General features: G+C 70.8%; 51 protein-coding genes and 3 pseudogenes (2 of these 54 only partly in view). 24 read left to right on the top strand and 30 right to left on the bottom strand.

Going from position 1 to position 56,812, the window contains the following annotated elements; genetic code table 11:
• Together RLT59_RS27295 and RLT59_RS27300 are read right to left on the bottom strand one after the other, a co-directional pair.
• Positions 1-265 carry the start of a carboxyl transferase domain-containing protein gene (locus RLT59_RS27295; RefSeq protein WP_311305826.1) on the bottom strand. It extends 1,130 nt beyond the left edge of the window, so 265 of the gene's 1,395 nt are visible here — the first part of the coding sequence; the start codon lies at positions 263-265; its stop codon lies beyond the left edge, outside the window.
• Positions 258-1,718 (bottom strand): acyl-CoA synthetase, encoded by a 1,461-nt coding sequence (locus RLT59_RS27300; RefSeq protein ID WP_311305827.1) that lies wholly within the window; start codon positions 1,716-1,718, stop codon positions 258-260. Before RLT59_RS27300 ends, RLT59_RS27295 begins: the two co-directional genes overlap by 8 nt.
• Positions 1,719-2,003: 285 nt before the next feature.
• Here RLT59_RS27300 and RLT59_RS27305 point away from each other — a divergent pair, with 285 nt between their 5' ends.
• Both RLT59_RS27305 and RLT59_RS27310 read left to right on the top strand, forming a co-directional pair.
• Positions 2,004-4,466, top strand: a complete 2,463-nt coding sequence (locus RLT59_RS27305) for a PQQ-dependent sugar dehydrogenase (RefSeq protein ID WP_311305828.1) — start codon at positions 2,004-2,006, stop codon at positions 4,464-4,466.
• Between the two features lie 6 nt (positions 4,467-4,472).
• Positions 4,473-6,656 carry a glycoside hydrolase family 99 protein gene (locus RLT59_RS27310; protein ID WP_311305829.1) on the top strand — a complete coding sequence of 728 codons (2,184 nt, stop codon included), beginning with the start codon at positions 4,473-4,475 and terminating at the stop codon, positions 6,654-6,656.
• Positions 6,657-6,737: 81 nt separating this feature from the next.
• Here the strand turns inward: RLT59_RS27310 and RLT59_RS27315 are convergent.
• Positions 6,738-7,756, bottom strand: a pseudogene (locus RLT59_RS27315) (MFS transporter).
• Positions 7,757-7,865: 109 nt separating this feature from the next.
• On the opposite strand from RLT59_RS27315, the gene RLT59_RS27320 reads away from it, so the two are divergent.
• Positions 7,866-8,297, top strand: coding sequence for an Lrp/AsnC family transcriptional regulator (locus tag RLT59_RS27320; RefSeq protein ID WP_311305830.1), 432 nt, complete (start codon positions 7,866-7,868; stop codon positions 8,295-8,297).
• Here the strand turns inward: RLT59_RS27320 and RLT59_RS27325 are convergent.
• The 4 genes from RLT59_RS27325 to RLT59_RS27340 form a co-directional block, all read right to left on the bottom strand.
• Positions 8,275-9,858, bottom strand: coding sequence for a sensor histidine kinase (locus RLT59_RS27325; RefSeq protein WP_311305831.1), 1,584 nt, complete (start codon positions 9,856-9,858; stop codon positions 8,275-8,277). The two genes, RLT59_RS27320 and RLT59_RS27325, sit on opposite strands and share 23 nt — an antisense overlap.
• A gap of 21 nt (positions 9,859-9,879) precedes the next feature.
• Positions 9,880-10,917 (bottom strand): rod shape-determining protein, encoded by a 1,038-nt coding sequence (locus RLT59_RS27330; RefSeq protein ID WP_311305832.1) that lies wholly within the window; start codon positions 10,915-10,917, stop codon positions 9,880-9,882.
• 147 nt (positions 10,918-11,064) lie between these two features.
• Positions 11,065-11,667, bottom strand: a complete 603-nt coding sequence (locus tag RLT59_RS27335) for a hypothetical protein (RefSeq protein ID WP_311305833.1) — start codon at positions 11,665-11,667, stop codon at positions 11,065-11,067.
• Positions 11,668-11,704: 37 nt separating this feature from the next.
• Positions 11,705-12,139, bottom strand: a complete 435-nt coding sequence (locus RLT59_RS27340; RefSeq protein WP_311305834.1) for a MarR family winged helix-turn-helix transcriptional regulator — start codon at positions 12,137-12,139, stop codon at positions 11,705-11,707.
• A 106-nt stretch (positions 12,140-12,245) separates the two neighbouring features.
• Between RLT59_RS27340 and RLT59_RS27345 the strand changes: the two genes are divergently transcribed.
• From RLT59_RS27345 to RLT59_RS27355, 3 genes are all read left to right on the top strand, one after another.
• Positions 12,246-13,265: an NADP-dependent oxidoreductase gene (locus RLT59_RS27345; RefSeq protein WP_311305835.1), complete on the top strand. Its 1,020-nt coding sequence runs from the start codon at positions 12,246-12,248 to the stop codon at positions 13,263-13,265.
• 86 nt (positions 13,266-13,351) lie between these two features.
• Entirely contained in the window at positions 13,352-13,780 is a 429-nt protein-coding gene (locus tag RLT59_RS27350) for an organic hydroperoxide resistance protein (protein ID WP_311305836.1), read from the top strand.
• A gap of 94 nt (positions 13,781-13,874) precedes the next feature.
• Positions 13,875-14,714 (top strand): EI24 domain-containing protein, encoded by an 840-nt coding sequence (locus tag RLT59_RS27355; protein ID WP_311305837.1) that lies wholly within the window; start codon positions 13,875-13,877, stop codon positions 14,712-14,714.
• A gap of 8 nt (positions 14,715-14,722) precedes the next feature.
• Here RLT59_RS27355 and RLT59_RS27360 read toward each other — a convergent pair whose 3' ends face one another.
• Positions 14,723-15,721 (bottom strand): aldose epimerase family protein, encoded by a 999-nt coding sequence (locus RLT59_RS27360; protein WP_311305838.1) that lies wholly within the window; start codon positions 15,719-15,721, stop codon positions 14,723-14,725.
• 27 nt (positions 15,722-15,748) lie between these two features.
• Positions 15,749-16,660, bottom strand: a complete 912-nt coding sequence (locus RLT59_RS27365) for an SGNH/GDSL hydrolase family protein (protein ID WP_311305839.1) — start codon at positions 16,658-16,660, stop codon at positions 15,749-15,751.
• Positions 16,661-17,012: 352 nt separating this feature from the next.
• Here RLT59_RS27365 and RLT59_RS27370 point away from each other — a divergent pair, with 352 nt between their 5' ends.
• Positions 17,013-17,507, top strand: coding sequence for a DUF3145 domain-containing protein (locus tag RLT59_RS27370; RefSeq protein ID WP_311305840.1), 495 nt, complete (start codon positions 17,013-17,015; stop codon positions 17,505-17,507).
• A 138-nt stretch (positions 17,508-17,645) separates the two neighbouring features.
• On the opposite strand, the gene fabF is transcribed toward RLT59_RS27370, so the two are convergent.
• From fabF to RLT59_RS27395, 5 genes are all read right to left on the bottom strand, one after another.
• Positions 17,646-18,908 (bottom strand): beta-ketoacyl-ACP synthase II, encoded by a 1,263-nt coding sequence (gene fabF / locus RLT59_RS27375; protein ID WP_311305841.1) that lies wholly within the window; start codon positions 18,906-18,908, stop codon positions 17,646-17,648.
• A 77-nt stretch (positions 18,909-18,985) separates the two neighbouring features.
• A complete protein-coding gene (locus tag RLT59_RS27380; RefSeq protein WP_311305842.1) occupies positions 18,986-19,234 on the bottom strand; it encodes an acyl carrier protein in 249 nt (82 codons plus the stop codon).
• A 63-nt stretch (positions 19,235-19,297) separates the two neighbouring features.
• On the bottom strand, positions 19,298-20,299 hold the full coding sequence (locus RLT59_RS27385; RefSeq protein ID WP_311305843.1) for a ketoacyl-ACP synthase III: 1,002 nt from the start codon (positions 20,297-20,299) through the stop codon (positions 19,298-19,300).
• A gap of 13 nt (positions 20,300-20,312) precedes the next feature.
• Positions 20,313-21,227 carry an ACP S-malonyltransferase gene (locus RLT59_RS27390; protein ID WP_311305844.1) on the bottom strand — a complete coding sequence of 305 codons (915 nt, stop codon included), beginning with the start codon at positions 21,225-21,227 and terminating at the stop codon, positions 20,313-20,315.
• A gap of 89 nt (positions 21,228-21,316) precedes the next feature.
• Entirely contained in the window at positions 21,317-22,516 is a 1,200-nt protein-coding gene (locus RLT59_RS27395; RefSeq protein WP_311305845.1) for a PucR family transcriptional regulator, read from the bottom strand.
• Positions 22,517-22,638: 122 nt separating this feature from the next.
• Between RLT59_RS27395 and RLT59_RS27400 the strand changes: the two genes are divergently transcribed.
• Positions 22,639-23,295 carry a pirin family protein gene (locus tag RLT59_RS27400; protein WP_311305846.1) on the top strand — a complete coding sequence of 219 codons (657 nt, stop codon included), beginning with the start codon at positions 22,639-22,641 and terminating at the stop codon, positions 23,293-23,295.
• 26 nt (positions 23,296-23,321) lie between these two features.
• Here RLT59_RS27400 and RLT59_RS27405 read toward each other — a convergent pair whose 3' ends face one another.
• On the bottom strand, positions 23,322-23,945 hold the full coding sequence (locus tag RLT59_RS27405) for a GNAT family N-acetyltransferase (protein WP_311305847.1): 624 nt from the start codon (positions 23,943-23,945) through the stop codon (positions 23,322-23,324).
• Between the two features lie 233 nt (positions 23,946-24,178).
• Between RLT59_RS27405 and RLT59_RS27410 the strand changes: the two genes are divergently transcribed.
• Entirely contained in the window at positions 24,179-26,215 is a 2,037-nt protein-coding gene (locus RLT59_RS27410) for an alkaline phosphatase family protein (protein ID WP_311305848.1), read from the top strand.
• Between the two features lie 52 nt (positions 26,216-26,267).
• Here the strand turns inward: RLT59_RS27410 and RLT59_RS27415 are convergent, their stop codons facing one another.
• Together RLT59_RS27415 and RLT59_RS27420 are read right to left on the bottom strand one after the other, a co-directional pair.
• Positions 26,268-26,531, bottom strand: a complete 264-nt coding sequence (locus tag RLT59_RS27415) for a DUF397 domain-containing protein (RefSeq protein WP_311305849.1) — start codon at positions 26,529-26,531, stop codon at positions 26,268-26,270.
• Positions 26,515-27,339: a helix-turn-helix domain-containing protein gene (locus RLT59_RS27420; protein WP_311305850.1), complete on the bottom strand. Its 825-nt coding sequence runs from the start codon at positions 27,337-27,339 to the stop codon at positions 26,515-26,517. The genes RLT59_RS27415 and RLT59_RS27420 overlap by 17 nt, the downstream gene beginning before the upstream one ends.
• Before the next feature lie 98 nt (positions 27,340-27,437).
• Here RLT59_RS27420 and RLT59_RS27425 point away from each other — a divergent pair, with 98 nt between their 5' ends.
• Positions 27,438-27,911 carry an ATP-binding protein gene (locus RLT59_RS27425; protein WP_311305851.1) on the top strand — a complete coding sequence of 158 codons (474 nt, stop codon included), beginning with the start codon at positions 27,438-27,440 and terminating at the stop codon, positions 27,909-27,911.
• On the opposite strand, the gene RLT59_RS27430 is transcribed toward RLT59_RS27425, so the two are convergent.
• Positions 27,877-28,692, bottom strand: coding sequence for a serine hydrolase domain-containing protein (locus RLT59_RS27430; protein WP_311305852.1), 816 nt, complete (start codon positions 28,690-28,692; stop codon positions 27,877-27,879). The two genes, RLT59_RS27425 and RLT59_RS27430, sit on opposite strands and share 35 nt — an antisense overlap.
• 86 nt (positions 28,693-28,778) lie before the next feature.
• Here RLT59_RS27430 and RLT59_RS27435 point away from each other — a divergent pair, with 86 nt between their 5' ends.
• The gene (locus RLT59_RS27435; RefSeq protein ID WP_311305853.1) at positions 28,779-29,246 is read left to right on the top strand and encodes a MerR family transcriptional regulator; all 468 of its coding nucleotides are present in this window, start codon (positions 28,779-28,781) and stop codon (positions 29,244-29,246) included.
• Positions 29,246-30,262 carry an aldo/keto reductase gene (locus RLT59_RS27440; protein WP_311305854.1) on the top strand — a complete coding sequence of 339 codons (1,017 nt, stop codon included), beginning with the start codon at positions 29,246-29,248 and terminating at the stop codon, positions 30,260-30,262. Before RLT59_RS27435 ends, RLT59_RS27440 begins: the two co-directional genes overlap by 1 nt.
• A gap of 43 nt (positions 30,263-30,305) precedes the next feature.
• On the opposite strand, the gene RLT59_RS27445 is transcribed toward RLT59_RS27440, so the two are convergent.
• From RLT59_RS27445 to RLT59_RS27475, 7 genes and pseudogenes are all read right to left on the bottom strand, one after another.
• Positions 30,306-30,863, bottom strand: coding sequence for an RDD family protein (locus RLT59_RS27445; RefSeq protein WP_311305855.1), 558 nt, complete (start codon positions 30,861-30,863; stop codon positions 30,306-30,308).
• Positions 30,864-30,966: 103 nt separating this feature from the next.
• A complete protein-coding gene (locus tag RLT59_RS27450; protein WP_311305856.1) occupies positions 30,967-32,046 on the bottom strand; it encodes an alpha/beta hydrolase in 1,080 nt (359 codons plus the stop codon).
• 208 nt (positions 32,047-32,254) lie between these two features.
• Positions 32,255-32,941 carry a response regulator gene (locus RLT59_RS27455; protein ID WP_311305857.1) on the bottom strand — a complete coding sequence of 229 codons (687 nt, stop codon included), beginning with the start codon at positions 32,939-32,941 and terminating at the stop codon, positions 32,255-32,257.
• A 56-nt stretch (positions 32,942-32,997) separates the two neighbouring features.
• Positions 32,998-34,332 carry a sensor histidine kinase gene (locus RLT59_RS27460; RefSeq protein ID WP_311305858.1) on the bottom strand — a complete coding sequence of 445 codons (1,335 nt, stop codon included), beginning with the start codon at positions 34,330-34,332 and terminating at the stop codon, positions 32,998-33,000.
• 120 nt (positions 34,333-34,452) lie between these two features.
• A complete protein-coding gene (locus RLT59_RS27465; RefSeq protein WP_311305859.1) occupies positions 34,453-35,415 on the bottom strand; it encodes a DUF4429 domain-containing protein in 963 nt (320 codons plus the stop codon).
• Positions 35,416-35,499: 84 nt separating this feature from the next.
• Positions 35,500-36,711, bottom strand: a complete 1,212-nt coding sequence (locus tag RLT59_RS27470; protein ID WP_311305860.1) for an alpha/beta hydrolase — start codon at positions 36,709-36,711, stop codon at positions 35,500-35,502.
• A 222-nt stretch (positions 36,712-36,933) separates the two neighbouring features.
• Positions 36,934-37,587, bottom strand: a pseudogene (locus tag RLT59_RS27475) (TetR/AcrR family transcriptional regulator); the annotation flags it as partial.
• Positions 37,588-37,826: 239 nt separating this feature from the next.
• Between RLT59_RS27475 and RLT59_RS27480 the strand changes: the two are divergent.
• Positions 37,827-39,314 carry an MFS transporter gene (locus RLT59_RS27480; RefSeq protein WP_399126988.1) on the top strand — a complete coding sequence of 496 codons (1,488 nt, stop codon included), beginning with the start codon at positions 37,827-37,829 and terminating at the stop codon, positions 39,312-39,314.
• Positions 39,315-39,518: 204 nt separating this feature from the next.
• Entirely contained in the window at positions 39,519-39,902 is a 384-nt protein-coding gene (locus RLT59_RS27485; protein WP_311305863.1) for a peptidase inhibitor family I36 protein, read from the top strand.
• A gap of 73 nt (positions 39,903-39,975) precedes the next feature.
• On the opposite strand, the gene aceE is transcribed toward RLT59_RS27485, so the two are convergent.
• Positions 39,976-42,717, bottom strand: a complete 2,742-nt coding sequence (gene aceE, locus RLT59_RS27490; RefSeq protein ID WP_311305864.1) for a pyruvate dehydrogenase (acetyl-transferring), homodimeric type — start codon at positions 42,715-42,717, stop codon at positions 39,976-39,978.
• Between the two features lie 539 nt (positions 42,718-43,256).
• On the opposite strand from aceE, the gene RLT59_RS27495 reads away from it, so the two are divergent.
• The 6 genes from RLT59_RS27495 to RLT59_RS27520 all read left to right on the top strand — a co-directional run bounded on the left by RLT59_RS27495 (position 43,257) and on the right by RLT59_RS27520 (position 47,955).
• Entirely contained in the window at positions 43,257-43,697 is a 441-nt protein-coding gene (locus RLT59_RS27495) for a DUF3052 domain-containing protein (RefSeq protein WP_073735865.1), read from the top strand.
• Positions 43,698-43,941: 244 nt separating this feature from the next.
• Positions 43,942-44,400: a peroxiredoxin gene (locus RLT59_RS27500; RefSeq protein WP_073735864.1), complete on the top strand. Its 459-nt coding sequence runs from the start codon at positions 43,942-43,944 to the stop codon at positions 44,398-44,400.
• A 150-nt stretch (positions 44,401-44,550) separates the two neighbouring features.
• Positions 44,551-45,126, top strand: a complete 576-nt coding sequence (locus tag RLT59_RS27505; RefSeq protein WP_024491201.1) for a TerD family protein — start codon at positions 44,551-44,553, stop codon at positions 45,124-45,126.
• 117 nt (positions 45,127-45,243) lie between these two features.
• Positions 45,244-45,819, top strand: a complete 576-nt coding sequence (locus RLT59_RS27510) for a TerD family protein (RefSeq protein WP_311305865.1) — start codon at positions 45,244-45,246, stop codon at positions 45,817-45,819.
• Positions 45,820-45,889: 70 nt separating this feature from the next.
• On the top strand, positions 45,890-47,047 hold the full coding sequence (locus tag RLT59_RS27515; RefSeq protein WP_311305866.1) for a DUF475 domain-containing protein: 1,158 nt from the start codon (positions 45,890-45,892) through the stop codon (positions 47,045-47,047).
• Positions 47,048-47,220: 173 nt separating this feature from the next.
• Entirely contained in the window at positions 47,221-47,955 is a 735-nt protein-coding gene (locus RLT59_RS27520; RefSeq protein WP_073735861.1) for a TerD family protein, read from the top strand.
• A gap of 18 nt (positions 47,956-47,973) precedes the next feature.
• On the opposite strand, the gene RLT59_RS27525 is transcribed toward RLT59_RS27520, so the two are convergent.
• Positions 47,974-48,873, bottom strand: coding sequence for a TerD family protein (locus RLT59_RS27525; protein WP_311305867.1), 900 nt, complete (start codon positions 48,871-48,873; stop codon positions 47,974-47,976).
• Positions 48,874-49,094: 221 nt separating this feature from the next.
• On the opposite strand from RLT59_RS27525, the gene RLT59_RS27530 reads away from it, so the two are divergent.
• The 4 genes and pseudogenes from RLT59_RS27530 to RLT59_RS27545 all read left to right on the top strand — a co-directional run bounded on the left by RLT59_RS27530 (position 49,095) and on the right by RLT59_RS27545 (position 54,727).
• Positions 49,095-50,258 carry an HpcH/HpaI aldolase/citrate lyase family protein gene (locus RLT59_RS27530; protein ID WP_311305868.1) on the top strand — a complete coding sequence of 388 codons (1,164 nt, stop codon included), beginning with the start codon at positions 49,095-49,097 and terminating at the stop codon, positions 50,256-50,258.
• 120 nt (positions 50,259-50,378) lie between these two features.
• Positions 50,379-53,048, top strand: coding sequence for a phosphoribosyltransferase (locus tag RLT59_RS27535; RefSeq protein WP_311305869.1), 2,670 nt, complete (start codon positions 50,379-50,381; stop codon positions 53,046-53,048).
• Positions 53,045-53,887 carry an HAD family hydrolase gene (locus RLT59_RS27540; protein WP_311305870.1) on the top strand — a complete coding sequence of 281 codons (843 nt, stop codon included), beginning with the start codon at positions 53,045-53,047 and terminating at the stop codon, positions 53,885-53,887. The genes RLT59_RS27535 and RLT59_RS27540 overlap by 4 nt, the downstream gene beginning before the upstream one ends.
• Before the next feature lie 180 nt (positions 53,888-54,067).
• Positions 54,068-54,727: pseudogene (locus tag RLT59_RS27545) on the top strand (O-methyltransferase).
• Between the two features lie 57 nt (positions 54,728-54,784).
• Here RLT59_RS27545 and RLT59_RS27550 read toward each other — a convergent pair.
• The 3 genes from RLT59_RS27550 to RLT59_RS27560 form a co-directional block, all read right to left on the bottom strand.
• The gene (locus tag RLT59_RS27550; RefSeq protein WP_311305871.1) at positions 54,785-55,015 is read right to left on the bottom strand and encodes an FmdB family zinc ribbon protein; all 231 of its coding nucleotides are present in this window, start codon (positions 55,013-55,015) and stop codon (positions 54,785-54,787) included.
• Between the two features lie 107 nt (positions 55,016-55,122).
• Positions 55,123-55,734 (bottom strand): DUF4383 domain-containing protein, encoded by a 612-nt coding sequence (locus RLT59_RS27555; RefSeq protein ID WP_311305872.1) that lies wholly within the window; start codon positions 55,732-55,734, stop codon positions 55,123-55,125.
• Between the two features lie 142 nt (positions 55,735-55,876).
• A protein-coding gene (locus RLT59_RS27560; RefSeq protein WP_311305873.1) for a hypothetical protein crosses the window boundary here: on the bottom strand, positions 55,877-56,812 show its 3' portion. The gene runs 459 nt beyond the window's last position; the window shows 936 of its 1,395 coding nt (coding positions 460-1,395); the start codon falls outside the window, past its right edge; its stop codon occupies positions 55,877-55,879.

The following is a 56,812-nucleotide window of genomic DNA, read 5'->3' on the forward strand; positions in this document are numbered from 1 at the left end:
GGTCCCCGGTGCGCTGCCCGAGCGAGCCGCCGAGGAAGCCGAACTCGAACGAGACCAGCACGCAGCGGTGGCCCCCGACGGTGGCGAGGCCGTGCACGACGGACTCCCGCTCGCCGGTACGGGCGGTGGCCCGTGCCCGGGAGTCCGCGTATCCCGTCCAGCCGAGGGGGCCGTCGGCCGAGGTGTCCTCGCGCGGTGCGGTGGACTCGGTGAAGTCGGCGGTGACGGCGGCGATCGCCGCGCGGGCGGAGAGCCGGTCAGCCATGGAGCGACCGCTTCATGATCTTTCCCAGGTCGTTGCGTGGCAACGCGTCCAGGTAGCGGACGGTGCGCGGCCGCTTGTGCGGGGAGAGCTGGGCCGCGACATGGCTCGCGAGTTCGTCCGCCGGGGGCGGGGAGGCGGGGTCCGTCGGCACCACCCAGGCGACGATCCGCTCGCCCAGGTCGGGGTCGGGTTCGCCGGTGACGGCGGCCTCGCGGACGCCCGGGTGGTCCAGCAGGGCGTTCTCGATCTCGCCCGCGCCGATCTTGTAGCCGCCGCTCTTGATCAGGTCGGTGGCCTTGCGGCCGACGATCCGTACGTAACCGTCGGGGTCGAGGGTGGCCATGTCCCCGGTGCGGAACCAGCCGTCGGTGGTGAGCGCGGCGGCCGTCGCTTCGGGGCGGTTGAGGTAGCCGGTGAACAGGTTCGGGCCGCGCACCTGGATCTCACCGATGGCCGCGGGGTCCGCGAGTGCGCTGCCGTCCTCCTCGACCAGGCGGAGTTCGACGCCGCGCAGCGGGGCGCCGACGGTGCCGGGGCGGGCCTCGCCGTCGGCCCGTACGCCCGTGTTCATGAGCGTCTCCGTCATGCCGTACCGCTCGATGACCCGGCGGCCGGTCGCCGCCGCGATCCGCTCGTGGTCGTGGACCGGCAGGGCCGCGGAGCCGGAGACCAGCAGCCGGGCGCCCGCGAGGGCCTTCGCGAGCCCGGCGGACGCGGCCGGCCCGTCAAGCGCTTCCGCGATGCGGTGGTACATCGTCGGCACACCGAACAGCATGGTGCCGCCCGACTCCAGCTCCCGGGCCACACCCTCGGTGGAGAACCGGCCGAGATGGCGCACCGAGCCGCCCCGCCGCAACGGGCCCAGGACGCCGAGGATCAGGCCGTGCACGTGGAACAGCGGAAGCGCGTGGACGAGGACGTCGTCGCCGGTCCACTGCCAGGCGTCCTCCAGCGCGTCCAGGGTGGCGGCGACGGCCCGGCGCGGCAGGACCGCGCCCTTGGGCGGGCCTGTGGTGCCCGAGGTGTACACGATCAGCGCGGGGGACTCGGGGGAGGGTTCGGGGAAGCCGGTGGAGCGTGTCCTCGGTGCGGCGTTCGTGTCCACGTCCACCCGGACCAGCGCGGCCAGTGCGGGAGGCAGCACGTCACCGGCCGCCGCCAGCACCGTGGAGGGCGCGCTGTCGGAGACGATGTGGGCCAGCTCCCGTTCGCCCGTCTTCGGGTTGAGCGGCACGGCGGGCACGCCGGCCCGCAGCGCGGCGACCACCGCGACCACGGTCTCCGGGGTCGCGTTGGCCCAGACGGCTACCCGCCCGGCCTCCGCGATCCGGGAGGCGAGTGCGTCCGCCGCGGCGGCCAACCGCTCGTAACTGAGGGACTGTTCACCGAACCGGACGGCTTCGGCTGCGGCCGGCGCACCGGCGGGGTCCTGGAGTGCAGGCAAGAGTGGCATCACTCTGCGAACCCTAGATAGGTGAAGCGCTTCCGTCCTCGGAATGTGGCCCGGAACCCGCGCCGGATCGCTGTACGGGGCATCCGGCGGGGATTTGGATACGACCTTGACAAATTAATTTTGCGTTGCCAGCATGCAAAAAGTTAACTCCGGCAGGGCACCTCGGCGCGACAGGCAGCAAGAAAGCAGGCCGCATCGCCGCCCCTCCGGCAGCACACGCACGTCGCAAAGCGCGACACAGCGCCTTGCCTGACAACCCCACGCACCGTCAGGAAGGAAGCGTTCATGCCTCTGTCCCCACCCCTGTGGTCCAGGGTTCTCACGGCCCTCACCCTGGTGGCCGGCGGCGGTCTCGCCGCCGGCACCGCGGCGGCCGCGCCCGTGGCCCCCACCGCGCACCACGTACAGGCCGACATACCGGCCGCCGACTACCAGCAGGTCCAACTGGCCCTGGGACCCGACGAGCTGGGCGAGGCCATGTCCCTCGCCGTGCTCCCGGACAAGTCCGTCGTCCACACCGCCCGCGACGGCACGGTCCGGCTGACCGACGCGGCCGGGACGACGAAGACGGCCGCCAAGCTGAATGTCTACACGCATGACGAGGAGGGGCTGCAGGGCGTCGCGGCCGACCCGGACTTCGCCACCAACCGCTACCTCTACCTCTATTACTCACCCGTACTGGACACCCCGGCCGGCGACGCCCCGGTCACCGGCACCGCCGCCGACTTCGAGGCCTGGAAGGGCCACCTCAACCTCTCCCGGTTCACGATGAAGGCCGACGGCACCCTCGACACCGCGAGCGAGAAGGTCGTCCTCGAAGTCCCCAACGACCGGGGCCAGTGCTGCCACGTCGGCGGTGACATCGACTTCGACGCCGCCGGGAACCTCTACCTGACCACCGGCGACGACACCAACCCCTTCGAGTCGGCCGGTTACGCGCCGATCGACGAACGCACCGAGCGCAACCCGCAGTTCGACGCCCAGCGCTCCTCCGGGAACACCAACGACCTGCGCGGCAAGCTGCTCCGGATCAAGCCGACGGCCGACGGCGGCTACACCGTCCCGGCCGGCAACCTCTTCGCCCCCGGTACGGAGAAGACCCGGCCGGAGATCTACGCGATGGGCTTCCGCAACCCGTTCCGGATGTCCGTCGACAAGGAGAGTGGAACGGTATACATCGGGGACTACGGGCCCGACGCCGGAACCACCGACGCCAACCGCGGGCCCAGCGGCCAGGTCGAGTTCGACCGGGTCACCGCCCCCGGCAACTTCGGCTGGCCCTACTGCACCGGCACCGACACCGCCTCCGAGACGTACAACGAGTACACCTTCCCGGACGGCCCCTCCGGCGCGAAGTACGACTGCGCGGGCGGCCCGGCCAACAACTCCTTCCGCAACACCGGCCGGTCGACGCTGCCCGCCGTGCAGCCCGCCTGGATCAAGTACGGCGGCGACGCGGGCTCCCCGCCCGAGTTCGGGGGCGGTTCCGAATCGCCGATGGGCGGCCCCGTCTACCACTACGATGCGGATCTCGACTCGGCCGTGAAGTTCCCCGAATCGCTCGACGGCCGCTTCTTCGCAGCCGAGTACGGCCGCAAGTGGATCAAGCCGATCGAGGTGAAGGCCGACGGATCACCCGGGACCATCGACTCCTTCCCGTGGACCGGGACCCAGGTGATGGACTCCGCGTTCGGCCCGGACGGCGCGCTGTACGTCCTGGACTACGGCACCGGCTCCGGCAACCAGGCGCTGTACCGCGTCGAGTACCTGGCCGGCAGCAACCGCTCCCCGGTCGCCAGGGCCGCCGCGGACCGCACCTCCGGACCCACCCCGCTCGACGTCTCCTTCTCGGCGGACGGCAGCGCCGACCCCGAGGGCGGGGCGATCAGCTACGCCTGGGACTTCGGTGACGGCGCCACCTCCACAGAGGCGAATCCGCAGCACACCTACACCACCGCCGGGACCTTCAACCCGACCCTCACGGTCACCGACCCCGAGGGACTCACCGGCACCGCCAGCCTCGTGGTGACGGCGGGCAACACCGCCCCCACGGTCACCCTGACCACACCGGCCAACGGCGGACTCTTCTCCTTCGGTGACTCCGTGCCCTTCACCGTCACGGTCACCGACCCGGAGGACGGCACCGTCGACTGCTCGAAGGTCAAGGTGACCTACCTGCTGGGCCACGACAGCCACCGCCACCAGATCACCTCGAAGGGCGGCTGCACCGGCACCATCGACGTCCCGGTCGACGGCGAGCACGACAGCGCCGCCAACATCTACGGGGTCTTCGACGCCGAGTACACCGACGCGGGCGGGCTCACCGGCCACGGTGTCAACATCCTCCAGCCCCGGCACCGGCAGGCCGAGCACTTCGCCGCCCAGTCCGGCATCGAGGCGGCCCAGCACGGATCGGCGGAGGGCGGCGCCACCGTCGGCTTCACCGACAACGGCGACTGGATCTCCTTCGAGCCGTACTCCCTGGCCAACGCCACCGGAGTCTCGGCCCGGGTCTCCTCCGCCGGTCCCGGCGGCACGCTGGAGGTCCGCGCGGGTTCCCCCACCGGCACCCTGCTCTCCACGCTGACCGTAGCGCCCACCGGAGACTGGGAGACCTTCACCGACGTCTCGGCGGACGTGAGCGACGCGCCCGCGGGCACCACCGAACTCTTCCTCGTCTTCAAGGGGCCCACGGGCCAGGGGAACCTGTTCGACCTGGACGCCTTCACCTTCGAGACGGGGGAGTGACGGCACATGAGACGCCAACTGGCCCGGCGCGCACGCCATATCGCGTGCGCCGCCGCCCTGGCCCTCGGCGCCGCCTTCCTGGCGCCCGCCCCGGCGGGAGCCGCCGCGGCGGCTGACCCGTACGAGGTGCTGGTCTTCTCCAAGACCGCCGGATTCCGGCACGACTCCATCCCGGCCGGCATCACCGCGATCCAGGAACTGGGCGCGGCGGACGGCTTCGACGTCACGGCCACCGAGGACGCCGCCGCCTTCACCCCCGCGAACCTCGCGGGGTACGAGGCGGTGGTCTTCCTCAGCACCACCGGTGACGTCCTGAACGACGCGCAGCAGGACGCCCTGTCCGCGTACGTGGACGGCGGCGGCGGATTCGTCGGCGTCCACGCGGCCGCCGACACCGAGTACGACTGGCCGTCCTACGAGCACCTCGTCGGCGCCTGGTTCAAGAGCCACCCGGCGATCCAGGAGGCCAAGGTCGTCACGGAGGACCACGCCCACCCGGCGACCTCGCACCTCGACGACGAGTGGGTCCGGACCGACGAGCTGTACAACTACCGCACCAACCCGCGCCCCGACGTCCACGTCCTCCAGACCCTGGACGAAAGCAGCTACACCGGCGGCGAGATGGGCGACGACCACCCGATCACCTGGTGCCACCCGCAGCAGGAGGGGCGGTCGTTCTACACCGGACTCGGCCACACCATCGAGTCGTACAGCGATCCGGACTTCCGCCAACTGCTGCTCGGCGGCATCCAGTACGCGGCCGGCACGGTCTCCGCCGACTGCGGCTCCGGAACCACAGAGCCCGGTGACGAGTCCGTGGAGGCGGAGTCGTACACCTCCTCCTCCGGGGTGCAGAGCGCCGCGCACACCGGGGCGGGCGGCGGGGCCACGCTCGGCTACATCGACAACGGCGACTGGACGGGGTACGCCTCCGTCGACACCGCCGGGGCCACCTCCTTCACCGCGAAGGTCTCCTCCGCCGGGGCCGGCGGCACCATCGAGGTGCACTCCGGCTCGGCCACCGGTCCGCTGCTCGGCTCCGTGGACGTCGCCCCGACCGGCGGCTGGGAGACCTTCACGGAGGTGACCGGCACCCTGACCGGCGCCGGTTCCGGCCCGCTGTTCCTCCGGTTCACCGGGGGAGCGGGCTCCCTCTTCGACATCGACAGCTTCACCCTGGCCAGGGAGCAGGACACCAAGGCCGCCGGCTCCTCCGACGTGCACCTCTTCTACTACCCCTGGTACGGCACCCCGGAGACCAACGGCAGCTGGCGCCACTGGGAGCAGGGCGGCCACACCCCGCCCGACGACATCGGCGCCGACCTCTACCCGAAGCTCGGCCCGTACGACTCCGGTGACGCCGCCGGGGCCGTCGAGCAGCACATGAAGTGGATCGAGCAGTCGGGCGCCGGAGTCATCGTCTACAGCTGGTGGGGACAGGGCGGCTACGAGGACAAGCTCGCCCCGGCCGTCCTAAACGCCGCCGCCCGGCACGGCATCAAGGTCGCCTGGCACATCGAACCGTACGGCGACCGGACGGCGGCCTCCGTGGTCGACGACATCGCCTATCTGAACGACACGTACGGCGACAGCCCCGCCTACTACCGGGACGCCGAGCACGGCAACCGCCCGGCGTTCTACATCTTCGAGAGCCTGAAGATCCAGGACTGGTCGGCCCTGGACGCGGTGAGCGACAGCGCCATCGTCCTCGCCCAGACCACCGACACCACCAAGGTCGCGCACTTCGGCGGGATCTACACCTACGACGGCATCGCCGGTGCCACCGCCCCCGGCTGGAAGCAGGCGGGGGAGTACGCGAAGGCCAACAACCTGGTCTGGGCGCCCTCGGTGGCCCCCGGCTACATCGACGACCGGGCCGTGCCCGGCAACACCACCCCCACCCTGGGACGCGAGGACGGCGCCTCCTACGACCTGGAGTGGAGCAACGCCCTCGACCCGGCCATCGGCGGATCACCCTCCTGGGTCTCCGTCACCTCCTTCAACGAATGGCACGAGGGCAGCCCGATCGAACCCGCGTCGGGCAACCCGCCCGCCGGACACGGCTACCAGAGTTACGAAGGGGCGTACGGGAAGACCGGGGCCGCCGCGGAGACGGCCTACCTGGACCGGACGGCGTACTGGGCCGACCGGTTCGAGCAGCAGCGTGAAGAGGCCCGGTCCGCGGACTGAGCCGCCCCACGACGAACGGCAGCGTCCCGGCGGGGACACTGCCGTTCTTTTGACGCTGCCGTTCTCTTTCTGTGCGGGCCTTCAGGCTTCGTCCCGCTGGATAATCCGCATCCGCCCGTACGCGTACACACAGCCGGCCAGCGCCAGATCGGACAGCAGCATGAAGCCGATCGAGTAGGAGCCCTTCAAGCTGTAGATCGCGCCCATCACCAGCGGCGGTACGAAGCAGCCGAGCCCGCCCATAGCGCCGACGATCCCGGTCACGCTGCCCACCTTCGTCTGCGGGGTCACCTGCGAGACCAGGGCGAAGACGCTGCCGCTCGCGGTACCGAGACCGGCCGCCATGATCAGCAGCGCGATCGTGCCGCCGGGCATCAGCTTCGGGTCGAAGGCCTGGACGATGGCCATCAGGGCGGCCGTGCCGAGCGCGGCGGAGGAGACCAGCGCCGGGTGCATCCGGTCCGAGAGCCAGCCGCCGATCGGCCGGAAGACCACCGCGACCAGGGCGAACCCGGCCGCCTTCGTGCCTGCGTCGGTCGGCGAGAGGTCGTACCAGGTCTTCAGGTACGTCGGCAGGTAGATGCCGAACGCCACGATGCCGCCGAAGCCGATCGCGTGAAGTACCCGGCCAGCGCCACACCGCCCATGCCCATGCCGAACACACCGAGGGCCAGGCCCCGTTCGGCAGGCGGGAACCACGAGTTGACCAGCGGGATGCCGATCGCGAACGTCGTACCGCCCAGCCCCAGCAGGAAGCCCACGGCCGGCATCGCGCCGTAGGAGTCCTTCGCCGGGATCAGCAGCAGCACCGGCACGATGGTGAGCGCGGAGACCATCGGGAACATCAGCCGCGCACCGAACTTGTCGGTGAGCGCGCCCACCGGAATCCGCCCCAGTGAGCCGACCAGCACCGGCACGGCGACCAGCAGCGACTGCTGGAACGAACTCAGACCGAGCCGCTCCTTGTACGCGTCGGACATGGGCGCGATCAGATTCCAGGCCCAGAAGGTGAGCGCGAAGCCGATCGTCGCCATCACGAGGTTGCGGTAGGCGGCGCCGGAGGCGGCCGGAGCGGGTGACTGCTTGACGGCTGTTTCCACACAGTCAGTCAAGGTCGGGGAGAGCCCCGGGCCCGTAGGCGTGCTCCATCCGGGGCCGGAAAAGGACCGCCCGAAGTCGCAAATGTCCGAAAGCTGGGACAATCGCGGTATGGACCGTCTGGACAGGGAAATCCTCGGCGTACTCCAGGAGGACGCGCGGATCTCGTACCGCGATCTCGGGGAACGGGCCGGGCTCAGCGCCGACGCGGTGGCCGACCGGGTGCGCCGGCTGCGCCGGGACGGGGTCATCCGCGGCTTCACCGTGATCATCGACCCCGCCGCCGACACCCGGACCGGCCTCGTCGTCTTCATCGACGTGACCCTGCGGGTGGACACCACCAACGAGGTCTTCGAGCGGGCCGTGCTGACCCTGCCCGGCATCACCGAGGTGGTGCACGTGACGGGCGGCCACGACTACCTGGTACGCGCCATCGCCGCCGACACCGCGGCGCTCGACGCACTGCTGCGCAGGCTGAGGCGGGAGGCGGGCGTCGCCCACTCCAACACCAGGGTCGCGCTCAGAGGGGCGCCTGCCAGCTGACGGCCGGAGGGCGCGTGCCGTCCTCCTCCCGCCCGTCGTCCCGGACCGTCAGCCGGACGGCGGCCCGACCGTCCGGCAGTACCGCCGTCGCGTCGACCACCACCTCGATCTCCGAGACCCCGGCCCGCCGGTGCGCGGCCGCCAGCGCCCCGCGCAGCGCGGCCAGCAGCTGCCCGGCCGCCGGGTCCCGCACCAGGGCGTCCACCGCCCCGGTGAAGTGCACCGACGGCGGGAAACCGAGCACGGCGGCCGCGCCCCGGGTCTCCCGCAGCACCTGGCCTCGGAAGGTGGTGGGGGCCTGTGCGGGCGGCTGCTGGAGGGCGAAGATGGTCGTCCGGACCTCCTGGATCGTGGAGTCCAGCTCGTCGACGGCCCTGCCGAGCAGCTCGGCGGTCTGCCCGGTGGCGGCCCGGCGGCGGGTCGACTCCAGCATCATCTCGGTGGCGAACAGCCGCTGGACGACGAGGTCGTGCAGATCGCGGGCGATCCGGTCCCGGTCCTCGTACACCGCCAGCTGCTCCCGGTCGTGCTGGGCGTCCGCCAGGACCAGCGCGAGGGCGGCCTGCGAGGCGAACTGCGAGGCCAGCAGCCGGTCCACGGCCGTGTACGGGCGGCCGCCGCGCCGCCGGGGCAGGGCGAGGGTGCCGATGAGCCGGCCGCCGCTCTGCAGCGGCAGCATCATGCTGGGTCCGAACCGGGACCGTACGTGGGTGGTCATCCGGGGATCGGTCGCGGAGTCCTCCAGGAAGACCGGCTCACCGCCCAGCAGCTGCGTCAGGACGGGGGAGCCGGGCTCGATGGCGGTGCCCACCAGTCCGGCCGGGTCGTCGAGCGTGGACGCGACGACAATCTCCATCCCGCCCTCCTCGGTCGGCTGGAGGATCACCCCGGCCGCCGCGTCGCTGAGGATCCTGGCCCGTTCCGCCACGGTCATCAGGGCGTCGGCCGCGTTCTCCCCGGTCAGCAGGGTGGTGGTGACCGCGGCCGCGCCCTCGATCCAGCGTTCGCGCTGGCGGACCGTCTCGTAGAGCCGGGCGTTCCCGATCGCGATCCCGGCCTGCGAGGCGAGGACCCGCAGCAGCGCCGCGTCGGTGTCCGTGAAGTGCGCGGTGCTGTTCTCGGTGAGGTAGATGTTCCCGAAGACCTCGTTGTGGACCAGGATCGGGGCGCCGAGGAACGAGTGCATCGGGGGGTGGCCGGGGGGCATGCCGGTGGAGCGCGGGTCGGCGGTGAGGTCGTCGGAGCGCAGCGGCCGCGACTCCTCGATGAGCGCCCCGAGCATCCCGGTGTGGCCGTCGGGAAGGTCCCCGATGGCCTCCCGTTCCGCGTCGGTCAGTCCGTGGACGAACAGTTCGTGGATGGTGCCGCGCTCGGGGTCCAGCACGCCCAGCGCGCCGTATCGGGCCCCGGTGAGGGCGGTGGCGGTGTCGATGATCTGCTGGAGGGTGGCCCGCAGCCCGAGATCGGTTCCGACGCTCAGCACCGCCTCCAGGAGCATCGGCAGCCGGGGCGCCTGCGGGACTTCACCGCGGGGTGCCCCGTCGCGTGGTTCGTCGGTCATCCGCCGTACGACCCGGGGTGCTCAGCAGGAGAGCGGGTCGAGGACCATCGGGCGGATCTTGCCGTCCAGCATGGCGCCGAGCCCCAGGACCGAGCAGACGTCGGGCCGCTCGGCGATCCGCACCGGCATGCCGGTCGCGTCGCGGAGCATCTGGTCGAGGCCGGGGAGCAGCGCGCTGCCGCCGACCATCATGATCCCTCGGTCCGCGAGGTCGGCCACCAGGTCGGGCGGGCAGTCCCGCAGCACCTTGCCCAGTCCGTCCAGGACCGAGGTCAGCGGGCGGTGGATCGCCTGCCGCACGGCGGCGGTGTCGACCTGGACGGAGCGGGCCAGGCCGGTGGCCACGTCCCGGCCGTGGATCTCGGTCACGGCGGGCCCGTGCGGGGTCAGGCCGTTGCCGCTGAGCGCCAGTTGCAGGGGGCGCACGGACTGGCTCGGCAGCATCAGCTCGTGGTACTGGCGCAGGTGCTGGATGACCGCGTGGTCGATCGCGTCGCCGCCGATCGGGATGCGTACGGCGGTCACGATCGAGCCGAGCGAGAGCACCGCGATCTGGGTGGTCGCGGCCCCGCACACCATGATCATGGTGGCGGTCGGCTGTTCGACCGGCAGCCCGCAGCCCACGGCCGCCGCGATCAGCGTGTCGACCAGCTCCACGCGGCGGGCGCCGAGCCCGACCAGGGTCTCCACGGCGGCCCGCTGGGCGAGCGGATCGCTGTCGTGCGGGGTGCAGGCGGCGGCGCGCAGCCGGGGCTTGCGGCGCAGCTGACGGCGGAGCTTGTCGCCCAGCAGCTGGCGCAGCATGCGCTGGGCCATCTCGATGTCCACGACGGTTCCGCCGGAGACCGGACGGACCACCCGGATGTACTCGGGGGTGCGTCCCGTCATCTGCTCGGCGAGCGCGCCGACGGCGATGAGCGACCCGGTACGGGTGTTCACGGCGGCGGCGCTCGGCTCGTCGACGACGAGACCGAGCCCCTTGACGTACACCCGGGTCCGGGCGGCCCCGAGGTCGACGGCGACATGGCAACGGCGCAACTGATCGAGGCTGACGGTCACGGCGGGTCTCCCGAGAGCGCTGATGGGGGTACCGACGGGCAGTCGGCTGTCCTCGTATCGTGCGCCGCCGGGAGGTGTTGTGCGCGCTGGGATGCGCCGTAGGGGGTACGGAGCTGACGGCTCGTCGGCCGGGGCCCGCCCGTTCCGTCAGCGCGGCAGCAGCCGCTGGAACAGCCCCCAGGTGAACTCCGCGACATACGGTGCGCCGGCGGCCTGAGCGGTCGCCTGACCGGAGTCCTGAGCCGTGGCCGGAGCGGTGATCGCGAGCGCCCAGCGGGTCGGCGCGCTGCCCTCCATCGGGCGGGCCGGTGCGAAGGCCCGCGCCACCTCGTCCACGGTGCACGACCAGGGGCGCACATCCCCGACGGTGCGCAGGGCGGGGGCGGCCGCGCCGGGGGCCCGCACCAGCCACTCGTTCCACACGGTCCCGCCGGGCCCCGCCATCACCTCGAACCGCAGCTCGGGCCAGAGCGGCACCGGCCACAGCAGCGCGTCGCACTCCAGGTCACCGACCGTCCGGCGCAGCGAGGTCTCCGGCTCACCGAGCACGGAACGGTAGCGCCGCAGCGACCCGCGCCCCCGTGGCGCCCGCACCATGGCCTGCCAGCGGCGGTTGGCCTCGCGCATCTCCGCGAGCGTGGCGCTCAGCTCGTGCCGGGCGTCCTCGACCAGGTCCGGCTGGTGGTCGGCCATCCGGCGCAACAGGACGAGCTGGAATTCTCGGGGGCCGAAGGGCGTGGCAGCGGTCATGGGGGCAACGCTTCCACACGGGGTCCCCGGGCAGGGCTCAGGCCGGTGGTTCCATGCCCAGCATCCGGCGCAGCAGGTCCCGCAGCACCGCGCGGTCCGTGTCGGAGAGGCCGGCCAGCGGCTCGCGGGCGAAGTCGAGCGATTCGCGCAGCTGCCGCGCCGTCCGGGTGCCCTTCTCGGTGGGCGCGGCCAGCTTCACCCGCCGGTCGGCCGGATCGGGGCGGCGCTCCACCAGGCCGCGCGCCTCCAGCCGGTCCACAATGCCGGTGACGTTGGACGGCTCGCACTTCAGCTTCTGCGCGATCCTGCGCATCGGCATCGGCTCCAGGGAGAGCAGTCCGAGGACCCGGGCCTGCGCACCGGTGAGGCTGTGTGCGGCCGCGGCCTGCTCGTACTCCTCGTAGTAGCGCGCCACGACGGTGCCGATGAGCTCGACGACTTCGAGGGTCAGTGGGTCTGTACGAGTGGCCATGAGGCTCAGGATAGCCGGTTACTTGACAACATGAAATATCTAGGAGCATGGTGTTTCACATAGTGAAGCTTTCTGACCCCCGAGAAACTGAGGAGACACCGAGCCCATGTCTGCAGCTCTTCCCACGTCCAGCCGTGAGTGGCACCTCGTAGCCCGTCCGCACGGCTGGCCGAAGGCCGAGGATTTCGCGCTGCGTGAGGCACCGGTCACCGCTCCCGCCGAGGGTCGGATCCTCGTACGCAACCTGCACTTCTCGGTCGACCCGTACATGCGCGGCCGGATGAACGACGTGAAGTCCTACACCCCGCCGTTCAAGCTGGACCACCCCATGGACGGCGGCGCGGTCGGCGAGGTCGTCGCGTCCGACGCCGACGGGTTCGCGGTCGGCGACCACGTCCTGCACGGCCTCGGCTGGCGCGAGTACGCCGACGTCCCGGCCAAGCAAGCCGTGAAGGTCGACGCCTCCCTCGCCCCGCTCTCCGCCTACCTCGGCGTGCTCGGCATGACCGGGCTCACCGCCTACGCGGGCCTCTTCGAGGTCGCCTCCTTCAAGGAGGGCGACGCGGTCTTCGTCTCCGGCGCGGCCGGTGCGGTCGGCAGCCAGGTCGGCCAGCTGGCGAAGCTCAAGGGCGCCTCGCGGGTCATCGGCTCCGCCGGCTCCGACGAGAAGGTCAAGCTGCTGGTCGAGGAGTACGGCTTCGACGCCGCGTTCAACTACAAGGACGGGTCCGTCGCGGAGCAGCTGCGCAAGGCCGCCCCCGACGGCATCGACGTCTACTTCGACAACGTCGGCGGCGAGCACCTCGAAGCCGCGATCTCCTCGCTCAACGTGCACGGCCGCGCGACCATCTGCGGCATGATCGCGCAGTACAATGCTACCGAGCCCACCCCGGCCCCGCGCAACCTCGCGCTCGTCATCGGCAAGCGGCTGCGCCTCCAGGGCATGCTCGTCGGCGATCACGCCGGCCTCCAGGGACAGTTCGTCCAGGAGGTGGCCGGCTGGCTGGCCGCGGGCGAGCTGAAGTACCGCGAGACCGTCGTCGAGGGCATCGAGAACGGCTTCGAGGCCTTCCTCGGTCTGCTCCGCGGCGAGAACACCGGAAAGATGATCGTTTCCCTCGGCTGACACCGCCGCAGGGGCACCCGTTAGGCTCATCCCAGGCCGTCGCGATCGTGGGCGCGAGTCGCGGCGCATCAGCAGGAGGATTCACTATGACCATTCAGGACATCGCCGTCGCGTACACCGCCGTCGCCACCGCGGAGAACGGCCGTGACGGCCGGGTCTCCTCGGACGACGGCAAGCTCGACGTGGTCGTCAACCCGCCGAAGCAGATGGGCGGAAGCGGCGCGGGCACCAACCCGGAGCAGCTCTTCGCGGCCGGCTACAGCGCCTGCTTCCAGAGCGCGCTGGGCGTCGTGGCCCGCCAGGAGAAGGCCGACATCTCCGGCTCCACGGTGACCGCCGCGGTCTCCATCGGCAAGACCGAGGCCGGTGGCTTCGGCCTGGAGGTCGCGATCTCCGCGACCATCCCGAACGTCGACACCGCGACCGCGCAGGCGCTCATCGAGAAGGCCCACCAGGTGTGCCCGTACTCGAACGCGACGCGCGGCAACATCAAGGTCGAGCTGGCGGTCGCCTGACCCGGCGGCACCCCCGTACGAGGCCGAGGGCCGCACCCCACCAGGGGCGCGGCCCTCGGCCGTTCGCGCTACGGCTCCCCGCTACGCTGACGCCATGCGTGATCTCGGGGCGGGTTTCGGTTATTTGATCAACGGTCAACGCTGGGTCGTCCGGCACGGCAGGTGGCTCGGCATCGGACTGATCCCCGGTCTCATCACCCTGGTGGTGTACGCGGGCGCGCTCATCGGCCTCGGCTACGGGGCCGACGACCTGGCGGCCTGGGCCACCCCCTTCGCCGACGACTGGTCCGCACCCTGGCTGGGGCTGCTCCGCACCACCCTGACCGTGCTCGTCTTCGCGTTCGGCCTGTTCCTGGCGGTGATCACCTTCACCGCCGTGACGCTGCTGGTCGGGCAGCCCTTCTACGAGGCGCTGTCCGAGGAGGTCGACCGGGCCGAGGGCGGCGAGGCGCCCGAGTCGGGGCTGCCGCTGTGGCGGGAACTGTGGATCTCCGCCCGCGACAGCGTGCGCATCCTGGTGCGGGTCGCGCTGTACGGGGTGCTGCTCTTCGCTTTCGGATTCGTCCCGGTCGCCGGACAGACCGTCGTTCCGCTGATCGGCTTCTGCGTCACCGGCTACTTCCTGGCCGAGGAACTCACCGCCGTCGCGCTCCAGCGGCGCGGCATGGTGCTGAAGGACCGGCTGATCCTGCTGCGCGGCCGCAAGCTGCTGATCCTCGGCTTCGGCGTACCACTGGGCCTCGCCTTCCTGGTCCCGTTCGTCGCCGTCTTCCTGATGCCGGGGGCGGTCGCGGGCGCGACCCTGCTGGCGCGCGAACTGGTCGGGGACAACGCCGGACCGGACGGAGATCCGGGCGACGGAGCGGACGACGGGGCGAGCGCGGGCGGCGGTACACCGGCAGCACTCTCCCCGCCGCGCACCCTCGGGGACTGAGCGTCGGCTCAGCGCACCGAGAAGCCGTACACCGTCCTCGACACGTACTCCTCGCCCGGCCGCAGCACCGTGCTCGGGAACTCCGGCCGGTTCGGGGAGTCGGGGAAGTGCTGGGTCTCCAGCGCGATGCCGGCGCACGGCCCGAACGGCTCCCCGTCGAAATGGTCCGCCGTGTAGAGCTGGAGACCGGGCTCCGTGGTCGCGACGGTCAGCACACGCCCGGACACCTCGTCGTACAGCTCGGCCGCCGGACCCGCCACGCCCTCGTCCAGCACGTAGTTGTGGTCGTACCCCCCGCCCACCGGACGGGGCTCCCGGAAGTCGAACCGGGTCCCCTCCACCGGCCGGAACTCGCCCGTCGGCAGCGACTCCGCGTCCGCCGGAGTGATCCGCCCGGCCGCGATCCGCAGCCGCTGGCCGAGCGCGCTGCCGCTGCCGTCGCCCGCCAGGTTCCAGTACGTGTGATTGGTCAGGTTCAGCACGGTCGGCGCGTCCGTCGTCGCCCGGTACGCGATCCGCAGCGCACCGCCCGCGTCCAGCGTGTACGCCACCGAGAGCTCCAGCCGCCCCGGGAAGCCCTCCTCGCCGTCCGCGGAGACGAGGGACAGCTCCACCCCGTCCGCGGTCTCCCGGGCGTCCCACACGCGCTTGTCGAAGCCGAGGGCCCCGCCGTGCACATGGTTGCGCCCCTCGTTGCGCGTGAGGTGCCGGGTCCGCCCGTCCAGCTCGAAGGCCGCGCCGCCGATCCGGTTCGCGTACCGCCCGACCAGCGCGCCGAAGTAGGGCCCGGTGTACTTCAGGTACGAGGCGAGGTCCGGCAGCCCGAGCGCCACACCGGCCCGTACCCCGTCCCGGTCGGGCACCTCCACCGACTGCACGATGCCGCCGTACGTCAGCACCCGCACCCGCGTGCCGTCCCGCTCCAGCGTCCAGCGGTGCACGGCCGTGCCGTCCCCGAGGGTGCCGAAGTCTTCCGCGCGCGTCAGCGTGTTCGAACCCGTGTCCATGATCACGGACTCTAGACCGGGCCGTCCCTACGCGGGAGGCCGGGCCGCCGTGACATTGCGGTACGCGATCTCCGCCAGCCGGGCCTGCCCGTTGCGCCCCGGGTGGAACCAGTCCCACTGGCTGAGCTGCTTGCCGGTGAACCGGTAGTCGAAGACCGCTCCGCCGTCGTAACGGCAGCGCACATCCTTCGCGCACACCTCGCGCAGCACCCCGTTGTACGCCACCACGCGGTCCTGGACCTCCGAGCGCCGCGTCACCGCGGAGGCGCTCATGTCGTCCGCGTCGGCCAGCATCGACTTGCAGATGCCGAGCTTCCAGATCTGCTTGCCCAGCTGGTTGCCGCGCCCCGTCGACCAGAGCCGCTTCAGGTCCGGCACGCTCGACACGTACACCTGGGCCTTCGGCGCGGTGTCGCGCAGCTGACGCATCGACGCCTCGAACGACCTACGGAAATCAGCCACCGGGGTCATGGCCCGCACCGAGTCCCGGCAGGCGTCGTTGGCGCCGATCATCACCGTCACGAGCGCGGGGTCCTCCTTCGCGGCCAGCGCCATCTGCTCCGGCAGCTGGGCGATCCGGGCCCCCGTCGCCGCGTGGTTCCAGCTGTGGTCCGCCGCGCCGGACGCGCCGAGCAGCCGTACGGCGAGGCTGTTCACCGCGCTGTCCGTGCCGGTGGACCACGAGACCTCGGGGCAGTCCGCCAGCACCGAGCAGGCGTCGAACCCGCGGGTGATGGAGTCCCCGACCGCCGCGACGGATCCCGGGCTGCGGTCCCAGACCGGTGCGGCCGCAGCCGAGGGGTGCCCGGCGGACGCGCCCTTCGTCGTGCTGTCCGAGCCGGAGTCGCAGCCGGCCAGTACCGCCGTGCCGAGACACGACAACGCGGCCAGCGCGGCCAGCGCGCCGCGCGATCGGCGCCGTACGGAGCGATCCGGCATTCCCTGGTCCCCTCCTGTCCATGCCCCCGGCAAACCCTCTTGGCACCGGTCGGCGGGCCCGCGCGCTCCGCCGGGTGAATGCTGAGCGAATCGTGGGCCCAGGACCGACGGTACGTCACACCTCGGACGCCGCCGCACGGTAGCTTTTCCCCGTCGAACCAGTGGTTCCTTCGGCTGTCCGGCTCCACTCGGGTGGCTTCCGAACATCACATCACGTCACATACTGTCCCCTTTCCGGAGATTAACTCCCGATGCTGTTTACTGATGACAACCTCGGGAAGCGGCTGGAAAGATGCGGTACGGGCGCGAGGCCGCTGGGGAAGGCGAACCTCGTCCCACACTGGAGGTCCCGGTGACGACACGTGGAGTCCTGTACGTTCACTCCGCACCGCGCGCGCTCTGCCCACATGTCGAATGGGCGGTGGCGGGTGTCCTTGGTGTGCGGGTCCAGCTCGACTGGATCAGACAGCCGGCCGCGCCCGGCACCTGGCGGTCCGAGTTCTCCTGGCAGGCCCGCCCCGGCACGGCTTCGAAGCTCGCCTCGGCCCTGCGGGGCTGGGACCTGCTGCGCTTCGAGGTGACGGCGGAGCCGTCGCCCACCGCGGAGGGCGAGCGCTACAGCTCCACGCCCGAGCTGGGCATCTTCCACGCGGTCACCGGCATGCACGGCGACATCCTGGTCCCGGAGGACCGGCTGCGGGCCGCGCTGGCGCGGTCCGTCCAGGGGGAGACGGACCTTGAGGCGGAGATCGCCAAGCTCCTCGGCAAGCCGTGGGACGACGAACTGGAGTCCTTCCGCCACGCGGGCGAGGGCGCGCCTGTGCGCTGGCTCCACCAGGTGGTGTGACCGGCGGCCGTTTCAAGCCCCTCCGGCGATTGAGGAGCGGGGGTCCGGGGGCAGCGCCCCCGAACAGGCCCGCGCCAAGCGTGAAGCCCGCCTCCCTTCACCGGGGAAGCGGGCTTCACGCGTACAGGCGGGAAAAGATCACACGCTACGGAACGCCAGCACCACGTTGTGCCCGCCGAACCCGAACGAGTTGTTGATCGCCGCGATCGGCCCCTCCGGCAGCGGCCGGGGCGCGTCCCGCACGATGTCCGCCTCGACCGCGTCGTCGAGGTTCTCGACGTTGATGGTCGGGGGAGCCATCCGGTGGTGCAGCGCCAGAACCGTCGCCACGGTCTCGATGCCGCCCGCGCCGCCGAGCAGGTGACCCGTCATCGACTTCGTCGCGGAGATCGCGACATGGTCCAGGTCGTCGCCCAGGATCTTGCGCAGCGCCTTCAGCTCCGCCACATCGCCCTGCGGCGTGGACGTCGCGTGCGCGTTGAGGTGCACGACCTCGGACGGCTTGAGGTCCGTCTGGTCCAGCAGGTTCTGCATCGCCGCGGCGATACCCCGCCCGGTCGGCTCGGGCTGCGCGATGTGGTGGGCGTCCGCGGACAGCCCCTGGCCCAGCACCTCGGCGTAGACCCGGGCGCCACGCGCGGCGGCGTGCTCCGCGGACTCCAGGACGACGACGCCGGCGCCCTCGCCGAGGACGAAGCCGTCACGGGCCGTGTCGTACGGACGCGAGGCCTTCTCGGGCTCGTCGTTGCTCTTGGACATCGCCATCATGTTGGCGAACGCGGCGATCGGCAGCGGGTGGATGGCCGCCTCCGTGCCACCGGCCAGCACCACATCGGCACGGCCGGTGCGGATCATCTCGACGGCGTACCCGATCGCCTCCGCGCCCGACGCACAGGCGGAGACCGGGGTGTGGACGCCCGCCTGGGCGTTCACCTCGATACCGACGTTGGCGGCCGGACCGTTGGGCATGAGCATGGGAACGGTGTGCGGGGAGACGCGGCGTACGCCCTTCTCCTTCAGCACGTCGTACTGGTCGAGCAGGGTGATCACGCCGCCGATACCGGAGGCGATGACCGAGCCCAGCCGCTCGGGCTGGATCTTGGCGTCCTCACCGGCCTTGCCGGTGAAGCCCGCGTCCGCCCACGCCTCGCGGGCCGCGATCAGCGCGAACTGCGCCGAGCGGTCCAGCTTGCGGGCGAGCGGGCGGGGCAGGACGTCGCCCGGGTCGACGGCCGCGAGAGCCGCGATCCGGACGGGCAGTTCGGCGAAACGTTCGCCCTCAAGAGGCTTGACGCCGGACCGGCCGGCCATCAGACCTTCCCAGGTCGATGCGGAATCGCCACCCAGCGGAGTGGTTGCGCCGATACCGGTGACGACCACGGTGCGATTGGTCGAGTTCACTGGAAAATCTTCTCCACGTGTAGAGGGTCGTGAATCAGCGGCGCCACCGCCGGGTGGCGACACACGAACCGGCTGGATCAGGCCTGGTGCTTGAGGATGTAGTCGGCGGCGTCGCCCACCGTCTTGAGGTTCTTGACGTCCTCGTCGGGGATCTTGACGTCGAAGCGCTCCTCGGCGGCGACGACGACCTCGACCATGGACAGCGAGTCGACGTCCAGGTCGTCGGTGAAGGACTTCTCCAGCTCGACGTCCTCGGCCGGGATACCGGCGATCTCGTTGACGATCTCGGCGAGACCGTCGAGGATCTCCTTCTGCGTGGCGGCCATGTTGGTGCTCCTTCGGTGTATATCTGCTGGGTTCGGGTGTCCGGGCGAAAAGACCCGGTGTGCCTAGGGGAGGGTAACGACCGTCGCGGCGTAGACGAGACCCGCCCCGAAGCCGATGACGAGCGCGGTGTCGCCGCTCTTCGCCTGACCGGTCGCCAGAAGCCGCTCCATAGCGAGCGGAATCGAGGCGGCGGAGGTGTTGCCGGTGGTCTCCACGTCACGGGCGACCGTGACGTGGTCCGGCAGCTTCAGTGTCTTCACCATCGAGTCGATGATCCGCATGTTCGCCTGGTGCGGAATGAAGACGTCCAGGTCTTCCGGAGCGATCCCGGCCGCGTCCAGCGCCTGCTGGGCGACCTTCGCCATCTCGAAGACGGCCCAGCGGAAGACCGCCTGGCCCTCCTGCGTGATGGCCGGGAACTTCTCCGGACGGTCGGCGTGGAAGGTGTCCCACGCCACGGTCTGCTTGATCGTGTCCGACTTGTCGCCCTCGGAGCCCCACACCGTGGGGCCGATCGCGGGCACCTCGGACGGGCCGACGATCACGGCACCGGCGCCGTCACCGAACAGGAACGCCGTCGCGCGGTCGTTCAGGTCGGTGAGGTCGCTCAGCCGCTCCACGCCGATCACGAGCACGTACCGGGCCGAGCCCTCGACGATCATGCCCTTGGCGAGCGTCAGGCCGTAGCCGAAGCCCGCGCAGCCGGCCGAGATGTCAAAGGCGGCGGGCTTGCCCGCGCCGATCTTGTGGGCGATCTCGGTGGCGATGGCCGGGGTCTGCTTGAAGTGCGACACGGTGGAGACGACGACCGCGCCGATCTGCGACGGGTCGATCCCGGCGTCTGCGATGGCCTTGCCGGACGCCTCGACGGACATCGCGGCCACGGTCTCCTCCTCGGAGGCCCAGTGGCGGGTGGCGATGCCGGACCGGGAGCGGATCCACTCGTCGGACGAGTCGATCGTTTCGAGGATCACCTCGTTCGGCACGACACGGGTCGGGCGGTAGCCGCCGACACCCATGATCCGTGCGTACGGGGCGCCCTTGCTGGGCTTGATCTTCGACATGCTCTCGGGCTCCTTAGGCACCCGCGTGCTCAGCGATGAGCGCGCGGGCGGCGTCGAGGTCGTCGGGGGTCTTGAGCGCGAGCGTCTTCACACCTGGCAGCGCGCGCTTGGCGAGACCGGTGAGCGTGCCGCCGGGGCAGGCCTCGATCAGCGCGGTGACGCCCAGTTCCTTGAAGGTCTCCATGCACAGGTCCCAGCGCACCGGGTTGGCGACCTGGCCGACCAGGCGCGAGATGACCTCCGTGCCGGTGGCGACCGCCTTCCCGTCGGCGTTCGAGACATATGTCACGGCCGGGTCGGAGACCTCCAGGGCCCCGGCGGCCTCGCGGAGCCGCTCGACGGCGGGAGCCATGTGGTGCGTGTGGAACGCGCCGGCGACCTTCAGGGGCACCACGCGGCGCACTCCCTCCGGCTTGTCCTCGGTGAGCGCGGCGATCTGCTCCGCGGTGCCGGCGGCGACGATCTGACCGGCCCCGTTGACGTTCGCCGGGGTCAGTCCGAGCTTCTCCAGGTGCGCGATGGTGACCTCGGGATCTCCGCCGAGCAGCGCCGCCATGCCGGTCTCGGTCACCGCGGCGGCCTCGGCCATGCCGAGCCCACGGGTGCGTACGAGACGGAGGGCGGCGTCCTCGCCGATGACTCCGGCGAAGGCGGCTGCGGTGATTTCACCAACGCTGTGCCCTGCGACGACACTCGGTGACGCGTCGAGTGCGGCAGCGGACAGCAGACCGGCGGCGACCAGCAGCGGCTGGGCCACCGCGGTGTCGCGGATCTCCTCCGCGTCAGCCTTGGTGCCGTAGTGGGCAAGGTCGAGCCCGATGGCGTCGGACCAGGCCGCGATGCGGTCGGTGGCACCGGGGAGGTCGAGCCAGGGAGTCAGGAAGCCGGGCGTCTGAGCGCCTTGGCCGGGAGCGACGAGTACGAGCACCCTCACACTCTCTCTTGTGAACGGTCCGGAACACCCGTGGGGACAGGGACGAAGAACCGTATGGGGAATTGTTGATGTCCGACAAAAGTCTAGGACTGGAGATCCCTGTCGGCCAGACGCCCCAGGATGAGGGCGATCCGGAGTGTGAACGCCGAGCGGACATCGGACGGCGACCAGCCGGTGACGTCTGTCACACGTCGCAGCCGGTAGCGCACGGTGTTGGGGTGGACGAAGAGCATCCTGGCGGCCCCTTCGAGACTGCTCGCCTGTTCCAGATACACACTCAGCGTCTCCAGGAGGGCGGAACCCGCTTCTTCGAGCGGTCTGTAGATCTCCTCTACCAACTGGTCCCGCGCGGCCGGGTCCCCCGCCATCGCGCGCTCCGGCAGCAGATCGTCCGCCAGCACCGGCCGGGGGGCGTCCTGCCAGGCGCCGCACGCCTTGAGCCCGGCGGCCGCCGCCTGCGCGGACCGGGTGGCCGCCAGCAGGTCGGGCACCACGGGTCCGGCGACGACGGGGCCCGCCGCGTACGGCCCGATCAGCGCCTTCGCGACCTGGAGCGGATTGTCGCTGCCGCCCGCGATGACCACGAGACGGCTGCCGAGCACCCCGGTCAGCACCTGGAGCTTGGCGTGCCGGGCGGCCCGCCTGATGGCCTCCACGGTCAGCTCGCTGTCGCCGTCGGGCGCCGTTCCGAGCAGTACGCAGACGTGTTCGGGGGAGTTCCAGCCGAGCGCGGCGGCCCGGGAGACGGCGCCCTCGTCGGCCTCCCCGGACAGCACCGCGTTCACCACGAGCGATTCGAGCCGGGCGTCCCAGGCCCCCCGGGCCTCGGCGGCCTGGGCGTACACCTGGGCGGTCGCGAAGGCGATCTCGCGGGCGTAGACGAGCAGTGCCTCACGCAGCACCGACTCGTCGCCGGGCGCGGCGACTTCGTCGATCGCGGCCTCCATGACCTCGATCGTCGTACGCACCATCTCGACGGTCTGGCGCAGCGTGATGGCCCGGGTCAGCTCGCGCGGAGCCGTGCCGAAGACATCGGTGGAGATGGCCTGCGGGGTCTCCGGATGCCGGAACCACTCGGTGAACGCGGCGATTCCGGCCTGGGCGACCAGGCCGATCCAGGACCGGTTCTCCGGTGGCATGGCCCGGTACCAGGGCAGTGACTCGTCCATGCGGGCGATCGCGTTCGCGGCCAGCCGGCCGGAGGACTGCTGCAGACGCTTCAGCGTCGCGGCATGGAGATGGGCGTCGTTCGCAGCGGGCTGCTCAGGATCGGGTCGGGGCACGGACACAAGACTGCCTTATCCGGACAGCTGCCCGGAGGGGCGGGGCCGGTCGGGCAGGATCACGTCACTTTGGGTGAAATCCGTAGGACCGCCCGCCTGCCGCGCGGGCTACCGTGGGGCGGGTGATTTCCGTACGTCGCTCGGGCGACCGCTTCAGGGGCGGGGACGAGGCGGCCGGCATCGAGTCCCGGCACTCCTTCTCCTTCGGCTCCTTCTACGACCCGGACAACCTCCGCTTCGGCCCGGTCCTCGCCTGCAACGAGGAACGCCTCGCCCCCGGCGCGGGCTTCGACGAGCACCCGCACAGCCACACGGAGATCGTGACCTGGGTGGTGGAGGGGGAGCTGACCCACCGCGACTCCGCAGGGCACGCCACGGTCGTACGGGCCGGGGACGTCCAGCACCTCAGCGCGGCGGGCGGGGTCCGGCACGTGGAACGCAACGACGGGGACACCCCGCTGACCTTCCTCCAGATGTGGCTGGCACCGCTGGAGCCGGGCGGTGAGCCCTCCTACACGACCGTCGCCGGCATCGCGGACTCCACCCCGTACGCGCTCCCGGAGGCGGGCGCGATGCTGCATGTCCGGCGGCTGGGGGAGGGCGAGCGCACGGCGCTGCCGGACTCGCCCCGGGTGTACGTGCACGTGGTCGCCGGAGAGGTGCGGATCGGCGACGAGGCGCTGTCGCCGGGCGATTCGGCGCGGATCGCCGGGGAGACGGGGCTCGAACTGGTTGCGGGCGGGCCGGCGGAGGTGCTGGTCTGGGAGCTGCCGGACTGATCCGGGCCCCGGCGGAGCCCCCCCCGTCACGGGCCGGTGCCGGGAGGGGCGCCGGCCCCCGTCCCGGTGGTGTCCCGGCGCCACATCGACCACATCGGCGGCCCGGCCAGGAACGTCATCTCCTCGTGCACGGTGAATCCGTGCCGTTCGTAGAACGTCAGGTTGCGCCGGTTGCTCGACTCCAGGAACACCGGCCGCCCGTCAACGTCCGCCCGTTCCAGCAGCCCGCCCAGCACCCGTGATCCGCGCCCGGTGCCGCGTGCCTCTGCGTGGGTGCCGATGTACTCGACGTACCAGTGCGCGGGCGTCGCCGGATGGCGGTGCTCCAGGGCCAGCAACCGCAGCCCGGTCCTGGGCAGTTGGGCCCGCCCGGCGCGCAGCAGGGTGCCCGCGTTGCGCAGCAGGTAGCTCGCCGGGAGCTTCCACCGGCCGGGCTCCGCCCACACCGCCGCCACCGTGCGGTCCTGGTCGGTCCACACCCGGCCCGCCGGGACCTGCTGGGCCAGGTGCGCGGTGAACAGCAGCCGCAGCCGCCGGTCCCGGTCGTGCGGCATCAGCCAGGACCAGACGGGGTCCTCGGCGTAGGCGCTGGCGAGTACGGCGGCGAGCGCCGGGACGTCGGAGGCGGCGGCCCGCACGATGTCGGTCATGGCGGGGGAGGGTATCGGCCAATCGTCATCTCGTACTACCGGTTGGGCGCGGCCTGTTGGAATCTTGGCCCCGGTAAGTCCCGGCCGGTGGAGTGGCGATAGATCATCTGCCGGTCTCTCAGGAGTGAGAAGTACGGCCTGGGTTCGCCTCTCGTTCGCCCCGGCGGCCTAGATTTCGCAGGCACGCGCCCCCGTCCGCCCCCTGAACCACTCTCCCCCCAGAGGTCCCCCTGATGACTCTCACCACAGAAGACACCGTGAGCCCCGCCCAGGAATCCCGGATCACCCGGCGCCGGATGCTCCAGACGGCCGCCGTCGCCCTCGGTGCGGTGGCCGCCGGTCCGGTCGCGGAAGCGGTCGCCGGGACCACCCAGGCCGGTGCCGCCGAATACCACCTGCCCAAGGGCTTCAACGGCGACATCTCCGACCTGAAGCACGTGGTGATCCTGATGCAGGAGAACCGATCCTTCGACCACTACCTCGGCCAGCTGCCGGGTGTACGCGGACACCACGACAAGCAGGTCCTGAGATTCCAGGACGGCACCGACGTCTTCCAGCAGCGCGACGCGACCGGCACCATCGTGCCGCCCGCCCCGTCGACCGCCACCTGGAGCGACAACCACAACTTCTACGGCGCCAACGAAGGGCGCTGGAACACCTGGGTGAAGGACAAGGGCGACCACTGCATGTGGTACTACACCCCCGACTACATGCCGTGGATGTACTCGCTCGCCTCCCAGTACACCGTCTGCGACATGAACTTCTGCTCGCTGCACGGCCCGACCATCCCGAACCGCTACTACCTGATGACCGGTGCGGCGGGCGGCGAGACCACCAACGCCAGGCAGAACGACTACAGCCGCGCCTGGACCACGGTCCCCGAGCAGCTCCAGCAGGCCGGGATCGACTGGCGGGTCTACTCCGACAACAGCGGCAACGGCGTCACCGGCAGCCTCCAGAGCGGCTTCGTCGGTGAGTACGGCTGCAACGTCACCAACAGTTTCAAGTCCTTCGACCCCCGCACGGCGCAGCCGGCCGACCTCGAACCGGGCACCGGCAGGATCTGGAAGGCCAACTCCTTCGTCTACGAGGGCGCCACCACGCCCAACGACGACTCGGAGGCCAACCTCGACGCGGTGCTCCGCGATCTGATCGCCGCCTGCGAGCCGGGCGCGGAGCACCCGCTTCCCGAGGTCTCCTGGGTGGTGATGCCCGCCGCGTGGAGCGAGCACCCGGGCTTCGACACCGTGCACGGCGAGCGCTACATGAACAAGGTCCTCAAGACGCTCCAGAGCAACGAGGACATCTGGAACCACACCCTGGTGATCATCACCTACGACGAGAACGACGGGAAGTTCGACCACGTGCTGCCCCCGCGCCCGGAGCCGGGCACGGAAGGCGAGTTCTCCGGCACCACTCCGTACGGGTTCGGACCCCGGGTGCCGATGGTGCTGGTCTCGCCGTGGACGCGGGGCGGCTACGTCGCCTCCGAGGTGTTCGACCACACCTCGACCGTGAAGTTCCTGGAGACCTGGGCCGCCGCCCTGGGCAAGCCGTTCACCTGCCCGAACATCACCGAATGGCGGCGCTCCGTCGCGGGCGACCTCACCAGCGCGATCGACTTCGCGCACCCGCGCCCCGGGCCGGTCGTCATCGCGGACCCGGTCGCCGGAACCCCTCCGAAGCCGTCGCGGAACAGGATGAAGCCGAGGGCCCTCTCCTTCCACCCGCACACCACGCTCACCGAGGACCGCTCGGCGGGCAAGGTGACCGCGTCCATGACGCTGGCGGGGGGCCCGGCGGGCAAGGCGGTGAGCCTCCAGGTCTTCCCCGACCGCTACCTCGCCTTCGACAACACGCCGTACACGGTGACCGGGGCGGCCCCCCGTTCGTACACCTGGGACGCGACGAAGACCGACGGCAAGTACGCCTTCTCCGTCTACGGACCCGACGGCTTCCTGCGCTCCTTCGCCGGGCAACTGACCCCTGCGGGCCAGAAGAACACCGGCATTCCGCGCGTCGAGGCGGAGTTGGACGGAGGCAGGCACGCCGTCGTCAGACTGAAGCTGCGCAACGACGGCAGACATCCCGTCCGTTACACCCTCAAGGCCAACGACTACGTCGGCGGCACCCGGAAGTACACCGTCCCCGGCGGCCACTCAACGGTCGTCCACTGGCCCACCGAGGACGGCTACTACGACGTGGTGCTCACCGCCGACACCGGGACCGGCTGGACACAGCGGTACGCCGGGCGCGTGTCGACGGTCTGAGCAGCCGGAAGGGGCCCGGGACGGCGTCCCGGGCCCCTTCGTCGTACGAGCCTCAGAGTCCGGCGACGAAGCCGCGCCAGGCGTCGGCCGCGACGACGATGACGGGCCCGTCCTGGACCTTGCTGTCGCGGACCGGGACGGAGGCGGCGCAGCCGGTCGCCACCTCGACGCACTCGCCGCCATTGGTCCCGCTGTATGACGACGTCCGCCAGACTGCGCCGCCGGTCACGGTGCACTCGACGCACTCGCCGCCGGTGTTGCCGCTGTACGACGACTTTCGCCAGTGCGCTCCTACCGGCTCATGACTGGTCCCCATAGCGTTCCTCCATCACATGAGCGATCAGCGTCGCCGAGTCCTCTGGGGAGAGGGCTGTGGCTTGCAGTCGAGCGTAGCCGACCGAACGCTCTTTGATCACTGACGGGTTGGCAGTCATGTGGCCCTGGTCGTAGCTCTCCACATAGAACAAATCCGGGTCGTCGTCGAACCGCAACAGAGTGAACGACCCCATCATTCCCGTGTGCTGGCCGGCATTGAACGGCAGTACCTGGATCTGCACCCAGGGGTCGTTCCGAAAGTCCAACAGACGTCCAAGTTGCTCGCGCATGACGTCCCGCCCACCGACTTCCTGGAGCAACGCGGCCTCACTCAGGACGATCCACAGCGCGGGCGGATTCTCTCGTCCCAGGACTCGCTGCCGGTCCAGCCTGGCCGCCGTCATCTCGTCGATCTTGTTCGGGTGGTCGACGCCGACGAGTGCCCGCGCGTAGCTCTCCGTCTGCAACAGCCCGTACACCAACTGCGTCTGATACGTGGAGATGTACTCGGCGCGGGCCTCCATCTCCGCGTACGCCTGGAACCACGTCGGCAGCTGGCTGCGCAGGACCAGGCCCACCAGGCGGGAGAACACGCCGTCCGTGCCGAGGGCGGCGTCCACCCGCTCGGAGAAGTCGCGGGTGGGGATCTTCTTCGTCGTCTCGACCTGGCCGATCAGCGAGCCCGTGCAGAAGATGATGTCGCCCAACTGCTGCTGCCTGAGGCCGGCGGCCTCGCGCTGGCGGCGTAATTCCCAGCCGTAGTAGTCGAGGGGGGACGCGCAGGGGTCGAGTGACTGGATGTTGGCCACAGCGGGGGACCTCCGGTGTGCAGGCGCGATGCGCAACGCCTCGCGGCGTTCGGTTCCTTTGGTAGCCGAGCGTAGTCACTTGCTCGCACGATGGTGACATGAATCACGTGATTACCCCCTGGACCGAGGCCGAAGAGCCGGTCTACCGATCCGACTTCGCCATGGGTGAGCACTCGGCCCGGCATCTGCGGCGCATCCTGCGGCTCTACCTCAAGGGGTGGGGGCTGATGGCCGTGGCCGACGCGGCGGAGCTCGCGTTCACCGAGCTCATCGCCAATGTGGTCCGGCACGTGCCGGGCCGCCGCTGCCAGACGTTCATCTTCCGGCTCCCGGGCGGCGTCGGTGTCCGCGTCGAGGTGGCGGACGGCTGCCCGGAGGTGCCGCGCGCGGTCGAGGGCGGGGTGCTCGACGAGGGCGGGCGGGGGCTGGTCCTGGTGGATGCCGTCACGGACAAGTGGGGCGTGGAGGTGCGGCGGGACGGCGGCGGCAAGACGGTGTGGTTCGAGTGCCGGGCCGCCGCGTCCGGTGTCGGTTCGGCTACGCCGACAGTTCGGCCAGCACCGCGTCCGTGAACGGCGTCCACACCTCGGCCGCCCACGGGCCGAAGGGCCGGTCGGTGAGCGCCACGCAGGCCGCCCCCGCGACCGGGTCGATCCACAGGAACGTGCCGGACTGGCCGAAGTGCCCGAAGGTCGCGGGGGAGGAGTGCGCGCCGGTCCAGTGCGGGGACTTGGAGTCCCGGATCTCGAAGCCGAGGCCCCAGTCGTTGGGGTTCTGGTGGCCGTAGCCGGGCAGGACGCCCTTGAGCCCGGGGTGCACGACGCTCTGCGCCTCCAGGACCGTGCGCGGGTCGAGGAGGCGGGGGGCCTGTACCTCGGCCGCGAACCTGACCAGGTCCTCGACGGTGGAGACGCCGTCGCGGGCGGGGGAGCCGTCCAGGGTGGTCGCGGTCATGTGCAGGGGTTCCAGGACCGCCTGGCGGGCGTATTCCGGGAACGGGATGCCGGTGGCCTTGGCGATATGGTCACCGAGCACCTCGAAGCCCGCGTTGGAGTACAGCCGCCGGGTGCCGGGCGGGGCCGTCACCCGGTGCTCGTCGAAGGCGAGGCCGCTGGTGTGGGCGAGCAGGTGGCGGACCGTGGAGCCCTCGGGGCCCGCAGGCTCGTCGAGCTCGACCGCGCCCTCCTCGTACGCCACCAGCGCCGCGTAGGCGGCGAGCGGCTTGGTGACGGAGGCGAGCGGGAAGCGGTGGCCGCCCGGACCGTGCCGGCCGAGGACGGTGCCGTCCGCTCGTACGACGGCCGCCGCCGCGGTGGGCACGGGCCAGTTCTCGATCATCGCCAGGCTCTGCATGCGTACGAGACTAATGCCGGCTTCGGCCGAAACCCGGCTCGGGTTGCGCTTGCTTCGAGTGCACTCCAAGGTTCTAGCGTGGAGGCATGACGGTGATGGAGACCACGACGACCGCGACGAGGACCGATATCTGCGCGTCGCCCGCCAAGGCGCACCCGCGCCCCGAAGGGCAGGACCAGTACACGATCAGTGAGGTGGTCGCCTTCACCGGGCTCACCGCACACACGCTGCGCTGGTACGAGCGGATCGGGCTGATGCCGCACGTCGACCGGTCACACACCGGGCAGCGCCGTTTCACCAACCGCGACCTGGACTGGCTGACCTTCGTCGGCAAGCTGCGGCTGACCGGGATGCCGGTCGCCCACATGGTCCGTTACGCGGAGCTGCTGCGCGAGGGCGACCACACCTTCGAGGAACGGCAGGAACTGCTGGAGGCGACCCGCCGCGACGTGAGGACGCGGATCGCGGAGCTCCAGGACACCCTCGCCGTACTCGACCACAAGATCGATTTTTACGCGGGCGCCCGACGGGCGCCGGAGAGGTCACGTACCTGATGACTGACAACAAGATCGCCACCGTGGAGCTCGGCAGGGGCGGCCCGCAGGCCGGCGTCCAGGGGCTCGGCTGCATGGGCATGAGCGAGTTCTACGGGGACACCGATGAGGCCTCCGCACGCGAGACGCTGGAGACCGCCCTGGCGGCCGGTGTCACGCTCTTCGACACCGCGGACATCTACGGCAGCGGCGCCAATGAGACGTTCATCGCGCCGTTCGTCGGCGCGCACCGGGACGAGATCACCCTCGCCACCAAGTTCGCCATCGAGCGCCGGGACGACGACCCGCACTACCGGGGCATCCGCAACGACCCCGCGTACATCCGGCAGGCCGTCGAGAACAGCCTGCGGCGGCTCGGCACCGACGTGATCGACCTCTACTACATGCACCGCCGCGACCCGGCCGTGCCGCTGGCCGAGTCCGTGGGCGCCATGGCCGAGCTGGTTCAGCAGGGCAAGGTGAAGCAGCTCGGGCTCAGCGAGGTGACGGGCACGGAGCTGCGCGAGGCGCACGCCGTGCACCCGATCGCCGCCCTCCAGTCCGAGTGGTCGCTGTTCAGCCGGGACAGCGAGCGCAGCGCGGTACCCGCCGCCGTGGAGCTCGGCGTGACCGTCGTGCCGTACTCGCCGCTCGGCCGAGGCTTCCTGACCGGGGCTTTCGCGGACGCGGGCAAGGACCTGGCGAAGAACGACTTCCGGCAGTTCCAGCCGCGTTTCACCGGCGACAACGCCAAGACGAACGCCGCGCTGCTGGAGCCCGTCCGCAAGATCGCCGCCGCGCACGGGGCGACCGCCGCCCAGGTGGCGCTGGCCTGGGTGCAGCAGCGCGCCCAGGTGCACGGGCTGGCCGTGGTGCCGATCCCGGGCACCCGGAAGAGCAGCCGCCTGCTGGAGAACGTCGGCGCCACCCGGATCACGCTGACGTCGGAGGAGCTGGACCTGCTGGAGCCGATCGCCGGGCGGGTCGCGGGGGACCGCTACCCGGACATGAGCTCGACAGCCACCGCCCGCGAATAGCGGCGACGGCTGATCGCGCCCGGCGGACAGGCCCCAGGCGCGATCAGTCCTTGGCCACCTTGATGACCACGGTGGAGCACATCTTGTCGGCGAACGTCTGCCTCCGGACGTCCCACAGCGGCCAGAGCCAGCCGAGGTAGCAGGGCAGGCTGTCCACTATGTGCGCCAGCTTGCGCACGAACGCCATGCCGAAACCGAGCGTCGCCCCGTCGGCCTGGCGGTGCACGCTGATCCGGAGGACCTTCTTGCCGGTCGTCTGGCCGTACCTGCCCTCCCGGTAGAGCTGGTAGAAGCCCATGAAGAGGAAGTAGGCCACGCCGACCGCGAAGAAGGGCCCGGGGTCCGCGTTCGCCGGGTCGTCGCTCCTCACGATGTCGACGAACCCCAGCGCGTACATCGGCGCGACGATGATCATCAGGTCGAGCATCCACGCCCCCACCCGCTCTCCCCAGTGGGCCGGCGGCGGCATCCCCATCCCCGGCATGCCCGGCATCCCGGCCGCCGGGTACATCCCGTACGGCGGCTGCTGCTGGTAGCCGTACTGCGAGGGAGCGTCGTACAGCTGCTGACTGTAGGGGTTGTTCGGATCGCCGTAGCTCATGGCGAGGTTTCTCCCGTGCCGGTAAGAGGTGCGGAGCGCCTGAGCGGTGGGCCGGATCTGCCGTAACGGCCGTTTGCCCCCGCACAGTTGCAATCGTGAGCGCTCATCGTGCGGGGAGCACCGGTCGCTTGTCCAGTCCGGCATGCGTGCCTTCGGCGATCTCCGCGAACGCGCGCAGCGACTCCGTTCCGGGAGCGAAGTACCCGGTGTGTCCGTGAGCGTCCGCTGCGGGCACCCGGCGGGCGCCGAACGCGGCGGAGGCCGGATCGGCGCCATGGCCCAGCCCGGCGAACTCGACGTGGGGCACCTTGTCGATCCAGTCACTGGGGTCCTTGGCGGCCCACACCCGGGCATCGGTGTGCAGATCGCGGACGTTGTCCGCGCGCATCCCCGGCGATCCGAGGACGACCAGATCCGTGGCGCGCAGCCGGGGCGCGGCGAGTCCGCAGACGACGGAGCCGTAGCTGTGGCAGAACACGGCGGGCGTGGGCACACCGTCGGCGGCCAGCCCGTCGTCGAACCGGGTCAGCCGGTCGGCCCCGGCCTCCGCGAGCGAACCGGTCGCCGCGTCCACGCCGAGGCCGACGGGGGTGGTGTACCCGGCCCAGGCGATCACGGCGCTGCCCCGGCCGGTCCGCGCGTAGAGGGACTTGGCCATGCCCGCCGGGGTGCCGTACACATCGGTGCGGCGGTCGAAGGTCCCGGCGTCGATGTCGGAGCCCGGCACCACCACGGACACCTGCCGCGCGGCCCTCAGGTCACCGAAGACCTCGGCCACCTGACCCCGGCCGCGCGGGTCGAACGCGAGGATCTGCCGGTGCGGGTCCTCGGCGAGATGTGCGTACCGGGGGTCGTGACTGCTCCTGAGCGCACGGGCGTTGGCACGGTAGCGCAGCTCGGCCGGTACGCCGTCGAGGTTCCCGACGACGAGCGGGTGCCGGGCGATCAGCGTCTGCCGGTCCTGATCGCTCAACCCCCGGAAGAACGCGCTGACTTCGGCGGGTGTGTGCCGCTCCGGGTCGGGCAGCTCCCGGCCCAGCACCTGGTCCGCCCGCCAGGCGGCGGTGCCGGGCGGCGGCCCGGTCAGCGCCTGCTGGGCGTTGCCGGAAGCCCAGCCCGTCGTCCCGGCCGCCACCGTGGTCGCCAGGGCGACCGCCACCAAGGTCCTCGCGTAACGGCGCATCGGGCCCTCCCCCTCCGGCCGAGCCGGATCCCGTCACACCGTGCGGCGCGACGGGAGGAAGGTAGGAAGAGGACGGGTGCCGGGGCGTCACACCGAGGGGCCAACCGGGGAGTGATACCGGGGTAGGGGGTGTACCGGCCCAGGCGCACCCGGGAATGGACCGGCCCAGGCGCACCCGGGCGTGTGCAGGCCCCGGCGCACCCGGGTGTCAGGGGCTCTCGCCCGGTACCACCACGCCCGCCTCGTACGCGAAGATCACCGCCTGGGCCCGGTCGCGCAGATCCAGCTTCGCGAGTATCCGCCCGATGTGCGTCTTCACCGTCTGCTCCGCCAGTACCAGCTGCCCCGCGATCTCCTGGTTCGACAGCCCCCGGGCGATCAGCCCCAGCACCTCCGTCTCACGCGGAGTCAGCCCGTTCAGCCGCAGCGCCGCCCCGCCGCTCCCCGCTCCGGACGGCCGTTGGCGGGCGAAGTCCGCGATCAGGCGCCGGGTCACCGACGGGGCGAGCAGCGCGTCACCCGCCGCCACCACCCGTACCGCCGAGATCAGGTCCGCCGGGGGCGCGTCCTTCAGCAGGAAACCGGACGCCCCGGCGCGCAGCGCCTCGTACACGTAGTCGTCCACGTCGAACGTGGTCAGCATCAGTACCCTCGGCACATGCGCCACGCCCACCGGAGGGTTCAGCAGCTCGCGTGCCGCCGCCAGTCCGTCCATCTCGGGCATCCGGACGTCCATCAGCACCACGTCCGGATGGACCCGGCGGCTGACGTCGATGCCCTGGCGCCCGTCCGGCGCCTCACCGACCACATCGATATCGGCCTGCGCCGCGAGCAGCGCCGCGAACCCCGCCCGCACCATGGCCTGGTCGTCGACGATGATCACACGGATGGTCAAGAGTCCTCCGGAGGCGGGACGGAAGCGGGACGGAAGCGGGCGGCAGAGCGGAACGGTCACCCGGCGGCGGCGCGGTCGGGGGTCAGCGGCAGCCGCGCGGCCACCCGGAAACCCCCGTCCGGCAGCGGCCCGGTGTCCAGCGTGCCGCCGGTCAACCGTACGCGCTCGCGCATCCCGACCAGCCCGTGTCCCGTCCCCGTCGTCTCCAGCGGCTCGCGCGGCGAATCCGTGCGCCCCGGCGGTCCGTTGACGACCAGCACCGTCAGATGCGCGCCGTCGGAGCTGACCGACACCCGGGTCCGGGCACCCGGCGCGTGCCGGACCACGTTGGCCAGGGCCTCCTGCACGATCCGGTACGCGGACAGGTCGACCGCCTGCGGCAGGCCCGTCAGCCCGGCGGGCAGCGACAGCTCGGCGGGGAGCCCCGCCCGTACCGTCGCCTCCACCAGCTGCTGCAGCCGGTCCAGGCCCGGCTGCGGCGCCCGCTCGCCCTCCGTGCCCTCGCTGCGCAGCACCTGCAGCAGCCGCCGCATCTCCCCGAGGGACTCCCGCGCGCTCGCGGCGATCGACTCGAACTCCTCGCGGACACCGTCCGGAAGGCCGCCCAGCCGGTACGAGGCGGAGTCCGCCTGGACCGTGATCACGGACATGTGGTGCGCGACCACGTCATGCAGTTCACGGGCGATCCTGGTGCGCTCCTCCAGCAGCGTGCGCCGCGCCCGCTCGGCCTCGCTGATGGTCTCCTGCTCGGCCAGCCGGCGCTGTGCGACGCCCCGTTCCCGTACCGCCGCGCCGATCATCAGCACCACGGCACTGAGGATGAACAGCAGCAGCGAGTTGTCGGTGCGGTGGTCGGAGGAGACCAGATACAGGACGAGTCCCGCGGCGCCGGTCGCCAGCCAGACGCCGGCCAGCGTCTGCCGCCGCTCGCGCAGGCCCAGCGCCAGGAGCACGAAGAGGTAGCCGATCTGGCCGGGTGCCGTCCACGGCCAGGCGTCGCGCTGCCCGGTGTCCTGCCCGAGCATCAGGACCGCGCCCAGGACATCGGCGGTGAAGATGATCCACCAGGCCTGCAACGGCCGGTGCGCCAGCATCAGCAGCGGCGCGGCCTGGGCGACGGCGAGGAGGCCCGCCAGACCGCCGTTCAGGCCGTACTGGTCGGACAGGACCGTGATCGTGACCGGGATGAAGATCACGGCGAGCGCGCCGACGACGACGTACGGCAGGAGCCGCTGCCAGCGTTTCGGGGCATCGGCCAGGAGCGGGGTCGGCGGATGCGAGGGATGGGACAGTCCGTACGCCATCGGGCCCAGATGGCGGCGGGCGGCGCTCAGCAGACCGTCCGTCGCGGGCGGGGGCGACGGGGGCGGGGGCGTGGAGTAAGTGGGCATGGGCTGCCCAGCGTAGGCAGCGGAGCCGCCCCCTGGCGTCATACCGGGGTTCCGGTTGTGCGGGCGCCTGCCCCGTACCGGGGTATGACCCGCCCCGGGCTCGTACGGGACAGGCCGCCGCTACAGCTCGGCGAGCAGCTGGGCCTTCTTCGCGCTGAACTCGTCGTCCGTCACCAGACCCGCCAGGTGCAGTTCGCCGAGGTGGTGGATCCGCTCCGCGATGTCCGCAGGGTCGCGCCGCCCGGCGGATGCCAGGGCCGTCGCCGTGGCGGCGGGCGCGGACTGCCTCCTGCGGACGGATTCCAGCACGGCCGCGGCGAACGGCAGCGACTCGTGCACTGGGCCGTAGCCGAGGCCGAAGATCACCGCGGCCGGGTCCTCGTCGGCCCGGGTGGGGCGAGCGGCCACGGACTGCGCACTCCGGTCGGTGCCCGTGCACAGCGCCGCGCCGGGACCGCCGCCGAGCCCCGAGCCCTCCGCCATGGCCGGTCCCGCGCCCTCCAGCCCTTTCGGCACCAGCCGCAGATAGCCCTCGAAGACCTCGGGGGAGCGCCACTCGACACCGCTCAGCTCGGTGACCGGGAACGTCTGGTCGCCCGCCTTCCACTTCTCGGAGGAGGCGCCCGTCCAGAACCACCGGAAGGAGATCCGGTCCCCGTCGAAGCTGGCCCGGCCGTCGTACGCCTTGAAGCGCATCGGTGCCTCGGGTGCCGCGACCAGGAAGCGTTCGGCGGGTTCACCGGCGTCGGGGCCCAGCCGGGCCCGCAGCTCGTCCGCGTAGTACTCGGCGAGCGTCTCGCGCTCGGCCGGAAGCACCAGGCGGTACGGGTCGCAGCCGTCCTTCAGCTGTCCGGCCGCGGCCTCCAGCAGCGGGTCGGCGCCGGGTCTCGGTACGGCACGCAGCACCACCGTGCCCCGCTTGCCCGGAGTCAGCGTCACCGACGACAGCGCCGCGTGCGGGACGCGGCGCTCACGGAGGCTCTGGAAGAGCCTCGGCGTGCGGATACCCCGTTCGAAGCGGATGAGCACGGAGTCGGTGTCGAACTCCCAGGTGGCTTGAATTCCGGCCAGCACATCACCCATGTGCCTCATCGTATGCGGCACTTGCCCGCACGTCCCCCCTCCGAGTCGACGGCAATCCGCGACCGGCACCGCTCTCTACGCGCGTCAGACGGTCTCGTTGCCGGAAATTCGTTCGTGGCAGGCGCTGTCGGCCTGCGCACAGGTGACCGAACCGTAGCTGCCGACACCGATCGCGGCGAAGTTGCCGAGGCTCTCGGTTCCCGGCTCGAAATAGCCGCTGTGGCCGATCGCGTCGCCCGCCGCCACGATCCGGGCACCGAAGTCCGGATCGACCGGATCCGCCCCGTGGCCGAGCCCGGCGACCTCAAGGTTCGGTACGTCCGCGATCCAGTCGTCGCGGTCCCGCATCGCCCACACATTGGCCCGGGTGCGCAGCGCGCCGGCGTTGTCGGCGCGCATGCCGGGACTGCCCGCGACCGCGATGTCGGTCACCCGGGCGGGCAGTCCGCTCGCCGCCACGCCGCACAGGACCGAGCCGTAGCTGTGGCAGAACAGCGATACGGGTGTCCGGCCGGGGAGCGCGCCGACGAGCGCGCCGAGCCGGACCGCCCCGCGCTGGGCGAGGTTCCCGAGGGCGGCGTCCATGCCGATGCCCGCGGGCGCGGTGTAGTCGGCCCAGGCGATCACGGCGGTGCGTACGCCGGGGCCCGCGGTCCGCTCGGCGGCGTACAGGGACTTGGCCATGCCGACCGGCGCGGCGTTGGTCTTGGCCCCGGTCCGCTCCAGCGTCAGCAGATTGGTGTCGACGCCCGGTACGACCACCGAGACCCGCTCGGCCCGGTCGAGATCACCGAAGACCTCGGCGGCGTGGCCCCGGCCCGACGGGTCGAACGCGAGGAAGTGCCGGTTCCGGTCGAGCATCGAGCGGAAGCGGTCCAGCCGGCGGACCGCCTCCGCGCGGCCCTCGGGGGAGAGCCGGCTGTCGTGCGCCCGCCGCTCTTCGACCGTGCCCGCCTGGACGAGCGCGAGCCGGTTGGCCCGGTAGCGCAGGGTGACCGGCGCGCCGTTCAGATTCCCCACCACCAGCGGGTACTTGTCCGCCAGCCGGACCCGCTGCGCGGCCGTGAGCGTGGCGAAGAAGTGCGCCAGTCTGTGCGGCTGGGCGTCGGCGGGGGGAAGCGCTCGGCCTCCTATCGACCCCTTGGCCCAGGAGGCGAGTGCGACAGTGCGTGGCTCGTCGGAGCGTTGATGACGCACGGCCGTCCAGCCAGTGGTCGCCAGCATCACGAACACAACCGCGATGGCGAGCAGAGTGCGCCATGCGGTGAGCGTCGGGGAGGAATCGAAGGAAGTCACTGCGGCCCACATTAGGAGACGCGCGCCGCACGCCGTTAAGCGGGTGACACACATCACCCGACTGTCGGGAATGGAACGCCTCTTCCTTCACGCTCCGTACGGGCCACCCGCACGCTCCGCCGAGCTCGGCACCCCGCAGATGTCGCATCCGCTCTGCGTGGTCGGCGTGTTGTGACCTTGGCCATACGCCGGGTCCGAGACATGCGGCACACGGCCCCGGGCGGGCGTGCGCCAGTCCCCGGCCAGGGCCGGCCCCAACTGGTCGAGATACACCTCGGTCAGCGTCCGCAGCGAGTCCATGCTGGTCTCCCGGCCGTGCCCCCACAGCTGGCCGGTCACCCTCATCACCCCGCAGAACGCGGCGACGGCGACGCGCGGGCGCGGGTCCCGTTCCACGTCCAGGCCCTCGCGCTGCGCGATCAGCAGGGCTATCTGGTTCTCCAGCTCACTGCTGCGCCGCAGGTGGGCGGCGAGCAGCGAGGGCGTCGATTCGATCATCTGGTACGTACGCATGTGGAGTTCGACCGGAACGATGGCCTCGATGGCTTCCCCGATACTGTTCCAGGCGCAGAGGACCGCGCGGCGCATCGCCTCGAAGGGGGCTTCCGACGCGGGCCGTTGGCGCAGTTCGGCGATGAATCGCGACTCCACCATCTCCTGGACGGCGAAGGCGGCCGACTCCTTGCCGGCGAAGTAGCGGAAGAAGGTGCGCTGGGAGACCTCCACCGCGTCGACGATCTCGTCGACGGTGGTCTCCTCGTACCCCTGGGTGGTGAAAAGATCGAGGGCGGCATGGAGCAGCGCGTCCCGGGTGCGGCGCTTCTTGCGCTCGCGCAGCCCGGCCGGATGCTCGGCGGCTTGTTGCCCGTCGGTCACTGAGCTGGTCCTCTTTTCCCTGCTTTGTCCAGCTCAGCTTACCTGTGAGCTACGTGACAGTTACCGACTTGTGAAATGGTTTGTCAACTGTCAGCGGCTGACACTAATCTCCGGGTATGACTAGTCAGACCACCGTCGAAAAGGCACCGCGGGAGCCCCGGGATGCCCCTGTTCCCGCACCCGCCAAGGGGCTGCGCGGCCACCCCTGGCTGACGCTGTTCTCCGTGGCCATCGGCGTGATGATGGTCGCGCTCGACGGCACGATCGTCGCGATCGCCAACCCCGCGATCCAGAAGGACCTCGGCGCCTCGCTCGCGGACGTCCAGTGGATCACCAACGGCTACATGCTCGCCCTCGCGGTGTCCCTGATCACCGCGGGCAAGCTCGGTGACCGGTTCGGACACCGCCAGACCTTCCTGATAGGCGTCGTGGGCTTCGCCGCGGCGTCCGGGGCCATCGGCCTCTCCAGCAGCGTCGTCCTGGTCATCACCTTCCGGGTGCTCCAGGGTCTCTTCGGCGCCCTGCTGATGCCGGCCGCGCTCGGCCTGCTCCGCGCCACCTTCCCGGCCGAGAAGCTGAACATGGCGATCGGCATCTGGGGCATGGTGATCGGCGCCTCGACCGCCGGTGGCCCGATCCTGGGCGGCGTGCTCGTCGAGCACGTCAGCTGGCAGTCCGTCTTCTTCATCAACGTGCCGGTCGGCGTGGTCGCGCTCGTGCTCGGCGTGCTGATCCTCAAGGACCACCGCGCGGAGAACGCGCCGCGCTCCTTCGACTTCGCCGGCATCGTGCTGCTGTCCGGCGCGATGTTCTGCCTGATCTGGGTTCTCATCAAGGGTTCGGAGTGGGGCTGGGGCGACCCCAAGACGATCGGCTTCCTGATCGCCGCCGTCGCCCTGTTCGTCGGCTTCGCCCTCGTCCAGCAGCGCGTCAGGGAACCGCTGATCCCGCTGGCGATGTTCCGCTCCGTGCCGCTCTCCGCCGGTACGGTCCTGATGGTGCTGATGGCCTTCGCCTTCATGGGCGGCCTGTTCTTCGTCACCTTCTATCTCCAGAACGTGCACGGCATGAAGGCCGTCGACGCCGGTCTCCACCTGCTGCCGCTGACCGCGATGATGATCGTCGCCTCTCCGCTGGCGGGCTTCCTGATCACGAAGTTCGGCCCGCGGGTCCCGCTGGTCGGCGGCATGGTGTGCACCGCGATCGCGTGCTTCGGCATGTCCCAGCTGACCGTCGGCACCGGCACCGTCACCATGTCGATCTGGTTCGCCCTGCTCGGCCTCGGCCTCGCGCCGGTCATGGTCGGCGCCACCGAGGTCATCGTCGGCAACGCCCCGATGGAGCTCTCGGGTGTCGCGGGAGGCCTCCAGCAGGCCGCCATGCAGGTCGGCGGCAGCCTCGGTACGGCCGTCCTCGGCGCCATCATGGCCGCCCGGGTCGACGCCGAGCTCGCCGACAACTGGAAGGACGCACAGCTGCCCCCGTTGTCGGGCGAGCAGCTGGACCAGGCGTCCCAGGCCGTCAAGGTCGGCATCCCGCCGGTCGCCCCGGGCACCCCGCCCGAGGTCACCGGCAAGATCGTGAACGTCGCCCATGACACGTTCGTGTCCGGCATGAGCACGGCGTTCATGGTCGCGGGCATCGTCGCGGTGATCGCGGCCCTGGTCGCTACCCTCACCAAGCGCGGTGAGAACGCGGAGGCGGGAGCGGGCGCCGGTCACATCTGATCCGACCGCCCCGTCCGGGCCACGTCCAGGCGCCGTCCCGGTGCCGTCCAGACGTCAACACCGTGCACGCGACAGCCCCGCCGGAACGTTCCGGCGGGGCTGTCGCCTATCAGGGTGGCATGGCCCCCGGCCCCTTCCCGGACGCCCGCTCCGCAGCTCAGGCTGGGTGCAGAAGATCCACATCAGCACGGGGGGTTCACTCATATGCGTACAACCGTTGTCGGCGCCGTCCTGGCCGCCACCGCCCTGGCCGTCACCGTTCTGCCCGCCGGCCCGGCGCCTCGGGCCGAGGCCGCGCCCGTCCGGCTCGGTGCCTGCGCGAGCGGTCAGCTCTGCCTCTGGGCGAAGCCGGAGTTCGCCGGGGGCCGCCAGGTCCACGAGCTGTCCACCATCGACATCGACAGCTGCGTGCCGCTGCCGGCGGGCTCCACCGGGCAGGCGCTCGCCAACCGCACCGGCCGCCCGGTCACCACCTACCAGTCCGCCGAGTGCGGCGAGACCGGGGAGTTCGAGACCTATCCGGGCGGCGGCACCTGGGTGCCGCGGTCCCCGTACCAGGTCCGCGCCTTCAAGGTCTGGGAGAACTGACCCGGGGAAAACGCCGCGGGGCGGCGGGACCCTTCCGGTCCCACCGCCCCGCCCGTACCGCTGTGCGTGCCGGTTACGCGTCGCCGCCCGCGACCCCCGGATCGGCCGAGGCCACATCCAGCAGGTCATAGCGGTCGACCGCGGTCTTCAGCGCCGAACGGTCGACCTTCCCGTCCTTCGCCAGCTCGGTGAGGACCGCCAGGACGATCGACTGCGCGTCGATGTGGAAGAACCGGCGCGCCGCGCCCCGCGTGTCCGCGAAGCCGAAGCCGTCCGCGCCCAGCGACTGGTACGCACCGGGCACCCAGCGCGCGATCTGGTCCGGTACCGACCGCATCCAGTCCGAGACCGCGACGAACGGGCCCTGCGCGCCGGACAGCTTGCGCGTCACGTACGGGACGCGCTGCTCCTCCTCCGGGTGCAGCAGGTTGTACCGCTCCACGTCCACGGCCTCGCGCCGCAGCTCGTTCCAGGAGGTCGCCGACCAGACGTCCGCCTTCACGTTCCACTCGTCCGCGAGGATGCGCTGCGCCTCGACCGCCCACGGGACCGCCACACCGGACGCCATGATCTGGGCGGGGATCTCGCCCTTCTCGCCGCCGCTGTAGCGGTAGACGCCCTTCAGGATGCCCTCGACGTCCACATCGGCGGGCTCGGCCGGGTGCTGGATCGGCTCGTTGTACACGGTCAGGTAGTAGAAGACGTCCTCGTTCTCCTCGGGCGTCCCCCCGTACATCCGGCGCAGACCGTCCTTGACGATGTGCGCGATCTCGTACCCGAACGCCGGGTCGTAGGCGACACAGCCCGGGTTGGTCGAGGCGAGCAGCTGCGAGTGGCCGTCCGCGTGCTGGAGGCCCTCACCGGTCAGCGTCGTACGGCCGGCGGTGGCGCCCAGCACGAAGCCCCGCGCGAGCTGGTCGGCCATCTGCCAGAACTGGTCGCCGGTCCGCTGGAAACCGAACATCGAGTAGAAGACGTACACCGGGATCAGCGGTTCGCCGTGTGTGGCGTACGCCGATCCGGCGGCGATCAGCGAGGCGGTGCAGCCCGCCTCCGAGATGCCGTCGTGCAGCAGCTGACCGGTCGGGGACTCCTTGTACGCGAGCAGCAGATCGCGGTCCACCGACTCGTACTGCTGACCCAGCGGGTTGTAGATCTTCGCACTCGGGAAGAACGCGTCCATACCGAAGGTCCGGTACTCATCGGGCGCGATCAGCACGAAACGCTTGCCGATCTCCTTGTCCCGCATGAGGTCCTTCAGGATGCGGACGAACGCCATGGTGGTGGCGATCGACTGCTGACCCGAGCCCTTCTTCGCGGTCGCGTACGCCTTCTCGTCGGGCAGCGCCAGCGGCTTCGACCGCACCACCCGGGTCGGGACGTAACCGCCCAGACCCTTGCGGCGGTCGTGCATGTACTGGATCTCCTCCGAGTCGCGGCCCGGGTGGTAGTACGGCGGGTTGCCGTCCTCCAGATGGGAGTCCGCGATCGGGATGTGCAGCCGGTCCCGGAAGCGCTTGAGGTCCTCCGCGGTGAGCTTCTTCATCTGGTGGGTCGCGTTGCGGCCCTCGAAGTTCGGCCCCAGCGTCCAGCCCTTGACCGTCTGCGCCAGGATCACCGTCGGCTGGCCCTTGTGGGCCTTGGCCGCCGCGTACGCCGCGTAGACCTTGCGGTGGTCGTGACCGCCGCGGCCCAGGTGCAGGATCTGCTGGTCGGACATGTCCTTGACCATGTCCCGCAGCCGGGCGTCGTCACCGAAGAAGTGATCACGGATGTACGCGCCCGTCTCGGTGGCGTACGTCTGGAACTGGCCGTCCGGCGTCGTGTTCAGCTTGTTGACCAGGATGCCCGTGCGGTCCTGCGCGAGCAGCGGGTCCCAGGAGCGGTCCCAGACGAGCTTGATGACGTTCCAGCCGGCCCCGCGGAACTGCGACTCCAGCTCCTGGATGATCTTTCCGTTGCCGCGCACCGGGCCGTCGAGCCGCTGCAGGTTGCAGTTGACGACGAAGGTCAGGTTGTCCAGGCCCTCACGGGCGGCGATGGAGAGCTGGCCGAGCGACTCCGGCTCGTCCATCTCGCCGTCCCCGAGATACGCCCAGACGTGCGAATCGGAGGTGTCCGCGATACCGCGCGCCTCCATGTACCGGTTCATCCGCGCCTGGTAGATCGCGCCCAGCGGGCCCAGGCCCATCGAGACGGTCGGGAACTCCCAGAAGTCTGGCATCAGCCGGGGGTGCGGGTAGCTGGACAGGCCGTTCGGCGCCTTCGACTTCTCCTGCCGGAAGGCGTCGAGCTGCGCCTCGCTCAGCCGGTCCAGCAGGAAGGCGCGGGCGTAGATCCCGGGGGAGGCGTGCCCCTGGAAGAAGATCTGGTCGCCGCCCTTGCCGTCGTCCTTGCCGCGGAAGAAGTGGTTGAAACCCACGTCGTACAGCGAGGCGGAGGAGGCGAACGTGGCGATGTGACCACCGACGCCGATCCCCGGACGCTGCGCCCGCGACACCATCACGGCCGCGTTCCAGCGGGTCGCGTTGAGGACCTTGCGCTCGACGTCCTCGTCGCCGGGGAAGAACGGCTCGTCCTTCGTGGCGATGGTGTTCACGTAGTCCGTGCTGCGCATCTCCGGCACCGCGACACGCTTCTCGCGTGCGCGCTCGATGAGCCGGAGCATGAGGTAGCGGGCCCGCTCGCGGCCCCGCTCGTCGACGGCGGCGTCGAGTGAGTCGAGCCATTCCTGGGTCTCTTCTGGATCGAAATCCGGGACCTGACTCGGAAGGCCGCCAATGATGATCGGGTTGCGATCGGATCCGGAAGCCACGCTGTTCCTTCGCTGTTCGGTGCTGCGCTACGGGGCCTGGTGGAGGGATTCACGCCCCCGGGATGTGTACACGTACGCCATCCCATCGTGTACCGCGAGGGCGCAAACGTCACCTCTACCAAAGGGTAACCAGGGGCCTTCCGGAACACCGTGTCACCGGACGGTCCAAGCCCCGGATGGGCCGGGCCGGAGCGGGTATCCGGGAGGCAGGAGGCGCGTTTTGGGCAGGTCGGGCAGGATGGGTCGGGCGAAACCGCAACCATACGCCCAAGGCGTGCAAGTGTTCCCAAACACTGCTCGACTCCGATTGCCGGACCGAAACGGCATAAGCTGTTCAAGGACGTAAAGGGTGTGGACGGTAGCGCGGGCTCCGGCAAGGGGCCGCCAACAGTGCGGCGACGTGGCACGAATCGTCACCGTTTAGGCGGTCTCGTGCGCTGGGTACTTGCGCGATCCGCCGCTCCCGTGTGGACTACGGCCAACGCCCCGCGTACGCGCGTGGCTGCAGCATTTTCCGAAACATGATCAGGAGGCAACCCGTGAGCGCGACCGCGGACCACGCGGAGGAGCGGACCAACCCGGCAGCACGCCTGGGGTTCGAGCCCGGACAGGTGGTCCAGGAGATCGGCTACGACGACGACGTCGAGCTGGAGCTCCGTGAGGGCATTGAGGCCACTATCGGCCAGGATCTCGTCGATGAGGACTACGACGACGTCGCAGACGTCGTCCTGCTCTGGTTCCGCGACGAGGACGGCGACCTTACGGACGCGCTGGTGGATGCCATTGGTCTGCTTGAGGAAGGCGGCACTGTCTGGCTGATGACGCCGAAGACCGGCCGTGACGGTTACGTCGAGCCGAGCGACATCAACGAGGCTGCCCAGACAGCCGGACTCGCCCAGACCAAGAGCATCAGCGCGGGCAAGGACTGGACGGGAAGCCGTCTGGCCACACCGAAGGTGGCGGCCAAGCCCAGGCGCTGAACCGCATATCGCCACTGAAGGCCCCCGACGGCAGCAAGCCGCCCGGGGGCCTTCGTATACCCGGTGGCCCCACTCCGGGGCGGCCACAGCGGCGCAGAGACCCCTGCAGAGACCCCCGCAGAGACCCCCGCAGGACCCCTCAGGGTGCCCTTCTGCGGGTGCCGCACGGCCACCGGGGGCATCTGCGTAGGGTGGGAGTCACCCGGACAGCCCAGCCCGGCGACGTAGCGAAGGGACGCGTTTCATGGCGATCGAGGTCGGCACCAAGGCCCCGGATTTCGAGCTGAAGGACAATCACGGCCGGACCGTGAAGCTCTCCGAATTTCGCGGCGCCAAGAACGTGGTGCTGCTGTTCTACCCGTTCGCCTTCACCGGCGTCTGCACGGGTGAGCTCTGCGCTCTCCGTGACGAGCTGCCCACCTTCGAGAACGACGACACGCAGCTGCTCGCCGTCTCCAACGACTCCATCCACACCCTGCGCGTCTTCGCCGAGCAGGAGGGCCTGGAGTACCCGCTGCTGTCGGACTTCTGGCCGCACGGTGAGACCTCGCGGGCGTACGGCGTCTTCGACGAGGAGAAGGGCTGCGCGGTGCGTGGCACCTTCATCATCGACAAGGAGGGCGTGGTGCGCTGGACGGTCGTCAACGGCCTGCCCGACGCGCGCGACCTGAACGACTACGTCAAGGCGCTCGGCACGCTCTGATCCGTGATCCGGGGGATCTCGGCGCGACCCCCGGCCAAAAGCCTGTTTTGGCCGGGAACCGGTCACTAGGATCCACTCGTTGATCCGATGCCAACGCAACGTGGAGGCGCCGGCACCGGCCGGCCCCCAATGAAACCAATGGGAGGACTCATGGGAGTCAGCCTCAGCAAGGGCGGCAACGTCTCGCTGACCAAGGCCGCGCCCAACCTGACCGCGGTCATCGTGGGTCTGGGCTGGGACGCTCGTACCACCACCGGTGGAGACTTCGACCTCGACGCCAGCGCCCTGCTGACGAACGCCGAGGGCAAGGTCGGCAACGACGGCAATTTCGTCTTCTTCAACAACCTCAAGAGCCCCGACGGTTCCGTCGAGCACACCGGTGACAACCTCACCGGTGAGGGCGAGGGCGACGACGAGGTCATCAAGGTCAACCTGGCCGGTGTCCCGGCCGATGTCGACAAGATCGTCTTCCCGGTCTCGATCTACGAGGCCGAGTCGCGCCAGCAGAGCTTCGGCCAGGTCCGCAACGCGTACATCCGCGTGGTCAACCAGGCCGACAACAGCGAGCTCGCCCGCTACGACCTGAGCGAGGACGCCTCGACGGAGACCGCCATGGTCTTCGGCGAGCTGTACCGCAACGGCGCGGAGTGGAAGTTCCGTGCCATCGGTCAGGGCTACGCCTCGGGCCTGCGCGGCATCGCGCAGGACTTCGGCGTCAACGTCTAGGACCGCGACCGGCGACTGGATCCGCCGGTCACCAGCACGTCCCCGTCCGGCGCCGCACCCTGTGCGGCGCCGGACGCGCTCAGCAGACGGTTCATCCACTCGGGGAGGACACACACCATGGGCGTCACACTCGCCAAGGGAGGCAATGTCTCCCTCTCCAAGGCCGCACCCGATCTCACCCAGGTACTGGTCGGGCTCGGCTGGGACGCACGATCCACCACCGGGGCCGACTTCGACCTCGACGCCAGCGCGCTGCTGTGCCAGTCGGGCCGGGTGCTCGGTGACGAGTGGTTCGTGTTCTACAACAACCTCACGAGCCCCGACGGCTCCGTGGAACACACCGGTGACAACCTCACGGGTGAGGGCGAGGGCGACGACGAGTCCGTCATCGTCAACCTCACACAGGTTCCGGCCCATTGTGACAAGATCGTCTTCCCGGTCTCGATCCATGAGGCCGATACCCGCGGCCAGACCTTCGGGCAGATCAGCAACGCGTTCATCCGGGTGGTGAACCAGGCCGACGGCCAGGAACTCGCGCGTTACGACCTGAGCGAGGACGCCTCGACGGAGACCGCGATGATCTTCGGTGAGCTCTACCGCTACGGCGGCGAGTGGAAGTTCCGTGCAGTGGGGCAGGGGTACGCGTCGGGGCTGCGGGGCATCGCTCTAGACTTCGGGGTCAACGTTTCGTAAAGCCGCGCTCGGCGCGGGGGAGCCCCGTACTCACCGGGGGAGACCCGTTACATAAATGATGGGGTAGCCAGTGCTTCTGAAAACCTTCGGCTGGTCGTTCGCGATTACCGCGATCGGCCTGGTCGCAGCGTGGTTCTACGGGGGGTGGGAGGCCTTCGGCGTCGTGGCGATCCTCACCGTCCTGGAGATCTCGCTGTCCTTCGACAACGCGGTGATCAACGCCGGAATCCTGAAGAAGATGAATGCCTTCTGGCAGAAGATCTTCCTCACGGTCGGTGTGCTCATCGCGGTCTTCGGTATGCGGCTGGTGTTCCCCGTCGTGATCGTGGCCATCACTGCCAAACTGGGTCCGATCGAGGCTGTTGATCTTTCCTTCAACGACCCGGACCGCTACAAGGAACTGGTCACGGACGCCCATCCGGCGATTGCCGCCTTCGGTGGGATGTTCCTTTTGATGATCTTCCTCGACTTCATTTTCGAGGACCGTGACATCCAGTGGCTGCGCTGGATCGAGCGCCCGCTCGCCAAGCTCGGCAAGGTCGACATGCTGTCGGTCTGCGTCGCCCTGATCGTCCTGCTGATCTCGGCCATGACGTTCGCGGGCAGCGCGCACCAGCACGGCGGCGGCCACGCGGACAAGGCGGAGACGGTTCTGCTCGCGGGTATCGCGGGTCTGATCACCTACCTCATCGTCGGCGGTCTCTCCGGCTTCTTCGAGAACAAGCTCGAAGAGGCGGAGGAACGCGAGCACGAGGAGGAGGAACAGGCCAAGCGGACCGGCAAGAACGTCTCCGCGGTCGTACTCTCCGGCAAGGCCGCGTTCTTCATGTTCCTCTACCTGGAAGTGCTCGACGCGTCCTTCTCGTTCGACGGCGTGATCGGCGCGTTCGCCATCACCAACGAGATCGTGCTGATGGCGCTGGGTCTCGGTATCGGTGCGATGTACGTCCGTTCGCTCACGGTCTACCTGGTCCGCCAGGGCACCCTGGACGACTACGTCTACCTGGAACACGGCGCGCACTACGCGATCGGTGCGCTGTCCATCATTCTGCTCGTCACGATCCAGTACGAGATCAACGAGCTCATCACCGGCCTCGTCGGCGTCATCCTGATCGCCTGGTCGTTCTGGTCGTCGGTCCGGCGCAACAAGGCTCTGGAGGCCGAAGGCGGCGGCGGAGACGGTGACGGGGACGGCGGTTCCACGTCCGAAGTGCCCGCCGGGGTGTGACCCGGTAGGGAATGAGGAACGCTCTCTGCGGGGCGGCTCGTACGGTGAAGGTCCTCGGGAAGATCCCGGACCCGGCCCGGAGCCGCCCCGCAGCGGTGCGTGCGTCGTGTGTTGCGCGTGCGGCGGGTGCGGGGCCGGGTATCCGGCGTGGCCGATATGTGTGGGGGTTGGGGATGGCGTTCTGGGACAACCTGTGGCCGGGGCGGGAAGCGCAGTTCGAGTCGGGCAACGCGGCCACCAACTCCATCGTGCTCTCGCGGCGGCATGCCACGGTCTCGCTGACCAAACAGGGCGCGCTGACCGGCAACCTCCGGGTCAACCTCTCCTGGCGGATGCGCACTTCGGACATCGAGGGCCGGTCGCGGCAGAGCGGCCGGCTGCTGAGGCCGCTGAAGCTCTTCAAGCCGGACGTGGTCCAGGCGCACACCCAGGGCGTGGTCAACGTCGACCTGGACCTGGGCTGCATGTACGAGCTGGCGGACGGCACCAAGGGCGTGGTGCAGCCGCTCGGCAACCTGATCGGTGACCTGAACGCGCCGCCCTACATCAGGCTCAGCGGTGACGACCGCTTCGGCGCACCGTCCGGCGAGACGGTCTACGTCAACCTCGACCAGCGCGACCAGATCAAGCGGCTGCTGTTCTTCGTCTACATCTACGACCAGACACCGGCCTTCGACCGTACGCACGCCAAGGTGACGCTCTACCCGGGCAACGGGCCGCGCATCGAGATCGAGCTGGACGAGCGTGCCCCGCAGGCACGCTCGTGCGCCGTGTTCACGGTGGAGAACGTCAAGGACGAACTGATCGTGCGGCGCGAGGTGAAGTTCGTGTACGGCTTCCAGTCGGAGCTGGACCGGCTGTACGGCTACGGAATGCAGTGGGGCCGCGGCTACAAGTCCCGGACGTAGCCCGCCCATGGCGGGGGTTCAGGGGCGTATGAACTGCGGTCCCTGGGGCGGCAGGACGAAATTCGGGTCCGGGGCGTGTGCTGCCGCCGCCGCGGGCTGCGGGTAGCCGTACGCGGGCTGCGCGGAGGCCGGCTGGGGGTAGCCGTACGCGGGCTGCGGCGCCGCGGGTACGGGCGGGGCCGCGGCGGGCTGCGGGTAGCCGTACGCGGGCTGCTGGTGCTGCACGGTGAGCTGCGCGTCGGGGTCGGGCGCCGGTGCGGGCGGGAACGCCGGTACGGGTGGGACGGGCGGCGCGGGAGTTACGGGCAGTGGTGCGGGAGCCGGACTCGGAGCCGGAGCTGGAGCCGGAGTCGGTTCGGGGTCGGCCGAGGGCGCCGTCTCGTCGACCGAGATGCCGAACGCGGTCGCGAGACCGACGAGGCCGGTCGGGTAGCCCTGCCCCACCGCCCGGAACTTCCAGCCATCTCCGCGCCGGTACAGCTCGCCGCAGATGATCGCGGTCTCCGCGCCGGTCTCCGGCCGGATCTCGAACACCGCGAGCGGCTCACCGCCGGCCGCCGCCGCGTCGAAGAGCATGATGGAGAGATCGCGCACCTGTTCGAAGGAGGCGCCGTCCGAGGACGCGGCGATGACGACCTGGTCGACCGACGGGTCGAGTGCGGTGAGATCGGCCTCGATGGTGTCCGTCAGCCCGGTGGCGAGGCTCCGCTTCGGCAGTCGTCGTACCAGGCCGGAGGGGTGGCGGGGCTGGTTGTAGAAGACGAAGTCCTCGTCCGAGCGCACGCGGCCGTCGGAGCCGAGCAGCAGGGCCGAGGCGTCCACGTCGGGGACCCCGTGGCCCGGGGTCCAGCGCAGCACCGCCCGTACGGCCATGGCGTCGAGTGGGACGTTCGAGCCTTTCACCATCGCGTGCGTCATGGCGGTCATCCTGCCTGCTGGCGGCCCCTGTGGACAACGTGGGGGTCGCGAGTCGCGCCCCGGCGGAGTGCCGGAAGCGCCGCGTCCGCACCCTGCCGGACCATCGTCAAATGGACGAGTTACCCGGAATTCATGTGGCCAGGGAACTGCCGGCACCCGTCCGTACGTACTATTACCGGCCACACGTTGTCCGATCGGGCAGGTAGCACGGGGGGAATCAGATGCATCATTTCGGGCATATCGCACCGACTGTCAGGGACGGCCTGTTCTTCCAGGAGCCGTGCTCCTTCGATGCCGACGCATCGCCCCGGATCCTCGCGGCCGCGCTGGGCGCCACCCTCTACAGCCCCGCCACCCGGCCCACCCTCGCCGGTGACGTGATCAAGCAGGCCGCCCGGGGTGTCGTCTCCATGGTGCTGTGCCTGGAGGATTCGATCGACGACTCCGAGGTGGCCGGAGCCGAGGAGAACCTGGTCGGCCAGTTCGCGGAACTCGACGCGCGCGGCGGTGAACTGCCGCTCCTCTTCATCCGGGTCCGTGAACCGCACCAGATCACGGACCTGGTGCGCAGGCTCGGCGATTCCGCCCGGCTGTTGTCCGGATTTGTACTTCCGAAGTTCACGCAGGAGCGTGGCGTGCCCTTCATGGAGGCGCTCGCCAAGGCCGAGAGCGCCGGCGGCCGACGGCTCTTCGCCATGCCCGTACTCGAATCGCCCGAGCTGCTCCATCTGGAGACCCGGCGGGAAGTCCTCCAGGAGATCGCCGCCACCGTCGGCTCGTACCGGGACCGGGTGCTCGCGCTGCGGCTCGGCGTCACCGACTTCTGCTCGGCGTACGGACTGCGCAGGGCGCCCGATATGACCGCGTACGACGTCCGGATCGTCGGTGACGTCATCGCGGACGTGGTCAACGTGCTGGGCCGGGCGGACGGCACCGGCTTCACGATCACCGGACCGGTCTGGGAGTACTTCCGGCTCCAGGAGCGCATGTTCAAGCCGCAGCTGCGCCGTAGCCCCTTCCTGGAGGGCCGGGCGGAAGAGCTGCGCACCGCGCTGATCGAGCACGACCTGGACGGCCTGCTGCGGGAGATCGAGCTGGACCGGGCCAACGGCCTGCTCGGCAAGACCTGCATCCACCCCTCGCACGTCGCGCCCGTGCACGCACTGTCGGTGGTCAGCCACGAAGAGTTCAGCGACGCCCAGGACATCCTGCGGCCGGAGAGCGGAGGCGGCGGAGTGCTGCGGTCCGCGTACACGAACAAGATGAACGAAGTGAAGCCGCACCGGGCCTGGGCCGAGCGCACCCTGCAGCGGGCCGAGGTCTTCGGGGTGGCCAGGGAAGACGTCGGTTTCGTGGAACTGCTGGCCGCGAGCCTCGCGGAATGAGCCTGTTCGGGTGAGGCTGGTCCGGTGACGGTGTTTTCACGACGGTCCCGGATGCGGATGGGTGTGGCTTCCAGTGCGATCCGATGAGCGGGCGCACGGCTGAGGAAAGAGACGACGAACGTGGTGTGGTCGGGTAGCTGGGTCGCGGAGCGGCTGGGCGTCGAGCTGGTGGGCGACCCCGAACTGCGGGAGCTGCTGGGCCTCGCCCTGCGGCGCAACCCCAAGCGGGCGCATCTGCTCGTGTCCCATGTGCTCGGCAAGCATGTGCCGCAGTACCCCTCGGTGGTCTACGGCGCCGGATTCCAGCTCGGCCGCCGGGTGCGGGAAATGCTCGGGGAGGCCGGGGCGCGGCACGCGGTCGTGCTCGGCTACGCGGAGACGGCCACCGGCCTCGGCCACGCGGTCGCCGACGGGCTCGGCGCCGCACCGTATCTCCACTCGACGCGTCGCCCCGTGGCGGGCGTGGCGCGGGCGGGCGGATTCGAGGAGTCGCACTCGCACGCCACCTCGCACCTGCTGCTGCCGGAGGACCCGGACCTGCTGACGGGTGACGTGGCGGCTGCGCATCCGGCCGACTCGGCTGGTGCGGCTGGCGCGGCCGACCCGGCTGGCGCGGCCGCCCTGGCTGGCGCGGCCGCCCTGGCTGGTGCGGATTCCGCCGACGCGGTGCTCGTGCTGGTCGACGACGAGTTCTCCACCGGCAACACCGTCCTCAACACCATCCGCGCCCTGCACGAGCGCTACCCCCGCAACCGCTACGTGATTGTGGCCCTGGCCGACATGCGCTCACCGGCCGACCGCGGCCGGCTGGCCGAGTTCGCGACGGAGATCGGCGCCCGCGTCGACCTGGTGGCGAGGAACGCGGGCACGGTCCGCCTCCCGGACGGCGTCCTGGAGACGGGCCAGGCGCTGGTCGCGGCGGAGGAGGCGGCGCAGGAGACTGCGCGGGACCTGGCGCGGTGCGCCGGAGCGGCGGCACCGCGGCCCGCGTCCGATGCTCCCCGCCCCTGTACCCGGGTGGACCTGCGCTGGCCCGCCGGTGTGCCCGACGGCGGCAGGCACGGCTTCACCCCCGAGCACCGCGCCCGGCTGGAAGCGGCCCTCCCCGCCATGGCGGACCGCATCGCCGCCGCACTGGACGACACGGCGCGCCGCGTACTGATCCTCGGCTTCGAGGAGCTGATGTACGCGCCGCTGCGCCTGGGCACCGCGCTGGAGGACCGCCTCGACGCCGAGGTCCGCTACTCCACCACGACCCGCTCCCCGGTCCTGGCGGTGGACGACCCGGGCTACGCGATACGCACCCGGCTGGTCTTCCCGGCCCACGACGACCCGGCCGACGGCCCCGGTGCCCGGTACGCGTACAACGTCGCGGGCGCCGGTTTCGACGCGATCGTGGCCGTCGTCGACTCCACCGCCGACACGTCCGAACTGCACGCCCCCGACGGACTGCTGGCGCGGCTCGCCCCGCACACGGCCCAGGTCCTCCTCGCGGTGGTGCCCTCGTACATACCGGCCGACGCGATACCCGGGGTGTCCGGCCCGCCCGCCGCCTCCGCCTCCTCCAAGGCCCCCGTCCCGTCGTCGGCCCCCGACCGCTCCGTCCCCGACCGCCAGGAAGAACCCCGCATGCTGCCCGAGCCCCTCCGCGGCCCCGCCTTCTCCTCCTACGCGCCCGACGAGGTCGGCTGGCTGCTCCAGGATTTCTCGGACACCGAGCTGGAGGCGCCCACGGAGGAGCGCGAGGAGGCGATACAGAGCGGCGGCGCGCACTACGCCGAGTCGCTGCCCGTCGAGTACCAGCCGTCCGACCAGTACCAGGACCTGTTCAAGGCGGCTCTGGACCTGTCGGCCGCCCGGATCGCCCGTGCCGTCGGCACCGTCACCGAGACGGTCCTGGCCGAGCGCGGCCCCCGCCCCGTACTGGTCTCGCTGGCCAGGGCCGGCACGCCCGTCGGCGTACTGATGCGCCGCTGGGCCCGCCACCGCCACGGCATCGACCTGCCGCACTACGCCGTCTCCATCGTGCGCGGCCGGGGCATCGACGCCAACGCCCTGCGCTGGCTGGCCGCCCACCACAACCCGGCCGATGTCGTCTTCGTCGACGGGTGGACGGGCAAGGGCGCCATCACCCGCGAACTGGCCTCGGCCATCGCGGAGTTCGAGAACGCCGACGGAACCGAGGGCTTCAACCCGGAGATCGCGGTCCTGGCCGACCCCGGCGGCTGCGTCCGCACGTACGGCACCCGCGAGGACTTCCTGATCCCCTCGGCCTGCCTCAACTCCACGGTGTCCGGGCTGATTTCCCGTACCGTCCTGCGCTCGGACCTGGTCGGACCGGACGACTTCCACGGCGCGAAGTTCTACCGCGAGCTCGCCGGATCGGATGTCTCCGGCCACTTCCTCGACACCGTCGCGGACCGGTTCGATGAGGTCGCGGACGCGGTCGACGCCGACGCCAAGGAGCTGCTCACCGCGGACCGGGCGCCCACCTGGGAGGGCTGGGCCGCCGTGGAGCGCATCAGCGAGGAGTACGGCATCCACGACGTGAACCTGGTCAAGCCGGGTGTCGGGGAGACGACCCGGGTCCTGCTGCGCCGGGTCCCCTGGAAGATCCTAGCCAAGCGCGGCGCCGGTGCGGACCTGGAGCACATCAGGCTGCTGGCCGAGCAGCGCGGCGTCCCGGTCGAGGAGGTCGACGGGCTTCCGTACACCTGCGTCGGGCTGATCCACCCCAAGTACACGCGCGGGGCGACCGGTGCGGACGGCAAGGCGGTGGAGTCCAAGTGACCGTCCACGCGCCCTCCCCGGTCACGCTGGTCGCCAGCGACCTCGACCGCACCCTCATCTACTCGGCGGCCGCACTCCAGCTCCCGATGCCGGACGCGGAGGCCCCCAGACTGCTCTGCGTCGAGGTGTACGACCACAGGCCGCTCTCGTACGTCACGGAGACGGCGGCGGAACTCCTCGTCGAACTGGCCGCCTCCACGGTCTTCGTACCGACCACCACCCGTACCCGCGAGCAGTACCACCGCATCCATCTCCCGGGGCCCGCACCCCGGTTCGCGATCTGCGCCAACGGCGGACACATCCTGGTGGACGGCGAGTCCGACCCGGACTGGCAGCGGACGGTTGCCCGTCGGCTGGCCGACGAGTGCGCCCCGCTCGCCGAGATCCGCGCCCACCTCATATCCTCGGCCGATCCCGCCTGGCTGCTCAAGGAGCGGGTCGCGGAGGACCTCTTCGCCTACCTCGTGGTCGACCGGGCCCAACTGCCCCCGGACTGGAGGCAGGAGCTGGCCGAGTGGGCGGAGCCGCGCGGCTGGTCCGTCTCGCTCCAGGGCCGCAAGATCTACGTCGTGCCGAGGCCGCTCACCAAGAGCGCGGCGATGCGCGAGGTGGCCCGCCGCACGGGCGCCACGCTCACGCTCGCCGCCGGTGACTCCCTCCTGGACGCCGACCTGCTGCTCGCCGCCGACCAGGGCTGGCGCCCCGGCCACGGAGAACTGGCCGATGCGAACTGGAGCGCCCCGCACGTGGCGGCGACCGCGGAGCGGGGTGTGGCCGCGGGCGAGGAGATCCTGCGACGCTTCCTCCTGCGGACGTCGAGCCCGGTCGGGGCTGCCTGACCCGAGCCCGGTCGGGGCTGCTTGACCCGAGCTCGGCCGGGGCCGCTTGCCCCCGGAGGCCCGTACCGGCCGGCGCGCCGCCGAATCCGTGCGGAACCGGCGGTGTCCGGCGCTGCCCGGCGGCTACAGTCGCCGCGTTCCCGCCCGTCGGGGGAGCACGCGGCAGACCAAGGAGTTGTGATGACCAAGGGCAACGAAACCAAGATCACGGACGAGCTGTACGCGTACATGCTGGCGCACAACCCGCCGCTGGACGCGGTGCAGCGCGAGCTCGTCGAGACCACGTACGCCCGTCTCCCCGACCACGCGGGCATGCAGTCGGCCGAGGAGCAGGGCCCGCTGCTGGCCTTCCTCGTCCGGCTGACCGGAGCCCGTCACATCGTGGAGGTCGGCACCTTCACCGGCTTCTCCGCCCTGTCGATGGCCCAGGCCATGCCCGCCGACGGACTGCTGATCGCCTGCGACGTCTCGGAGGAGTGGACGGCGTACGGCCGTGAGGCATGGGCGAAGGCGGGCGTGGCCGACAGGATCGACCTGCGGATCGCCCCCGCCCTGGACACCCTGCGGGCGATGCCCACCGAACCGCACATCGACTTCGCCTACCTCGACGCGGACAAGGGCAGCTACATCCCGTACTAGGAGGAGCTGGTGCCCCGGATGCGCGAGGGGGGCGTCATCGCCACGGACAACGTGCTCTTCCACGGCCGCGTGACAGACCCGGACGCGACCGGCGGAGCGGCGGCCATCAAGGAGTTCAACGACCACGTGTCCGCCGACGCGCGGATGGACAGCGTGCTGCTCACGGTGGCGGACGGCCTGACCCTGTCGCGCAAGCGGTAGCCGTGCCGTAGCCGTAGCCGTGGTCGCTGTTTGCCGTTGTTTGCTCCTGCGGCCGGGTCAGCCGCAGCAGCCCCCGCCGCAGCAACCGCCGCCACCGCCGTCGCCCGAGGGCGCGGGCGCGGGCGCGGAACCGGCCGACCCGCCGACGGCGACGGCGACGGTGGAGAGGAGCTTCACGGTGTCCTCGTGCCCGGCGGGGCAGGGAGCGGGGGCCGAGGACTGGGCCATCGGACGACGGAGTTCGAACGTGTGTCCGCAGGAGCGGCAGCGGTACTCGTAACGAGGCATGCGCTCAGGCTATCCGCAGGGACCGTATTCCGGGCAGAGGCAGAGGCAGAGGCAGAGGCAGAGGCAGAGGCAGAGGCAGAGGCAGAGGCAGCCCCTCCTCGCGGGCTCTAGTCCCGTCGCGCCGAGGAGGGTGGGGCGACAACCGGCATCTCCTCGACCTGCCTGCGCCGCGCGAGGCGCTCCTCCTTCGCGACTTCCTCGGGGTGCCGGGCCCGCCAGTACGGGTTGTCGTGGGAGAGGCCGCCGCTGACCCGCCCGTACATGCCGAACATCATCAGCAGCAGCCCGACGAAAAAGCTGAACAGCACGTTCTGGATCCGGAAGGCGAGGAAGTTCATCCCGGTGTCGAGCAGTGCGAGATTCACGAAGCCGCTGAGGATGAACACGATGCCGATGACCATGTTGAGGGTCGAGGCGAAGTTGCCGCGGATCACCATCCCGATGAACAGCAGCAGCCCGACACAGATCGACAGCACGCTGAGCGCGCCGTTGGTGCTCAGGCCGGCGACGGTGTCACCACCGGTGTCGAAGAAGCCGATCTTGTCGATCAGCCCCAGGATGCCGAAGGCGAGCAGCACCAGACCCATAAGCCCCGCCCCCACCCGGTAGACGCGGCTGAGGCTGTGGTCGACCGGGAGGTGCTCATCGAGTCGAGTGGCCCTGCGGTGAGCGGAGGGCTGCCGGGCAGGACGCAGTACATGGGGCGTGTGGGTCGCCATGGAGAAGCCTCCTTCGGCCACTACCAGGATCGCCCGGCGAGGGGTACGCCGCACCCCGGCACTCGTCCACCAGCACACGGGCACACGGGGCACACGGGGCACACGGGGCACACGGACGGGCATACCGGACGGCCGGGAGGGCTCAGGTACCGGCCCCGCGCTCCTCGCGGATCTCGGAGACGACGTGCGCGGCGGTCCGGCGCACGCCCTCCGTGACGGTCAGGAAGTGCCAGTAGTCGGGATGACGTCCCTCAAGACCGCTGACGGCCTGATCGAGCCGGGCCACGGCGTCGTCCAGCGGACGGGCGTGGCGCGGCTCGGGGGTGTTGCGCCCGGCCATGGCCAGCCGCTGGGCGTCCCGGATCGCGAACCGGGTGCGCTGGATCTCCTGCTGCGGGTCCTTGGCCACCTCGTTCAGCCGGTGCAGCCGGTCACCGGCCGCGGACACCGCCTCGTCGGTGGCGTTGAGCAGGGCCCGTACCGTACTCAGCCGCGAGGTCGCATCGGCCCAGCGCTGCTCGCTACGCGCCTTGGCGGCCTCCTTGAGCTTCTCCTCGGCCTGGCGGACGTTGACCGCGGCCTGCTCCGGAACGGGCTGGAGGTCCTGCCAGCAGGCGGCGGAGAACCGTCGCCGCAACTCGCTGAGCACGGGCTCGACGGAAGAGGCCCGGGTCGTCAGGGCCTCGGCACGCGTACGCAGCGTCACCAGCCGGCGATCGATCTCGGCGGCCCGCTCGGGCAGCTGAGCCGCCTCGGCCCGCACCGCCTCGGCATCGCGCAGGACCTGATCGGCCCGCTGGAGGGTATCGGCCACACCGTGCCGGCCGGCGCCCTGGTTGAGCTTGGTCAGCTCGGGGGCGAGGGCGGCGAGCCGTGCGGCCAGCTCATCCGCTCGCAGTCCGGACTCCCGCACCGCGTCGAGAGCATTGCTCGCGGACAGGAGCGCCTGCCGGGCCCGCTCCACGGCCGGCGCGAGCCGCGCGAGCTGGGTCTCGGCGCTGCCGAGCAGCGGCCCGAGACCGGCCGCGTACCGGTCCAGCTCGCTCTTGACCCGGACGAGGTCGTTCTTGGCGGAGGA

The organism is Streptomyces sp. ITFR-6 (assembly GCF_031844725.1).
Lineage (GTDB): Bacteria > Actinomycetota > Actinomycetes > Streptomycetales > Streptomycetaceae > Streptomyces.

What these genes read in the sequence shown, in the direction of transcription:
- RLT59_RS27300 (WP_311305827.1), bottom strand. Translation starts at nt 1,718, where the DNA reads ATGCCACTCTTGCCTGCACTCCAGGACCCCGCCGGTGCGCCGGCCGCA.
- RLT59_RS27305 (WP_311305828.1), top strand. Translation starts at nt 2,004, where the DNA reads ATGCCTCTGTCCCCACCCCTGTGGTCCAGGGTTCTCACGGCCCTCACC.
- RLT59_RS27310 (WP_311305829.1), top strand. Translation starts at nt 4,473, where the DNA reads ATGAGACGCCAACTGGCCCGGCGCGCACGCCATATCGCGTGCGCCGCC.
- RLT59_RS27320 (WP_311305830.1), top strand. Translation starts at nt 7,866, where the DNA reads ATGGACCGTCTGGACAGGGAAATCCTCGGCGTACTCCAGGAGGACGCG.
- RLT59_RS27325 (WP_311305831.1), bottom strand. Translation starts at nt 9,858, where the DNA reads ATGACCGACGAACCACGCGACGGGGCACCCCGCGGTGAAGTCCCGCAG.
- RLT59_RS27335 (WP_311305833.1), bottom strand. Translation starts at nt 11,667, where the DNA reads ATGACCGCTGCCACGCCCTTCGGCCCCCGAGAATTCCAGCTCGTCCTG.
- RLT59_RS27340 (WP_311305834.1), bottom strand. Translation starts at nt 12,139, where the DNA reads ATGGCCACTCGTACAGACCCACTGACCCTCGAAGTCGTCGAGCTCATC.
- RLT59_RS27345 (WP_311305835.1), top strand. Translation starts at nt 12,246, where the DNA reads ATGTCTGCAGCTCTTCCCACGTCCAGCCGTGAGTGGCACCTCGTAGCC.
- RLT59_RS27350 (WP_311305836.1), top strand. Translation starts at nt 13,352, where the DNA reads ATGACCATTCAGGACATCGCCGTCGCGTACACCGCCGTCGCCACCGCG.
- RLT59_RS27355 (WP_311305837.1), top strand. Translation starts at nt 13,875, where the DNA reads ATGCGTGATCTCGGGGCGGGTTTCGGTTATTTGATCAACGGTCAACGC.
- RLT59_RS27360 (WP_311305838.1), bottom strand. Translation starts at nt 15,721, where the DNA reads ATGGACACGGGTTCGAACACGCTGACGCGCGCGGAAGACTTCGGCACC.
- RLT59_RS27365 (WP_311305839.1), bottom strand. Translation starts at nt 16,660, where the DNA reads ATGCCGGATCGCTCCGTACGGCGCCGATCGCGCGGCGCGCTGGCCGCG.
- RLT59_RS27380 (WP_311305842.1), bottom strand. Translation starts at nt 19,234, where the DNA reads ATGGCCGCCACGCAGAAGGAGATCCTCGACGGTCTCGCCGAGATCGTC.
- RLT59_RS27385 (WP_311305843.1), bottom strand. Translation starts at nt 20,299, where the DNA reads ATGTCGAAGATCAAGCCCAGCAAGGGCGCCCCGTACGCACGGATCATG.
- RLT59_RS27405 (WP_311305847.1), bottom strand. Translation starts at nt 23,945, where the DNA reads ATGACCGACATCGTGCGGGCCGCCGCCTCCGACGTCCCGGCGCTCGCC.
- RLT59_RS27410 (WP_311305848.1), top strand. Translation starts at nt 24,179, where the DNA reads ATGACTCTCACCACAGAAGACACCGTGAGCCCCGCCCAGGAATCCCGG.
- RLT59_RS27415 (WP_311305849.1), bottom strand. Translation starts at nt 26,531, where the DNA reads ATGGGGACCAGTCATGAGCCGGTAGGAGCGCACTGGCGAAAGTCGTCG.
- RLT59_RS27425 (WP_311305851.1), top strand. Translation starts at nt 27,438, where the DNA reads ATGAATCACGTGATTACCCCCTGGACCGAGGCCGAAGAGCCGGTCTAC.
- RLT59_RS27430 (WP_311305852.1), bottom strand. Translation starts at nt 28,692, where the DNA reads ATGCAGAGCCTGGCGATGATCGAGAACTGGCCCGTGCCCACCGCGGCG.
- RLT59_RS27435 (WP_311305853.1), top strand. Translation starts at nt 28,779, where the DNA reads ATGACGGTGATGGAGACCACGACGACCGCGACGAGGACCGATATCTGC.
- RLT59_RS27440 (WP_311305854.1), top strand. Translation starts at nt 29,246, where the DNA reads ATGACTGACAACAAGATCGCCACCGTGGAGCTCGGCAGGGGCGGCCCG.
- RLT59_RS27445 (WP_311305855.1), bottom strand. Translation starts at nt 30,863, where the DNA reads ATGAGCTACGGCGATCCGAACAACCCCTACAGTCAGCAGCTGTACGAC.
- RLT59_RS27450 (WP_311305856.1), bottom strand. Translation starts at nt 32,046, where the DNA reads ATGCGCCGTTACGCGAGGACCTTGGTGGCGGTCGCCCTGGCGACCACG.
- RLT59_RS27460 (WP_311305858.1), bottom strand. Translation starts at nt 34,332, where the DNA reads ATGCCCACTTACTCCACGCCCCCGCCCCCGTCGCCCCCGCCCGCGACG.
- RLT59_RS27465 (WP_311305859.1), bottom strand. Translation starts at nt 35,415, where the DNA reads ATGGGTGATGTGCTGGCCGGAATTCAAGCCACCTGGGAGTTCGACACC.
- RLT59_RS27480 (WP_399126988.1), top strand. Translation starts at nt 37,827, where the DNA reads ATGATGGTCGCGCTCGACGGCACGATCGTCGCGATCGCCAACCCCGCG.
- RLT59_RS27485 (WP_311305863.1), top strand. Translation starts at nt 39,519, where the DNA reads ATGCGTACAACCGTTGTCGGCGCCGTCCTGGCCGCCACCGCCCTGGCC.
- RLT59_RS27500 (WP_073735864.1), top strand. Translation starts at nt 43,942, where the DNA reads ATGGCGATCGAGGTCGGCACCAAGGCCCCGGATTTCGAGCTGAAGGAC.
- RLT59_RS27505 (WP_024491201.1), top strand. Translation starts at nt 44,551, where the DNA reads ATGGGAGTCAGCCTCAGCAAGGGCGGCAACGTCTCGCTGACCAAGGCC.
- RLT59_RS27510 (WP_311305865.1), top strand. Translation starts at nt 45,244, where the DNA reads ATGGGCGTCACACTCGCCAAGGGAGGCAATGTCTCCCTCTCCAAGGCC.
- RLT59_RS27520 (WP_073735861.1), top strand. Translation starts at nt 47,221, where the DNA reads ATGGCGTTCTGGGACAACCTGTGGCCGGGGCGGGAAGCGCAGTTCGAG.
- RLT59_RS27525 (WP_311305867.1), bottom strand. Translation starts at nt 48,873, where the DNA reads ATGACGCACGCGATGGTGAAAGGCTCGAACGTCCCACTCGACGCCATG.
- RLT59_RS27530 (WP_311305868.1), top strand. Translation starts at nt 49,095, where the DNA reads ATGCATCATTTCGGGCATATCGCACCGACTGTCAGGGACGGCCTGTTC.
- RLT59_RS27550 (WP_311305871.1), bottom strand. Translation starts at nt 55,015, where the DNA reads ATGCCTCGTTACGAGTACCGCTGCCGCTCCTGCGGACACACGTTCGAA.
- RLT59_RS27555 (WP_311305872.1), bottom strand. Translation starts at nt 55,734, where the DNA reads ATGGCGACCCACACGCCCCATGTACTGCGTCCTGCCCGGCAGCCCTCC.